This is a genomic window from Erythrobacter sp. (genome assembly GCF_036351135.1).
Taxonomy (GTDB): domain Bacteria; phylum Pseudomonadota; class Alphaproteobacteria; order Sphingomonadales; family Sphingomonadaceae; genus Erythrobacter.
Genome location: NZ_JAZBON010000030.1, coordinates 57,330 through 112,556, shown reverse-complemented (window position 1 = coordinate 112,556; position 55,227 = coordinate 57,330). Strand labels below are relative to the sequence as shown.

Genomic DNA, 55,227 nt, shown 5'->3' with positions numbered 1-55,227 from the left:
CCGGACGTGGTTTGAGCAACGTGTCGGCCGCCCCGCCGGCCAGCGCCCGCAGCGTTGCCTCGGCGCCGTCCTGCGTGAGTGAGGACACCACCAGCACCTCGCATCCAGGCGCGGTCTCGAGGATCAGCGGCAGGGCCTCTAGCCCGCCCATACCCGGCATTTCCAGATCCAGCAGCACGACGTCGACCGGATCGGTTTCGAGCCCGGCGACGGCGCGCTCGCCGCTGCTCGCCGTGGCGGCGACGACCATGCCCGGATCGCTTTCGACCATGCGGCGGAAGATCGTTCGCACCGTCAGCGAATCGTCGACGATCATGACGCGGATCGCAGGGCGGGGCGAAGCGTCGCCTTGGCGCGAGTGCGCGCCATCCTTGGCGGGGCGGCGCGGTGGCTGAGCTGGCGCGTTCATGAAAAGCCGACCAGTTGCAGCTTGATCTGCAGAGTTTCGTGATCGAAGGGCTTCATCACATATTCGTCGGCGCCCGCGCTGATCGCTTCGCGGATATGCGCGACGTCGTTTTCGGTGGTGCAGAAGACGACCTTGGGCTTGTCGCCGCCCGGCCGCTGGCGCAGCTGAATGATGAATTCGATTCCGGTCATCACCGGCATGTTCCAATCGAGCAGCACGACGTCGGGCATCGCCCGCTCGCATGCATCGAGCCCGGTCTTGCCGTTTTCGGCTTCCTCGACCGCGAAGCCGAGCGTCTCGAGGATCTGCCTCGAGACGGTTCGGATAACTCTGGAATCGTCTACGACAAGACAGCTTTTCATGCGCGAACCCCGGATCTTTTCATCTGGAACGTAGGCCAAGAAAGGTAAGCATTGGATTAAGCGGCACCTCGCCGGGCGGACGGGCCGGCGACGATGGCGGGCAGATCGAGCAGCAATGCAGGGCCCGTGCGCGTTTCGACCAGGCCGGTGGCGACGCGCGACCATTGTTCGCCAAAGCCACCCGGCACGTCCTGCGCCTCGCCCATCGCCATCGCGATATCCTCGATCGCATCGACCCGCAGCGCATAGGAATAGCCTTGCAGCGCGACGACGATGGCGCGGTGATCGAGCGCATATTGGGCCGCATCGAAGCCGCTCGCCGTGCGGCAGTCGATCACGGTCAGCGTCTGGCTGCGCATCGCGGTGATGCCGGCGATGAAGGCGGGGGTGCGCGGGACGGGCGTGAGCGTGCCGATCTCGATCACCGACTGCACGTCATGCGCCCCTAAGGCGCAGCGCCGGCCGGCGATTTGCGACATCACGAGAAGGTCGTTCATCATCTCTTGCCCCCTGCGCGGCGCGCTTTGCCGAGCGCTTCGATCAATCCGTCGCGATCGTAGCGATAGACCGTTTCGCAGCCTTCGGGCGCATCGGGCACCTCGCGCAGGCGCACGACCGGCGCCGGGAAGTCGTAATCGAGCGCGCGCGCGGCTTCGTACTCGTCGTCGAACCAGATTGCGACATCCTCGCTCGTTTCCGCATCGCGCGCGAGGTCGTAGCCCGCGGAGGTGACCAGCGGCGCGAGGATGGTCTTCGCCCAAACGCCCTCCGGCAGGCGGCATAGCGGTCGCTCGGCGGCGCGCGGCGCTTCGCCAAAGCGCGCGAACAGGGCATGCCCGTCGAGCAGGGTGATGGCCTGGTCGCCGAGCAGGGTGACCGCTTCGACCAGCGGGTCTTCGGGAACGGGTTTGAGCACACTCGAAAGCGCGACCGCATCGTCGATCTCGCGCACGACATGGAGAAGCTCGCTGTTCCCGTCGCTAAGCCGCAGCAGCCGCATTTTCTGCGCCGGGAAGGGGCCGTCCGGCAAGCCGATCAATGGCAGGATCATTCCGTCGATGACGGCGCGCGGGGCGGGACCGCTGACGTCGAGCGCCGAGAGCGGCGCGGTCTCGATCCGCTGCACGAGATCCAGCCGCACGGCGCAGCGCCGGTTGTCGAAATCGGTGAACAGCATGGCGCGGTGCACTTGGGTCTCGGCGCCCTGCGTCTCTTCCTCGGCCGCGTGCAGGACGCGCCCGCGGGCATCGGAGACGAGATCGTGCCGCGCGGCGATGTTGGTCACATCGAGGAGCAGGATCGGCTGGCCGTCGTCGAGCAGTGTCGAGCCGGCATAGACCTCGGCCTTCATGACCGCGGGAGCGAGCGGTTTGACGACGAGGTCGCCGTGCGAATGGATGGAGTCGACCGCGAGCGCAAACAGGTCCCCGCTGGCAAGCCGCAGCATCACCATCGTCCGCTCGCCAGGATCGGAGGCGCCGGGTTCGAGACCGAGCACCTCGCCGAGCGTCAGGCAGGGCACACGCTCGCCGCGGAAGGTGACGAGCGCGGTCTCACCGACATGCGTCTGATCGAGCGAATTCGAGGAGGCATGGATGATCTCCTCGACATAGCCCTGGGGGATCGCGAGGAGGTGGCCGGCCGCCTCGACCGTCAGCCCTGCAATGATGCTGAGCGTCAGCGGGATCTGCAGCGTGAACAGCGTACCGATGCCGGCTGTGCTCGTCACCTTGATGCTGCCGCCGACACGTTCGAGATTGTCGCGCACGACGTCGAGGCCGACGCCGCGGCCCGAGACGCTGCTGACTTCCTCGGCGGTCGAGAAGCCGGGCTGAAAGACCAGCTGGAGAATGGCATCGCGGCTCATCGTCTCGCATTCGGCCGCGGTGATAAGGCCGGTGGCGAGGGCTTTCGCGGCAATCTTGTCCTCGGCAAGGCCTCGGCCATCGTCGCTGACGACGATCGAGATCGTGTTGCCAGATTGGTGCGCGGCGATCGCCAGCAGGCCGATTTCGCGCTTTCCCGCTTTGAGGCGATCGGACGGTGGTTCGATCCCATGATCGATCGCGTTGCGGATGATGTGCGTCAGCGGATCGCGGATCATTTCGATCATTTCGCGGTCGAGCTCGACATCGCCGCCCTCGAGATCGATCATCACCTGCTTGCCCAGTTCCTGCGACAGATCGCGGGCGAGGCGGGGGAGCGCGCCGAACAGCGTTTCGATCCGCTGCATGCGCATCCGGGTGATCGCATCGCGAACGTCGGAAAGGATGGTCGTCAGCCGCTCGAACGGGCCGTCGATGGTCGGCTGGGTGCCCGCCTGCCGCAGCCGGTGCGCAAGATCGTTGCGCGCCAGGACCATGTCGCTGACACCGCTCATCACCCGATCGAGCAGGTCGACCGGCAGGCGGATGGTCCGCTGCACCGCCGGCGCGGCGGGGGCGGGGGTGTTTTCCGACGCGGCGCTGTCCGCCGAAGCGGTGTCGTCCTGGCCGGGCGAGTTCGCCGGTCTGTGCTTGGCTACATCAGACGGGGCGATCAGCGCCTCGATCAGCGCGCTATCGTCTCCTTCGGGACATGTGCCGGTTTGCTCGATCGCATCGACCATGGCGATGATGCGGTCGATGATCGCGAGCACGGCGGTGACCATCGCGCCATCGGGATCGCGGCGTCCCGCGCGGCAATCGGCAAGCGCATCTTCGGCGGCGTGGCTGAGCGCGGCGAGGCGTGGAAAATCGAAGAAACCGCAATTGCCTTTGACGGTGTGGACGAAACGGAAGATCGTATCAAGCCGGGCACGGTCGGTCGGGTCGGCTTCCCACGCGACGATTTCGCCGGAGCTCGCCTCCAGCATCTCGCGTGTTTCCGCGACGAATTCCGCCAGCAGATCGTCCATTGCGCGCGTGCCCCTGTTGCAACGCGCCAGACTATGGCGGGGGATGGTTAACGAAGGGTCACTAGGCCGCCTGCGGGGCGGCCGGTGCGCGGCGGCCGCGTGCAAGGACCCACCAGACAAGCGCGGCGCCCGTCACCGCGCCGAACAAATTGGCGGCAAGCTCCGCGCTGTAGACGCCCGCGCTGCCCCAGCTGTCCTGAAGCAGCCAGGCGACCGGCAGCATGACCAGAAACACGCGCGCCAGCGACTGGCCGAGCGCGAAGGCGGCCTTGTCGATTGCATTAAGAATGCCGTTAGCGACGATCAGTATGCCGAAACCGGCATAGCCCCAGGCGGCGATTTGCAGGTAGAGCGCGAATTCTTCGACCACGGCGGGCTTGTCTGTGAACGCCCGCGCGAAGGTCTCGCTCGCCGAAGTCAGCACGATGGCGGTCGCGAACCCCCAGACAACGCAGAACAGCCCGGCATAAAGCGCGGCCTTCCATGCCCTGTCATAAGCCCGAGCACCCCAGTTCTGGCCGACGATCGAACCGATCGCGCCCGATAGCGCCAGTAGCGGCACGGTCGCAAAGCTCTGCAACCGGCCCGCCGCGCCGAAGCCTGCGACCGCATCCTGCCCGGCGCTGGCGACCAGCGCGGTGAGGACCGACAGGCCGATCGGATTGATGGCGTTGGAAAAGGCGGCGGGCCCCGCGACCTTCAGGATCGCGGTGGCCGGGTCGAGCAGGCGCGTGTCCTTGAGGAGCGAGAGGTCAAGCGGGATCGCCGTCCGCTTCACCAGCACGATCGCTATCGCCACCCCGCAGGCCCAGCCGATGATCGTCGCATAGGCCGCCCCGACGATGCCGAAGCCGCCGAAGCCCAAAGCACCAGTGATGAGGATCGGATCGAGCACCCAGTTCGCCGCCGCATAAGTCAGGCTGACGAGACTGGTCTTGCGCGCCTCCCCCTGTCCGCGCAGCACGCCGTTGAAGCCCATGATTGCAAGCAGCAGTGGAAGGCCGAGCGCGAAAGGCTGCATGTAGATGTCGATGATCGGAAGGAGGTTCGCCGGCGCGTTCATCAGCGCGAAGACGAGATCGAGCGACGCGAACAGCGCGACGCCGAGCGCGATGCCGCACAGGACGGCGAAGACGATGCCGAAATTGGCCCGCCGTGCGGCGCGTTCGTCGTCGCCTTCACCCAGCGCCCGGCTGACCACCGAATTGATACCCACCATGACGCCGACGCCGAGCGAGGACAGCGCGACCGAAATCGGAAAGATGAAGCTGATCGCGGCGAGTTCGTCTTCGCCCAACTGGCCGATAAAATAGGCATCGACCAGCCCGATCGAGATGATCGCCGCCACGCCCACGATCGCAGGCAGCGTCTGTCCGACCAGGTGGCCGACGATGCTGCCGCGGGTCAGTTTCGCATTGTTGCGGGCCGGCTCCCGTTCGGGCGCCTCGGTTTCGCGCGGTAAATCCATGGACTGTCAGCGCCTATCGCAAGGTCGGGCTGCGGGGGCAAAGCAATTCGGTGCAAGCGGCGCTGCGCTCTTCGCACAAGTTGCCCCGCCGGGTTGGGGCAGCGGATCGCAGGCGTCTTGTGAAGCGGCGGCAATCCATGCGATAACGGTAACGCAAAGATTACGGCCCTGGCGGCGGGGCGAGGACATAATTCGAGAAGGACAGCACATGGCAACCCAGCTCAGACAATCCGACAGCCTCGAAGGCCAGGTCAGCAAGGAAGAATGGCAGGCCCGGCTCGATCTCGCCGCCTGCTACAGAATCTTCGATCACCTCGGCTGGGGCGAATCGATCTACAACCACATTTCGGTCAAGGTGCCGGGCGAGAAGGACACTTTCCTCATCAACCCTTTCGGCCTCCTCTATGACGAGGTGACCGCATCGAACCTCGTCAAGATCGATGTCGAGGGCAACAATGTCGGCGGCTCGCCCTACATGGTGAACAAGGCGGGTTTCACCCAGCACGCCTATTTTCACAAACATCTGGGCGCGCGGGCGCACGCGATCTGCCATGTGCACACCACCGCGACGATGTCGGTGTGCAGCCACAAGGACGGGCTGCTGCCGATCAGCTTCTATGCCTGCAATTTCCAGGATCAGATCGGCTATCACGACTTCGAGGGCGTCACCGTGCGCGAAGAGGAGGGCGAGCGGCTGGTCCAGAACCTGGGCAACCATTCGATCCTGATGCTGCGCAATCACGGGCCCGTCGTTATGGATGGCACGATCCAGGGGATGTTCGTCAAGATGTGGGCGCTGCAGCGCGCGTGCGAGATCCAGATCGCGACGCTGTCGCAAGGCGAACCTAAAACCGTGCCGCAGGAGGTCATCGACGTGCATCAGCGCGACCTTTCGGTGATGGCGAGCCAGGGCGGTGCAGGCGTGTTCGATTTCGAGGCGTGGAAGCGCAAGATCGATCGGATCGACGACAGCTGGCGCAACTGAGCCCGGCGCTTGGTGATAGGGCCGGCCCATGCCGCGCATGACCGTCAACGACCGTCCGGTCGAGTTCGACCTCGACCCGGACATGCCGCTGCTCTTCGCCTTGCGCGAAGCGGCGAACCTCACCGGCACCAAGAACGGCGCGGGCGGGGCGGATTGCTCATGCGGGGCCTGCATGGTGCTGGTCGACGGCGCAGCCTTGCGTTCGTGCCGGATCACCCTGGCCGAGGCCGAGGGACGGTTCATCACGACCATCGAGGGATTGTCGCGGGACCGGTCGCACCCCGTGCAGCAAGCGATGGTGGCCGAGCAGGCGATCCAGTGCGGCTTTTGCACGCCGGGCATCGTCATCGCCGCCGCCGCACTGCTACAGCGCAATCCGGCTCCCGGGCGGGACGAGATCGCGCAGGCCATTCCGAATATCTGCCGTTGCGGCGTCTATCCCCGTCTGGTGCGCGCGATCGAGCGGGCCGGACGTGTGGTGCAGCGCCGCGAAAGCATCAGCGCCGCGCCGGCCCCCGCGATCGACGCCGCGGATGCCGCCGAGCTGGTCCCCGCTCTGCGTGTGCCGAACCGATCCGCCGAGGGCGAATAGCCGGCGCTTGCTAGAATGACGCCGAGACCGCGAAGCGCGCGTTGAAGGGGGCCCCGACGCTCGCCTGATGGGTCGCGTGGCTGTTGGGGAAATAGAGCTCGTCGGTAAGGTTCTCGATATTGACCTGAAGGCGCAGATTTTCAGCGACATCGTAAAATGCGGCGGCATCGAAACGCGTGTAGTCCGGGAGGATCGCGGTGTTCGAATTGTCGATGAAACTGCTGCCCTGATGCGTCACGCCCAGCCCCAGCCCGAGCCGATCCGTCACCTGCACCCGGTTCCAGATCGAAGCCATATGTTCGGGCAGCTCGCGCGGCCGCAAACCGGTGGGGCCGAGGCGATCGACCTGTTCGCCGTCGAGGAAGGAATAGCCCGCGCTCACGATCCAGCCCGGCAGGACTTCGCCCTGAAACTGGAATTCGAGGCCCTGGATGCGCGAATCGATGACGTCGAGCGTTGCGGGATCGTCGTCGTTGGGCTGGGGCGAGGACTGTTCGATCTCGAAGATCGCGGCGGTCAGGCTCAGCCGCTCGGCCAGGTCCCACTTGATGCCCGCCTCCAGATTGACGAACTCGTCCGGATCGAGCGCGGCAGCCGCGCCGTTGATGTTCGCGAACTGCTCGCCCGAGCGCGGCAGGAAGCTTTGCGAGTAACTGGCATAGATCGAGACGTTGTCCTGCGGCTTGAAGATCGCGCCGCCACGCGGGCTGATCTCTTCGTCGCGCCGGGTGCGCAGCTCGCCTGCCGGCACATTGAAGACCTCGATGTCGAAACTGTCATAGCGTCCGCCGGCGACGAGGATGAGCCAGTCGGCGACCTCGATCTCGTCCTGGACGTAGAGCGAGACGACGTCGATCTCGACTTGGGTGAAATCGTTCAGGTCGCTGAAGGTGTTGACCGTCGGTTCGCCGAACGCATTGACCCCGACATTGCCGCGCAGCGCGATCGGGCGCGTGGCGACAAACAGTTCGCGGTCATCCTGCGAAGTGCTGAAGAAGGAATTCAAGCGGAACTGGTCCGAAGAGGTCGAAATATATTCGCCCCCGATAAGCAGCGTGTGTCGAACCGCCCCAGTGGCGAATTCTCCGACGATATTGCTCGTCAGGATCAGGTTCTCGCGCTGCGTATCGTCGACATATCCGTCGAGCTCGACGATGTTGGTCGCCGGATCGTAATCGGTCGAAAAGAAGTTCGAATAGGCCTTGTCGTAGTCGCCGTAGAACGCGCTGAAGACGCCCTTCCAGCTGTCGGAAAAATCGTGCTGGACGTTTGCGCGCAGCAGATGCGCTTCGAGATCGGTGAAGTTCTCGATCGCGTCGCCGAAGGTAATTTCCTCCAGCGCCTCGACCGGGCGGCCATCCGCGCCGGTGGGAATGCCGCGATCGACGAAACGTTCGTGATCGGCATATTCGTAGGAAAGGTCGACGACGGTGCCTTCGCCGAGCGCCAGGCGAAGCGTCGGATTAATGCCGATCCGTTCGCCGTCGTAGAAATCGCGATGATTGTCGAGGCTCTCATAGGCCGCATTGACGCGCAGGGCGGCGCTTTCGCCCAAGGCGTAATTGACGTCGCCGAAGACGCCGACCTCGCCGAATGTATCGACCGCGACCTGGCCGCCGGCAAATACCTCGCCGACGATGCCCTTCTTGGTCACGCGGTTGAGCACGCCGCCCGCTCCGCCCCGGCCGAACAGCAGGGCATTGGGGCCGCGCAGGATTTCGACCTGCTGGAGATTGTAGAGCCCGCGATAATATTGGACATCGTCGCGGACGCCGTCGATGAAGAAGTCCGCGGTCGAGCGCACGCCGCGAAAGACGATCGCGTCGCGGTGTCCTTCCCCTTGCGAGGTGTTGACGCCCGGCGTGTAGTCGACGATCTGACCGATGCTGGTGAAGCCGCGGTCGAGAATTTCCTGCTCGGTCGTGATGGTCAGGCTCTGCGGCACGTTGATGATCGGCGTCGGGGTCTTGACCGAATTGACCGCCGAGCTTTGCAAGATATCGCCGGTGACGAGGATGTCGTCGCCCTGCGTTTCCATCATGATGGCGACACCCGGCATTTGGTCGGCAGCGGTTTCTGCGGCGGTTTCGGCAACAGCCGGGCTGGCAAGGATCGCGCCGGAGAGGAGAAGTGCGGCGCGGGTGGTGATGGTGATCATGTATTTCCTTCCGGGTTTCGGAAGGCGGGCTATTGCAACACATTCGCAGACGCAACGGTGATTTGAGAATCAATTGCAGTAATTAGTTGCTGTGGCGATTATGTCGCTTTCAGGCTAGCGGCAGGCATCATTCGGTTCGGGAGCGACGACATATGAAAGCGACGATCTGGCACAATCCGAAATGCGGCACTTCGCGAAAGACCCTCGCGATCCTCGAAAATCTCTCGCGCGTCGAACTGACCGTGATCGAGTATCTCAAGCACCCGCCGACCAAGGCGAAGCTCGCGCAGCTCTATGCCGATGCGGGGATCACGCCCGCGCAAGGCCTGCGTTTGCGCGGCACGGATGCGCAGGAGCGCGGACTGCCCGAGGCGAGCGATGATGCGGTGCTGGAGGCGATGGTGGCGGAGCCGATCCTGATCGAGCGCCCGCTGGTCGAGACCGAGAAGGGCGCCCGCCTTTGCCGCCCGCAGGACGAGGTGCTGGCGCTGCTCTAGGCGGTGCGGGTCAGGTCGCGGTCGGCCTGCAAGCCGCGCCAGCCATGCGCGAACACTGCGAAGCATAGGGCGATGATGAGGCCGAAGCCCAGCCAGTCGTCGATATTGTAAAGCCACACGCCGAGCGCGGGCGCGTAGATGTAGCATGCGCCGGCAACGCTCGCGACCACGCCCGATGCCTGTCCCTGCTCGGCCCGGCTGACGGCGAGCGAGGTGCCGGCGGTTGTGCCCGGGCGATAAAGCCCGAAGCCGAGCGAGGCGATCGCGAAACCGAGCGCGATGGTGTGCAGCGTTCCCGCGGCAGCGAGGATGGCGGTGCCGAAAGCGGCGACGAGGATCCCGGAGAGGGTCGCGGCGCGCGGACCCAGGCGGAAGCGGGGAATAAGGCCCCATTGCGCCAGCAATGTGGCGATCGCCCCCGCCATCAGCACCAAACCCACCGGCCCCGCGCCCAGTTCGGGCGTGGCGCGCAAATCCATCCGGTCGAGCACGAGAAAGCCGGATACGCCAAGGATCATCGCCTGGGCGTGCCCTCCCAGTAATCCGGCCACGACCCAGGGGCGCAGGCGTGGATCGAACCAGCTGAGGCGCGCAGCTGCGGCGGTGTCACCCGGACCCGGCTCGTCATCGTCCTCCTCATCGTCGCTCTCTTGCCCGTCAGCATCTTCATGCGGAGCGCCTGCCCCACTGGTGTAAGGCGCCGCCCGCCCGCGCGCGGCGAATTGCGGCTCGTCATTGGGCAGGCCGCGCCGCAGGACGACGATGGCCGCCAAACCGAGCGCGGCGAAGCAGATGAAGGGACCGGTGAGGCCGAGGCCAAGGAAGGGCAGGACCATCAGCGGAGCGAGCGCCGGACCGATAACGGTGCCCAGGCCGAAACTCGAGGCGATCAGCGACAGCGCGTTGGTCCGCTCGGCGCGCGGCGTGCGCGAGGCGACATAGGCCTGGACCGCGGGAGGCGCGGCGCTGCCGAACCCGCCGTAAAGGCTGCGCGCCGCAGCAAAGGCAAGGAGCGCCCAAAAGGCCGTCAGCCAGCCGGCGAGACCGGCCCACAGCACGAGCCCGCACAGCGCCATGGACAGGACGAAACCGAACAGACCCAGCGTCATCATCGCCTTGCGCCCGCGCCGGTCCGATCTCCGCGCCCAGATCGGCGCGCAGGCGACCCAGAGCAGCGCCGACCAGCTGTAGGCGAGGCTGATCCAGACATCGCTGACTTGTAGCGCGGTGCCGATCGACGGCATGACCGATTGCATCGCGGTGTTACCCGCGGCGGTCACCAACATCACGGTGAATAGCAGCGCCATACGCGCAGTCGAAATGCCGCCGGATCCGGATTTCTTGGCCGCGCGCGGCGGATCGATGACGGGCGAGGCGCCGGCGCGTGGCGGCACCGATGCGGGCCGGGCATCGCGTGGTTCGCCGAGGCGGGGAGGAGCGTCGTCGGCCATGACCTGTCCGCGCTAGGCGAGGGCGCAGGTCAAGGCAATCGCACGCGGTCTGTGCCAAGGCCTCCCGCGCCGAAACTTTCGGGCTCAGGCGAGCGGATCGACGGCGCTGGGCGCTGAAGGCTGAGCCAGCTGGCCAAACATCGCCGCCGCCAGCGCGCAGATGATCATCCCGGCCACCAAGCTCGTAATGCCGTTCGCCAGTCCGACGATCAACAGCGTCGCCAGTCCCGATCCGAACAAGGCGGCGATCAGTCCGATGATTCCGTTGAACAGCACGCTGATGACCGTGAAGACAGCGAACAATACGCCCCAGAAAAGCAGGATCGCCCATTGGCGCGGGCGGGTCAGGCGATAACTGCGCAACATCGCGGCGAACGGATTGCTCCTGCCCTCCAGCACCATCACCGGCATGGTCATGGAGAGGCGCGCGAGCAGCCACACTATCAGCAGCAGCACCGGAATGACGGCGATCAGTCCCAGCGCGGGCGCGCCCGCGGCCCCGGTCAGGAGCGAGATCGGTACCAGGATCAGAGCGGCGCCGATAAGGTAGAGGACGAATACGGAAATCAGGACGAGGAACAGCCCCGGCACCGACTTCAGTCCGGTCGCCAGCGCCTGTCCGACGGTCGGACGCGCCTTGCCCATCAGTGCGACCATCGCGGCGAAGCCGGCAAATTGCAGGCCGAGCGAGACAAGCAGGACCAGCGTCCATTGCCCGCTATTTTCGGCAAGCAGCGCCTGCAGGGCCGCCGGATCGGTGCGCGGATCCATCAAGGTCTGCATATCAGGGAGGAGCAGATAGAGTGCCACCGTCGGCAGCAGCAGGAACGTCGCGGCGATCAAGAGCAACAGCTGAAAATTGTCGCGCACGAGCTCGATCCCTCGCGACCAGCAGGCATTCATGTCGAAACTCATCTTGCCTCCCAGCCGGCCCGGCCCGGCCCCGTGGCCGCGCGGCCGATATCGCTGCTGCGCCTTGCCCCTTGATCTCACCGGTCAATGCCCCCACGGGAACAACATGGCAAGCACCGCCCCCGAATTGCCCGCCGCCGAATTACCGGCGTGCGTTTTGCCCGAGGCTTTGCGCGCCGCCGCGCTCGAATGGCGGTGCGAGAGCGCGCCGGTTCCCTACCGCCAGGCGCTCGGCGTAATGGAACAGCGCAATGCGGCTATCGCGCGTGGGCAGGCGGGCGAACAGGTCTGGCTGCTCGAACATCCGCCAATCTACACCGCCGGGACCAGCGCCGACCCGTGCGAACTGATCGATCCGCGCTTCGAGGTGGTCAAAACCGGGCGCGGCGGGCGCTACACCTATCACGGGCCGGGCCAGCGTGTCGGCTATCTCATGCTCGACCTCGGGGCGCGCGGAAAGGATGTGCGCTGTTTCGTCCACGCGATCGAGGGCTGGGTGATCGATACGCTCGGCGATTTCGGGGTCGAGGCGTGGCGAGCCGGGGGCCGGGTCGGCATCTGGACGCGCGATGTGGACGGACGAGAGGCGAAGATCGGAGCGATCGGCGTGCGGGTGCGCCGCTGGGTGACGATGCACGGCTTCTCCGTCAATCTCGATCCGGAACTCTCGCATTTCGCAGGGATCGTGCCCTGCGGGATCGCCGAATACGGAGTCACAAGCCTCGCCCGACTGGGAAAGAGGGTGAGCGCGGGCGAATGGGACGAAGCGCTGATCGCGCGCGCCGATCCATTCCTCGAACGGCTCGAAGCGGCGCGGGCCAAAGCGTGCCGGACATGAACCGCCATATGCGCGTGTTCGGCGCCCCGGCCTTTCTGCTGATCGCCGTCACGGCGCTCGCGAGCTGCGAGGACGAGGCCGATGATGCGGTCGACACGTCGGAGACCGGCGGAAGGGCGGCGGGCGAGGTGTCGGGCGGGACTATCAGCGATGCGATGATCCCGCTCGATCAGTTGACATCGACCTCGCCGCCGGCTTCCGACCCGCCGGAAGATGGGGAGACGGCATCATCTCCTGCGCCAGATGGCGAAACGTCGGACGAGTAACGCCCGCCGCGAGGCACTTATGCCGCCTTCGTTTTCTCTTCCTCGAGCGTCGGATAGTCGGTGTAGCCCTCGGGAATGGGGAAGTACCAGCTTTTGGGCACGTCCTTGTTCGGCGCGAGCTCCGCGCCCGCGGCGATCCGTTTCTCGAGGTCGGGATTGGAGATGTAGGGCCGCCCGAAGCTGACCGCGTCGCAGCGTCCGCTGGCGACATCCTGCGCGGCATCGGCAGGGCCGTAATCCGAATTGAGGATCAGCGCGCCCGAATAGAGCGAGCGGATCAGTCCGTCCTGTTGCGGCACGTCGGTCTGGCCGAAAGTCCCCTCGGGCCCGGGCTGGCGAAGTTCGAAAAAGGCGAGGCCGAGCTCCTCGATCACCCTGGCCGCCTCGCCGAAGGTCGCAGGCGGATCGCTGTCGTCGGTTCCCTGGCTGTCGCCATTGGGTGACAGGCGGATCCCCACACGATTCTTGCCCCAGACATCGACGATCGCCTCGAGCACTTCGCGCATGAAGCGGGTGCGATTTTCCGGACTGCCGCCATATTCGTCGTCACGATGATTGGTGCCATCGCGCAGGAACTGATCGACCAGATAGCCATTCGCGCCGTGCAGCTGCACACCGTCGAAACCCGCCCGCTTCGCGTTCTCGGCCGCCTTGCGGTAATCCGCGATCGTGCGCTCAATATCGCTCACGGTCATTGCGCGGGCGGTCGCATACTCCTGTTTCCCGATAGGTGTGTGCGCTTCGCCCGGCGCCTTCGTGGCGCTGCAGGAGACGGGCGCCTCGCCATCGAGGAAATGCGGGTGGACGAGCCGGCCCATATGCCACAGCTGCAACGCGATCAGTCCGCCCGCCTTGTGGACGCCCTCGACGATCGGCTTCCACCCGTCCGTCTGCTCGTCGCTCCAGATGCCGGGCGCGCTCGGCCAGCCGAGCCCTTCGCGGCTGATACCGGTCGCTTCGGTCAGGATCAGCCCGGCGCCGGCGCGTTGACGATAATATTCGCCCATCATCGCGTTGGGCACATGCACCGGTTCGGCCGCGCGACCCCGCGTCAACGGGGCCATGAAGATGCGGTTGCGCGCCTCGAGCGCACCCATGGTCAAGGGCTGGAACAGGGGATCGTGCATTGCGGGCGTCTCCTCGGGAGTGGGTCGGTATGGGTTGCCTGTTCACTTGGCGGCGAAGGCGCTAGGGCGCAACCATGGAAAGGGTGCACCCGCGCGAAGCAAAAGTTGTGCCGCTGGGTGCGCTTGCCAAGCTCGCGGCGCTGCTCGCCGGAAATGCGGCGCTGGCGATGGGTCCGTGGCTGGTGCGGCTTGCCGATACCGGGCCGGTCAGCGCGGCGTTCTGGCGCCTGTTCCTCGCGCTGCCGTTCCTCCTGATGTTCGCCCACCTCGCGCGCCAGCCATTGCTCGGCATGCCACGCCGCACGTTGTTCTGGGTTGCAATCGGCGCGATTGCCTTCGCCGCCGATCTTGCCAGCTGGCATATCGGCATCGGCATGACCCGGCTCGGCAATGCGACGCTGTTCGGCAATGCCGGTTCGATCGTGCTGATGGTGTGGGGGTTCCTTGTCCTTCGCATGTTGCCGCGAAGGTCCGAATGGTTCGCGATCGCCTGCGCGCTGGTGGGCGCGGGCATCCTCATGGGGCGCAGCCTCGACATCTCGTTCGAAACCTTCGTCGGCGACCTGTTCTGCATTCTCGCAGGGCTGCTCTACGCGGTCTATCTTCTGACACTGCAGGATGCGCGCACGCGGTTCGGCTCCTGGAGCCTGCTTTCCTGGGTGACGATCTTCGGGGCGCCGGCGCTGCTCGGCCTGGCGCTGGCGCTGGGCGAGCCGGTCTGGCCGACCGACTGGACGCCCATACTGGTGTTGTTCATTACCAGCCAACTGATCGGGCAGGGGCTGCTCGTCTATTCGCTCGCGCATTTCCCGCCGCTCGTCATCGGCCTCGCCTTGCTGACCCAGCCGGCGATTGCAGCCGGTATCGGCTACGCGGTATTCGGCGAGGTCTTGAGCGCGCTCGATATCGCCGGGATGGTGCTTTTGGGGAGCGCGCTGCTCATCGCGCGGGCGACCGGAGAACGCTCGCCGCCTGCCGCCGCGAAGCCGCGGGCCGACTAGTTCTCGAACCGCTCTTCGAAGACACGATAACGTTTCTCGACCCGGTCGAGATCGGGACCGACCAGTGCCTCGCGCGCCTGTTCGACCAGCAGCCGGCCCTGTTCAAGCAGCTTGCCGCGGCGATCCTCATCCTTCACCGGCGCCGCCGCGTTGGCGATAACGTCGAGCATCACCATCGTCGCATTGCCGCTGGCGGCGACCGCGCTGCGCATCGAGGCGAAGCCGCGGTCGAGAAAATGCGCGAAGCCGTCGAAGCGCGGAATGACCGGACAATCCTCGGCATCATCTTCGCAGATCCGCTTTCGCAGGTCGCGCCGCGCGATTTCGGAGGTCGCCGCGCCCAGCCAGTGCAGCGCGGTGATTGCGGTGAATGGATCGTTGATGCCGGGCGACAGAGCGCGCAGACCGATTTCGACCAATTCATCGATCAGAAATTCGGGGTCCTGCTCGGGCGTGCGCAAACTGCCCAGATTGAAGCATTCTCGCACCCGCTCCTCGACCGTCTCGGGCGCGCAACCCTTTATCTCCATCAGCGGCAGGTCGCGGTGAATGAAGTCGCCTGTGCGCACACATAGCGAGAAGGTGCAGCCGCAATCGTCGGCAATCTCGACCAGATCCTCGAAATCGATCATCTGAACATAGCCCGTATCCCAGGCTGTCAGCACCTGGCCCGCGACCGGCTCGACCGCATCGTGGAATTCGTCTTCGATGGGATAGGTCTCGCGCACCAGATCGACCAGCCGCGCACCGATACGCTTCAGCACCATGTTGATGCGGATCGAAGACGGCACGTGGTGCAGAAAAAAGACCAGCACTGCGACGCAAAGCGCCATGAGCACGTAAGCAACGAGAAGCGAGAGCTGCGGCGCAAAGCCCGGCAGTGCGGTCTGAGTTCCGTCCAGCATCGTTGTTTCGTCTTCCGAACGCACGGCGCGGAGGACGATGATCGCGTAGACGAAGCTGCCGATGAAAGTCGCAAGGCTGATCTGGTTTCCCTTGTCTTCCAGGAAATTGGTCAGCAGGCGCGGGCCATAGTTCCCGCTCGCATAGGTGACGGCGACGAGCGTGATCGAGAACACGGTGGAGGCCACTCCTATGAGGGCGCTTGCCATAACGGTCAGCGTGTTGGTGGCACCCGTCGGACGGACGGGGACTATAATCTCGCGCTCGCTAAGGAATGCGGCGAAACCGGCGCGGTCGAGATAAAGCATCACGATCGCCAAAAAGGTGGCGAGAATCGCGAACAGGGCGGGATAGAACCAGTAATTGGCGTTCAGGCGCGCCCAGAAAAAGCGGATTTCGGCAGTCATGCGGCGTCAAGCAAGGGATGGTGGTTGTCGCGCAACCAGTTGTCGAAATCGTCCATTTTCTCACGTATGTCGCGCTTGTCGCATTCGTAGCTAGATACGCTTTCCGCGTGATGGGCAAGTTCGCGCGCTAATTTGGCGAGGAGACCGATGAAAGGTTCGGACCGTTCCTCATTGGCAAGGATCTGCGCAACCCGGTGATAGTTCCCGATCATGCGGATGCTGACCGAGGGGTATTGCGAGGCAGCCTGGCGGAAAGCGGACAGGGGGTCTTCGAAGAGGTCGCGAAAGTCCTGCCCAAGAAATTCGATACGTTCATCGTCGCGCAGGACGGCGATTTCATCCTCCGCGATCCACGTCTTTCGGTGGTCCATGATCGCTTCGGCGAGCGCGTCTGCGCAGGCGATGGCGGAGTAGAAATCGTTGATGGCCGGGCTCAAAGCGCGCGCCGCGATTTCGACCAACAGGCGGATCTGGAACACCGCGCCTTCGCTGTTGGAGCGGTATGGCCCGATGGGGACGCAGGCGTGCAGCCCTTCGTCTCTGCTAGGCTCGTTCTTGAACAGGATGAGGGCCTGACCGCGCAAAACATGCCGGCCCGGGCTGGCGCATACGCGCACACGGCCCGGATGATCTTTTAGAAGCCGGCACAAGCGCGCGATGTCGTTTCCCTCGACATAGCCCGCCTCCTGCGCTTCGAGCGTGCCGGCCCATGGGATCTCCTCCACCGTCTTCCCGATGAAGCGATCATCGACCTTGCCCGCATCGCGCGCGAGGCGATTGATCGAGGTGTCGACGAACATGGTTCGGCCAAGATCGTGCAGCGCGACGGCCAGCATGGCGACCGACACCATCAATAAAGCGAGCGTGAAACCGATCAGCGTCAGCGGCACCCGTTCCAGCGGTGCATCGGCATCGGTCGCGATCATCGCGAAAAGGCTGGTGACGAGCGTAAACGCCAGCCCGGATATGCTGACCCGCACCAGTTTTTTTTCCAGCCAGCGATCGATCAGGCGCACGCCGAGATTGCCCGCCGCCATGCTCAGCACGATGAGCGTGATCGAGAAGTAAAGGGTGATGAAGGCCGCCGACACGCCCGCACCGACCCCGGCGAAATCGCGCGCGGTTTCTGCGCTCGCCACGATGGTGAGCTCTTCTGTGATCAGGAACCGGGTCAGAAAAGCGCGGTCGAGCCAGAGCAGCGCGAGCGCGACCAGAGGCGCCAGGGCGACGCCCAGAACGGGCAGCAACCAATAGCTCGACCAGACCCGGTGCACGATCCAGCCGCGCAGCCCCTGCCGTGACGACCCGCTGCGACCGCCCACCTGATCGACGAACTCATCTTGCTTCATAACGCAACACAACCGCACTTCGCCTATTTGGTTGCAGTGTTGATGTCCACGATGCCTCGTGGACGCGCCTTGCAGGAAGAATGCGATGATTGCTGTCCCTGATCCGGAACAGCTCGGGAATATCGAAAATATCGTTTCGCTTACGACCGGCCAGTATACGACAGGATCGCTGATCCTGATGGTCAGCTACGGCGCGCATTTCGCGTTTATGCTCTACTTCATCATGATGAGCTTTCAGCCCGCCCCGCGCTATCGCATCGTGCCGATCCTTTCGGCCGTGGTCATGGCATCGGCCGGGCTCAGTCTGCTACGCGAATACACGTTGTGGCAAGAGAGTTACCAGTTTGTCGGCAGCATGTATCTGCCGCTTGCCGAGGGCGAGACCTTCACCAACGCCTTTCGCTACGGCAACTGGACGATCACCGTCCCGATCCTGCTGACGCAGCTGGCGATCGCCTTCGCGCTGCCTCGGCCAGAACTGCATGTGCGCTCCTTACGGATGATCGTGCCTGCGCTGCTGATGATCTGGACCGGGCTTTACGGCCAGTTCGGCGAAGCGGGCGACTGGAGCCAGCTCAATTTCTGGGGCGTCGTCTCCACCCTGTTCTTCGTCTGGCTGATCGTCGAAGTGCGCGGCGTCGTGAAGCGCGGGATCGCGCTCAGCCCCGAGCCACTTAAGGCATGGCCCTCGAACATCTGGTGGTATTTCCTTGCGACTTGGGGGCTCTATCCCATCGCCTACGCCCTGCCGCAGCTTGGCTTCACCGGCGAAGTGGTGGTCGTGCGCCAGCTGCTTTACTCGATCGCAGACGTCTCGTCGAAGCTGGTCTACGGCCTCATCCTCAGCCGTTACGTTCTGTGCCGCAGCGCGATCGAGGGTTACGTGCCGGCCGCGGAGGCGCTGGACACCCATCCCGAGGCTTCGGCTATCGCAGCCTCGCGCGGCGACTGACGATGATGAGTGCGGACGTCCGCGCATCGGTGCCTTCGAGGGTCGCCGTGCCGGGCGTCCGCACCGCCCTTGTGCTGCTGGCGATCGCGAGCCTCGCGGAGGGCATGGGAGGGGCCGCGAGCATGATCGTCGCAGCCGCCTTCTTCCTTGCGGGTCTCGCCCATGGAACGTTGGTGGAGCGCGGCGGTGCACTGTTCGCAACTTCGAACCCCGAAGCTACTGGCTATCTCGTCGTAGCGGCGGCGATCGCGGCTTTCTGGCTCGCCGCGCCGCTGCTCGGCCTTGCGCTCTTCCTTTCGCTTTCGGCTTGGCATTTTGCGGGCGAGGAGGCGGAGAGTCCGTTGGCCACGCGGGCCATAGCCCTGATCGCGGTGGGCGGATCGGCGCTGTTTCAGCCGGAGGCGACGCGAGCGGTCTTTGCCGACTTGACCGGAGCGGCCATCCCGCCGCTGTTCCTGTGGGGCGTCGCGGCCGCCGGGGCGGTAGGCGTCGTAATGGTGTTGCTTACAGCCGTCCGGCGGGAGCCACCCGCTATCCTCGGCGTGCTTGCGCTCACAGCGGTCGCCTGGCTTTCTCCGGTTCTCGCCGTCGCCTTCGTGTTCCTCGCGCTTCACGCGCTGCCGGTTACGTCGCGCCTGTTCGATCTTTACGGCGTACAGAGCACCTTCGAGGCTTCGGCCCCCGCAACGCTACTGGCGCTTACCGGGATGGGTGCGCTGGCGCTCGCGCTGGGATCCGGCGTTCTCGATTCCGCGTCGGCAGCCGCCTTACTGATCGGCCTTGCAACCCCGCATATGCTTGTCGACCGGCTCGAGGCCTGAGACAGCCTGATCAGTCCCCGCTCGGCACGTCGCTCTTCGGCACGTCCTCGATCTCGACTTGACCGATATCGCCCTTGCCGACCGTGCTCGATGCCATTTCGAGCATGCGGTCCAGGCTCGCCTTAGCCTTCAGCCGCAGATCCTCTTCGATCTCGATCCGCGGCTCCAGATCGCGCAGGGCGACGTAGAGCTTCTCCATCGTATTGAGCGCCATGTAGGGACAGATATTGCAGTTGCAGTTTCCGTCCGCGCCGGGCGCGCCGATGAAGGTCTTGTCGGGCAGCGCCTTTTCCATCTGGTGCATGATGTGCGGTTCGGTCGCGACGATCAGCGTGTCGCCTTCGAAACGCTTCGCGAATTCGAGGATCGAGCTGGTCGAACCGACGTGATCCGCATGCTCGATGATCGCCGGCGGGCATTCGGGATGCGCGGCGATGGGGGCGCCCGGGTGCTGCTCCTTCAGTTTCAGCAATTCGGTCTCGCTGAAGGCTTCGTGGACGATGCACACGCCCGGCCATAGCAGCATCTCGCGGTTGAAGTTGCGCGACAACCAGCCGCCCAAGTGGCGGTCCGGGCCGAAAATGATCTTCTGATTCTTCGGGATCTGCGCCAGGATCGTTTCCGCGCTGGACGACGTGACGATGATGTCGGAGAGCGCTTTCACTTCGGTCGAGCAATTGATGTAGGTCAGCGCGATGTGATCGGGGTGTGCCTCGCGGAACGCCTTGAACTTTTCGGGCGGACAGCTGTCTTCGAGGCTGCATCCCGCGTCCATGTCGGGCAGGACGACGATCTTTTCCGGGCTGAGGATCTTGGCGGTGTCGGCCATGAACTTGACCCCGCAAAAGGCGATCACGTCGGCATCGGTTTCCGCCGCCTTGCGCGAGAGTTCGAGGCTGTCGCCGACGAAATCGGCGGTGTCCTGAATATCGGGCGTCTGGTAATAATGCGCGAGGATCACCGCATTGCGCTCTTTGCGCAGCCGGTCGATCTCGGCCAGCAGGTCCTCGCCGGTGGGCACTTTGGTTTCGATACTCATGCGGCGCCTGTCCCCGTTGAAGCGTTCCGTTTGGGTTCTCGCCGCCGAGATAGGCGCGGATGCGGGATTTTGCGAGGCTTTTGCCTGTGATAGCCTCGCCTATCGAGAGGGAGGGCCTGGGCCAATGTACGACGTCGAGCTCGAAGAAGCCTATTTCGCGGCGCAGGCCGACACGCTCTATCGGGAGCGCACGATCGCGCAAATGCTGCGCGAACAGGCGCAGGCGCGGCCCGATGCGTTGGCCCTGCGCGAATTGCTGGACGACGGGAGCGCGGGGCGCGATTGGACCTATAATGCTTTGCTGGAGGCGGCGGAGAAGTGCGGACGGGCGCTCGCCGCGCGCCATCCGGCGGGCACGCGGATCGCGATCATGGGCGGCAATTGCCCAGAATGGGTTACCGTCCAGCTGGGCGCGGCATTTGCAGGGCTGGTGCTGGTGACGGTCAACCCGGCGCTGATCGCGCGCGAGGTACGCTATGTGCTCGAACAATCGGGGGCGAACGCGGTCTATTATCAGCCGCTTGTGCGCGGCGCGGCGCTGCGTCCGGTGATCGACGAGGCGGCGGCGGGCCTCAAGGCGGCGGATTTCGTGATCGACATCACCGATTACAGCGAATTGCTGGCCGGCGAGCAGGACGGGACCTTGCGCGAAACCGCTCCGCGCGATGTCGTCATGATCCAGTATACGAGCGGCACGACCGGTTTTCCCAAGGGTGTGCTGCTTCACCAGCACGGTCTGCTGCAATCGAACCAGGACATCTTCCGCCGCTGGCACATCACAGCGGCCAAGAAGGTACTGTGCCCCTTCCCGCTGTTCCACACGGCGGGCAGCGCGGTGAACGTGCTCGGCACCTTTTCCCAAGGGGCGAGCCTGCTCCTCGTTTCGCTGTTCGATCCCGTGGCGGTGGCGAAAGCGATCGCGCGGGAAAAGCCCGAGGTGCTGGGAGGGGTCGCGACCATGATCTTTGCGATTATCGAAGCTGCGAAGGCAACCGGCACCGACGTCTCCGGGGTCCAAACCGTGCTCAGCGGCGGCGCGATGGTGCCACCCGAACTGAACCGCGCGGCACAGGCGGCCTTCGGCGGGCCGATCCTCATCGTCTACGGCCAGACCGAAACCTCGCCAGCGATCACCGCCGTCTGGCCCGACGACACCGGCGCCGAGCTGCTCGAAACGGTGGGCCAGCCCTGCAGCCACATGGAGGTCTCGATCCGCGATCCGCGGGCGGGCGGCGTGTGCCGGGTCGGCGAGCAGGGCGAGATCTGCATGCGCGGCTTCAACATGATGGTCGGCTACAATGATGATCCCGCCGCCACCGCCGAGGCGATCGATGCCGACGGCTGGCTGCATACCGGCGATCTCGGCACGATGAGCGCGCGCGGCTATGTCAGCATCACGGGCCGCGTGAAGGACATGATCATCCGCGGCGGCGAGAACCTGTTTCCCGCCGAAATCGAAGCGGCTCTGCTCGAGCATCCCGCCATCGCCGAAATTGCCGTTGCCGGAGTGCCCGACGAGAAGTGGGGCGAGATCATGGCTGCTTTCATGCGACTGGCGGAGGGGGCGCAGCGCCCGCAGGACGACGAGTTGAAAGCTTTCATTCGCGAGCGACTGAGCCCGCAAAAGACGCCGGCACATTGGGTTTGGGTCGAGAGCTTTCCGCTCACCGGATCGGGCAAGATTCAGAAATTCGCCTTGAGCCAAGCTTTCGCGCGCGAGGAGCTGGAAGCTTGAATAAGCGAAGTTGGCGTCCGCAGCGACCTATTCGCCCTCGAACCTGACCTCGACGCGGGCCTGCTCGTGTCCGGCGACCTGCAAGGGGACAGCCAGGTTCTGCCGAACGGCGCCGCGCGCCGCCTCACGGGCGAGGGCAAGCACTTCCTCGTTCTTCGCAAAGGCAGTCGCCTTCTCACGGGCGATGCGCGAGTTGCTCTGCGACAGCAATTGCTGCGAGCTGCCGGTGTTGAGCAGGCCGTCGGTGAAAATCCGCGCCGCCGCCTCCTGAAGATTGGGCTCGGATGTCCGGAGTTGCGGCAGCGTGACCGTGAGCAGCTGTGCCTCTTCGTCCCATTCCATGTCACCTTCATCGATCGCGCTCAGATCGAGCCGGTAGTCGATCGACGCGGGGATGATCGCGGCCTGCCGAACGCGGCGGACGACAAGCGGGCCGACCGTCTGTTCGTACTCGCTCTCCGCCACGACCTCGAAGCGGCTGGCAAAGACGACGAGCGCGTTCTGCTTCTCGAACGCGAGCATGGCGCTGGCGACCGGATCGCCCTCTTCCTGATAGTAATATGCGCGCCAACCGAGGAAGATCGCGGCAATCAGCAGCGCTGCGGCAACAATGGCGAGGGCTATCTCGCCGCGGGCCGAGAGGAGCCCGTGCCCGGATGAAGATCGGGTCGGTTCGGCGAGCTGTGTCCCGCTTTCATGCAGCGCCTTCATGCCGGCCGCCAAACCTCATCGACGCACGTCGCCATTCCGCGCTTCTCCAGGTCGATCAGATGCGCGGTCACACTCATTTTGGCGGCGCCGATCAGGCGCTCATCAAGGCCTTTATACATGTCGGGAATGAATTCGGCGACGGGCCGCGCGCGTTCGCCCATGAGGCGCAGGATCTGGTTTTCGCGCTGGCGACGATGGCCGATCATGCCGCGCACCAGCTGCTGCGGTTTGGTGATCGCCGCACCATGGGCCGAGTGATAGACCTGGTCTTCGCGCGCCATCAGCCTGTCGAGGCTCGCCATGTAGTCGCCCATGTCGCCGTCGGGCGGAATGACGACGCTGGTCGACCAGCCCATCACGTGGTCGCCGGTAAACAGCGCGCCCGATTCTTCGAGCGCGAAGCACAAATGGTTGGAGGTGTGCCCCGGCGTCGCCACCGCGGTCAGCGTCCAGCCAGTCCCGCGCATCTGTTCGCCGTCTTCGAGCACGCGATCGGGCGCATAGGTCGTATCGAACGCCTCGTCCGCGCGCGGCAGATCGGTCTTGAGGACCAGCGGCGCGCAGCCGACCACCGGCGCCGCGGTTCGCTCCGCGAGCGGGGCGGCGGCGGGAGAATGGTCGCGGTGGGTATGAGTGCACATGATCGCCGCGACGCGGCGCTCGCCGATAGCGTCCAAGATTGCGTCGATATGATCGGGTTCGGCCGGTCCCGGATCGATCACCGCGCAATCGGGGCCGCCCTCCGGGCCCACGAGGTAGGTTTGCGTGCCGGTATAGGTATAGGGCGAGGGATTGGGCGCGAGCACGCGCAGGACCAGCGGTTCGACCTGCTCGGCTTTGCCCGTCGGCCAGGGTTTGGGAGGGATGGCTGGCATTAAGTACATATGGCAATGAGAGGCCCATAAGTCACGCCGAACGGGAAAGGCTCACATGTCCGACTACATTTTGGTGCTCGACGAAGGCACCACGTCGACGCGGGCGATGCTGTTCGCAAGCGACGGGGCGCTGGTCGCCTCGGCGCAGGCGGAACTGACACAGCATTATCCGAAAAGCGGCTGGGTCGAACACGATGCGAACGAGATCTGGGAGCGCACGATGCAATGCGCGCTCGAAGTCATCCCCAAGGCGGGCGGGGCGGCAATGATCGCGGGGATCGGCATCGCCAACCAGCGCGAGACGGTGGTCGCGTGGGACCGGCAGACAGGCGAGCCGCTGACGCGGGCGATCGTGTGGCAGGACCGGCGCACGGCACCGATCTGTGCCGAGCTGCGCGCGGGCGGTCACGAGGAGGAGCTACAACGCCGCACGGGGCTAGTGCTCGATCCCTATTTCTCGGGGACCAAAATGCGCTGGATGCTGGAGAATGTGCCGGCGGTTCGCGAAGCGACGGATGCGGGGCGGCTCGCTTTCGGGACGATTGAGAGCTGGCTGGTCTTCAAGCTGACGGGCGGGGCGCGGCATATCAGCGATGCGAGCAATGCCTGCCGAACGCTTCTGATGGATCTGGCCGGCACCGGGTTCGACCCGGAATTGTGCGAGCTTATCGGCGTCCCGCCTGCGGCACTTGGCGACGTGGTCGACATGTCGGGCGAGCTGGCGGAAACTCAGGCGGATCTGTTCGGCCGGGCCATCCCGATCACCGGGCTTGCGGGCGATCAGCAGGCGGCGACGATCGGCCAGGCCTGCCTTGCGCCGGGCGAGACCAAGGCGACCTACGGCACCGGCGCTTTCGTGCTCACCAATCAGGGCGAGAGCGTGCCGGTGTCCAGCCATCGACTGCTCGCCACCGTGTTGACACAGCTGGGCGGGAAGCGAACCTATGCCCTCGAAGGCTCGGTCTTCGTAGCGGGGAGCCTCGTCCAATGGCTGCGCGATACGCTCGGCATCGTCGAGACGTCGTCGCAGACCGAAGCGCTGGCTCGCTCGGTCGAGGATAGCGGCGGGGTGACCATCGTTCCGGCGCTTTCGGGCCTCGGTGCCCCGCATTGGCGCAGCGATGCGCGCGGGGTCATAACCGGGCTCTCCTTCGCCAGCGGCAAGGCCGAGATCGCGCGCGCCGCGCTCGAGGCGATGGCGCACCAGACGCACGATCTTGCGCTAGCCTTTGCCGCCGATGGCACGCGCTGGGATACGCTCAGGATCGATGGCGGGATGGCCGCAAACGACTGGATGGCGCAGGACCTTGCCGACATGCTGAACATCGCGGTCGAGCGACCCGATTTCGTGGAGACCACCGCGCTGGGTGCAGCGATGCTGGCGGCGAGCGGGGCGGGGCTCTATCCCGATCTCGAAAGTGCGGCACAGGCGATGCGGGGCAAGCTGCGACGCTTCGAACCGGCGATGGACGCCGCGGTGCGGGACGAACGGCTGGCGCGGTGGCGGGCGGCGCTAAGGGCCGCCTGACCCGTGCTGGGAGCCTCAGCCTTCGAGGTCGCTCAGCCTGCGCTCGAGCCGCGAATGAATGGCGCGCGCTGGCGATGCCATTTCGAACCCGCAGCGCCATGCCTCGTCGAGCCGGGCGATGCGTTCGTACAGACGCTCGGTCTCGGCGATCAGCTCGCAGGTTTCGTCCTCCAGCACGTCCAGTGCCGCGTCGTCGGCGCGGCGATCGGTGGGTAGTGAGCCGTGCAGCCGCACCTGCTTTTCGCTGAGTTCGCCCGAGAAAAAGGCGCGCTGGTTCAGCAGCCACGCGAGGATATGCATCATCCGCGTGGTGGTCTTCAGCCCCTCGGTCGAATGGGCGAGCCGCACCCGCGCATGAGCGCTGTCGGCCACGTCTTCCACCGGGCCGCGCGCACCCAGGGCGAACACCGCGCGCACATCGTCTGCCAATACCAGCGCTTCGGTATACAGCGCCTCGATGATCGGGCGGGAAAGGTTCGTCGTCCTGGACATTGCGTGATGGGAATATAACCGCAAAGGCGAAGCCTACCACGCCGCCTGCGCGCTTATCCGTAAGTCTTTTGTAGCTGTCCCCGAGCGGCACAGAATTGTCCGACAGACAATCGATTGAACCCGCCGAACATGCCTGTCGGCGGTCAGGCGATAATATCGGGAAGCAGCGTATCCTCGATGATCGCGATCTGGTCCTTCAGCCGCAGCTTGCGCTTCTTGAGCCGCGCGATCTGCAACTGGTCGCTCGAGCCCGCTTCGCTGAGCGCGGTGATCGCGGCATCTAGATCGCGGTGCTCGCTTCGCAGCAATTCGAGGTTACGGGTGAGCTCCTGCTCGTTCATCGCTGATCGATCTTCCGTCTGGGGCGGCTGGATTTGCGTGATGGGCGCAATATGCGGGGCGCTTCATGGCGCAAATCGCACACGGCGGCCATGCCCTTCTCGCCTTTGCCTCAAGGCGGTTCGGCGGAGTTGACGAGCCCGCTGTTACGCGCCCTTACGCATTGCGCGCCGCGGGTTGCGGCGAAAAATTGCATTTGCCCGATAACCGGTGTCGGATCGCTTTGCATGTCGGGTCCAATTGTGGTCTGATCTCACGTGGCGATCCTCGTTCGGTGGGAACGAGTCGCACCAGCGGGGGCAGCCCCCCGCGCAAAACATAGGAGAACGCATATGGCATCGAATGCAGCTTCATCTCACGTGAATGCTCTCCAGACCAAACATGCCGGGCTCGAAGCGCGCCTTCGCGACGAGATGACCCGCCCGGTACCCGATGCGGCCATGATCCAGTCTCTCAAGAAACAAAAACTCAGGTTGAAGGAAGAGATCGCGCGCGGATAGCCGCGCAAGTCGTTCCAGCAACAGTGGGGCCGCGCCTGCCCCTAGCTGCGCAGGTGGGCCCTTGCACCGAGGATAGCCGGCGGATGCGCGGCAAACCTGTGGCTCGCAGTGCGGGGTCCGTGCGGCCCCGTTTTGCGGCTTGTCTGCCGCCGGTCGCCTTTGCTTTTGCGGCGCCGAAAGTCTAATCGCTAGCGCCATGACCGCCGCTGCCGCCGCCCGACAGATCCTGACCCGCCTGCATGAGGTCATGGCCTCGCGCCTGCACGCTCAGGGCAAGCTCGACCAGGTGGTGGAGATCATCGGCGAGGCGCTGATGTCCGAAGTGTGCTCGATCTACCTGCTGCGCGAAGGAATGCTCGAACTTTTCGCGACCCGCGGCCTCAATCAGAGCGCGGTGCACGTCACCCGCATGGCGATCGGCGAGGGGCTGACCGGGACGATCGCCGACAAGGTGGAAACGCTGAACCTCGCCGAAGCGAAGGCGCATCCCGATTTCAGCTACCGCCCGGAAACCGGCGAGGACAAGTTTCATTCCTTTGCCGGCGTCCCGATCGTCTATCGCGAGCGCGCTGTGGGCGTGCTGTGCGTCCAGCATGTCGATCCGCGGCGCTACGAGGACGTCGAGATCGAGGCGTTGCAGACCACCGCGATGGTCCTGTCCGAGCTCATCACCAATGCCGAGCTCGTGGACGAGGAGGAGGCGCTCGGCCTGATCCCGGGTCAGACCGGTCCGCAGACGGTCGGCGGGCTGACGCTGGTCAAGGGGCTGGGCGCAGGCATTGCCGCCTATCACCGACCGCGCGTGCAGATCACGCAGGTGATGGCCGAGGATACCGAGGCCGAGCGCCAGCGGGTCTACCGCGCCTTCGACAAGATGCGCGAGCAGATCGACGGCCTCACCGGACAGGCCGAGTTCGGCGTCGGCGGCGAGCACGAGGAGGTGCTCGAGACCTACAAGATGTTCGCCTATGACGAGGGCTGGTCGCGGCGCATCAACGAGGCGATCGATTCCGGCCTGACCGCGGAAGCGGCGATCGAGCGGGTGCAACAGCATACGCGCATGCGCATGCGCGAGATCGACGATCCCCTGCTTGCGGATCGGATGCACGATCTGGAGGACCTCGCCAACCGGCTGATCCGCATCGTCGCCGGCCAGCTCGGCACCGCGGCGCAGCAGGGTCTGCGGCAGGACACGATTCTGATCGCGCGCAATCTGGGGCCCGCCGAACTGCTCGAATATGATCGTCGGCGGCTGAAGGGCGTCATCCTCGAAGAAGGGTCGCTAACCGCGCATGTCGTGATCGTCGCGCGGGCGATGGGCTTGCCGGTGCTTGGGCGCGCCAATCTGGGCAAGGGGGGGCTGCGCACCGTCATCCGTGAGGGCGACGAGGTACTGCTCGATGCCACCGCCGCCGCCGCCTCGATCCGCCCTTCCGCGCAGGTCGCCGATGCCTTTGCCGCCCGCTTCGCTAAGTCCAAGAAAAAGCAGGCAGCCTATGCCCAGCTACGCGATGTCGAACCCTTCACCCGCTGCGGCACGCGCATCCAGGTAATGATGAATGCCGGGCTGCGCGACGATATCAGCGCGCTCGCCATGACCGGTGCGGACGGGGTAGGCCTGTTCCGCACGGAGTTCCAGTTCCTGGTCTCCGCCACCCTGCCCCAGCGCGAACGTCAGTTGAAGCTCTACCGCGACGTGCTCGACGCCGCCGGGAACAAGCCGGTCGTCTTTCGCACGGTCGATATCGGCGGCGACAAGATGGTGCCCTATCTTTCCTCCGACATTGCGGATAACGACGAAAATCCCGCCATGGGATGGCGTGCTTTGCGTTTGGCACTCACCCGCGAGGGATTGATGAAGGCGCAGGCGCGCGCGCTGCTCGAAGCGGCGGCGGGACGCTCGCTTTACGTCATGTTCCCGATGGTTTCGGAAGTCTGGGAATTCGATGCCGCAAAAAAGGTATTCGACGAACAGCTCGCCTTCATGCGCTCGAAGAAGCGGCGGGTGCCCGAACAGATCCGCTTCGGCGCCATGCTTGAAGTCCCCGCGCTTGCCGAAATGCTCGATCTTCTGTTGCCGCGCCTGTCCTTCCTGTCGGTTGGAACCAACGATCTTACCCAGTTCCTGTTCGCCGCCGACCGTGCCAATCCCGCGCTGGCACAGCGTTACGACTGGCTTTCGCCCTCTATCCTGCGTTTCATGCGGCGCATCGTGCAGGGCACGATCGGCTCCGACGTCGATCTGGGCGTATGCGGCGAGATGGGCGGGCGCCGGCTCGAAGCGCTGGCGCTGCTCGGCATCGGTTTCAGGCGTTTTTCGATCACCCCCGCCGCCGTCGGCCCGATCAAGGAGCTGGTGCGCCGTGTCGATCTCGCCGAACTGGGCGAAGCGATGACGGCATGGCTGTCCGAGCCGGGCACCGATCTTCGCGCCGCCTTGTCCGACTGGGCTCAGGAGCGTGAGATCGAGACCGATTGACGCGCTGCGACTCCGCCCGGCGACCCTGCCGGGCGTCCTGCCGCGACCTTTGTCTTTTGCACATGGGCAAGCTTGACAGCGAGACTGCAAACACGCCTTCGATTGGCTATAACAATCGCACAAGAACCACGCTAAAGTGGACGGGTTGATGGACAGCGAAAACGAGCAAGCGCAGGACGGCTCCGCCGATCTCATGGAAACCGCCGCGGCCAGCGTGGGCGATCGCCTGCGCGCCGCGCGCGAGGCCAAGGGGCTGGAACTGTCGCACATCGCCGCCGAGACGCGCATTCCCGAACGCCATCTCGATTCGATCGAACGCAGCGACTTCGACGCACTGCCCTCGCGCACCTATGCGATCGGATTCGCGCGCACCTATGCCCGGATCGTCGGCCTCGACGAAAAGGAGATCACCAACGCGGTGCGCGAAGAGCTCGCCGGGGGTGAAGGGCGGCATTCGAGGGTCTCCGGCGGGATGGAGCCCGGCGATCCGGCCAAGCTGCCTTCGACCGGGCTCGCCTGGTTCGGCGGCATCGCAGCGCTGATCCTCGCAATCGGCGTCATATCCTTTTTCAGCACATATTACGGCGCCGGAGCCGATCTGCCCTCATTGATCGCCGAGGGAGAAGGGGCAGTGCAGGAGATCGCGGCGAACGAGGCCGCGACGAGCGACGCAGAGGCGACCGCTCAGGCCGCGCCCACGTCCGAAGGGCAGGTCGTCTTCACCGCGACCGGCGAAGGCGCCTGGGTCCGCTTCTACGAAGAGGGTGGCGAGCGATTGTTCGAAGGAGTTATGGAGGACGGAGACACCTACGAGGTCCCACGCGACGCCGAGGATCCGCGACTTAATACCGGACGGCCAAACCTGTTCGACATCACCATCGACGGCCAGCAGGTTCCTCCGCTTACCGAGGAGATGGTGCCGGTTGCAAGCGCGCCGGTATCGGCGGCGGCACTGCTGTCGCGCGGGCAAGGTGAGGATGTGGCCACCAACGAGAGTTGACTGCATATGGGACTGGGCGTCGAGCGACCAGAACGCGGCGCGCTTTGCCCGATTTCTCGTCGGCTGCCGCTCGACAGGGCGGACGCTTGCAGTCAGATACAGGCCCCAAGCGCCCCGCCATCCGCTACGCTTTCATTTATGCCCCATACATGCTGCCCGGCCGAATAAAGGTGGCAACCAAGGTCAAAGGAGCTTTTTGAGAACCATGATCGTCAATCGCCAGGTCCGTTTCCTCGCCAAACCCGGCGCCGCGCTGTCGCTCGTTCTCGGCGCGGCCATCGCCGCCACCAGCCCCGCGCCTGCCATGGCGCAGGACGATGCCGAAGCGCGGTTGCGAAAGGCCGAGGCGGAAATCCGCGCGCTGCAAAGGGCGGTCTTTCCCGGCGGCGATGGGCGCTTTTTCGAACCGCAGATCACCGCGCAGGGTCCTGGTCCCGCTAGCGGCGCTGTCGGCGCGCCCTCGACCACGGCGGTGACCGACATTCTCGCGCGGCTCGACGCCATAGAGGCGCAGTTGCAACGGCTGACCGGGCTGGGCGAGGAGAACGCCAACGCGATCCGTGGCCTCGATACACGGATCAGCGCGCTCGAAGGATCACGGCTGCCCGCTCCTACCTCCACGCCCGCTCCCGGTATGAGCGCGAGCGCGGCCGGGGGAAGCGCACAGGCTGCCTCGCCGAACGAAACGACGACGAGCGCGTCGCAGATGGCGCCCGAGCCGGCGCAGGAAGCCCCCGCCGTCGCCGGCCCCAGTCCCGAGCGGCTGGCCGCGGTTCAGGCGATCGCCAAGCCGCAGACCGACGATCCCGCGGACGACGAATATTCCTACGGCTTCCGCCTGTGGAACGCCGGTTTCTATCCCGAAGCGCGCCAGCAACTTGCCGCCTATGTCGAGCAATATCCCGATCACTTCCGCATCACCTATGGTCGCAACCTGCTCGGACGAGCCTTCCTCGACGACAACATGCCCGAAGAGGCGGCGCGCTGGTTCCTGCGCAACTATCAGGCGGATCGCACCGCACAGCGCGCGCCGGACAGCCTGCTCTATCTCGCTGAAAGCATGATCGCGATGAACGACACGCGCCGTGCCTGCATCGCGCTTGCCGAATTCGGCGAGACCTATCCCGCGGTCGCGACTGGGCGCCTTTCCGACCAGTACGAGAACAATCTGCGCCGCGTCGATTGCGACGCCTGAGCGGCGGGGCACGCGGGAGTGACAGCGCCGGATGACGGGTGGATCGATCCCGGAGCGGCCGACCCCGCACTGATCCGGCGCTTTGCCGAGACGCTGGGTGAGTTGTGGCCATCCGAGGATCGGACAGGCAGGCTCGGTCTCGCGGTGTCGGGAGGTCCGGACAGCATGGCCATGCTGATCCTGGCGGCGCAGGCCCTTCCGGGCGAAATTGCAGTCATGTCGATCAATCACGGTCTTCGCGCCGAGGCGAAAAGCGAAATCGCCCTGGTTCGCGATGCCTGCGCGCAGCTGGACGTTCCTTTCGAAGCGCGCAAGGTGGAACTCGCGCGCGGCAATCTTCAAGCCCGGGCGCGCGAGGCACGCTATGCGGCGCTCGCGCGCTGGGCGGGGGAAGAACGGCTCGGCGCCATCGCCACCGCGCACCATGCCGACGATCAGGCCGAGACGCTGCTCATGCGGCTGGCGCGCGGCAGCGGGATTGCCGGGCTCGCCGGAGTGCGCGCCTGGGGGCATGCGCCCGGAACCGAAGTGCCGCTCGTCCGCCCGCTGCTCGCCTTTCGCCGCGAAGAAGTGCGCGACATCGTTCGGGCTTGCGGTATCGTGACTGCCGACGATCCTTCGAATGCGGACCCGTCTTTCGACCGAGTGCGGGTGCGGCAGCATCTCGAAGCGCATGACTGGCTCGATCCCCACGCCCTCGCGGCGAGCGCGCGGCATCTCGACGAAGCCTGGCGCGCGCTCGAATGGTATGCCGAGGTGGACTTCGCGGAAATGGCGAAGCGCGAGGAGACGCCCGCGGGCGAGCCGCGCTATCGCTATGTCTGCAACGTGCCGCGCGCGGTCCAGGTCGAGACCGTGTGCCGCATCGTCGCCGCGCTGGGCGGTCAGGTCAGCCGCAGCGAAGCCGGGCGGGCGGCGGACCGCCTATGGCGCGGGGACAACGCCTCGCTCGGCGGCGTCCTGGCGACCTGCGCCTACGAGAAGCTCGAGGGTTCGCCGCTGACGGTCAGGGTATGGCATTTCGCACCCGAGCCGCCGCGGCAAACGCACTGATTCGGGAAGAGCCTCAGGACAGGATGCGGTCGCCGATCTCGGCATATTCGCCGCGGGTGATCACCACCTTGTCGCCGCGCTTGGCGATCGCGAACAGCTTTTCGGCAAAGGGATCGGGCACGCCGATACAGCCGTGGCTCGCATAGCCGTTCATCACTGGCGATCCGTGGATTGCGATCCCGTCCCAGGTCAGCCGCAGCGTCCAGGGCATCGGCGCATTGTCGTATTTCTCCGACACGTTGTCCTTCTCCTTGGTCAGGATCGGGAAAGTGCCGAGCGGGGTGGGGTGCGAGGTGGTGCCGAGCAGCGCCACGGCGGTGCCAATTTCGTGCCCACCGCGAAAGACGCTAACGACGCGTGCTTCGAGATCGACGGTGACGATGAGCGGGCCCTTAGCCGGCGCCCGGCTTTCGTCCCAGAACCAATCGCCGTAGCGGATTGCCCCTTCGATCGGCAGGATCGACTGGATGGTGAAAGGATCGGAGGGCGCGGTCTGAACCCGTTCGGGCGGCAGCGGCTGCACTTGCGGCCGCGAGACCATCTCGGGCGGAGGCACCTGATTGCCAGCGGCGGCCGACGCGCCGGTCAGCACGGCGAGCCCGATTGCGGCGACGCGGTGGAGGGCGCGGCAGGAAGGAAAGACGCACGCTTGTATCATCGCCTGACCCATGGCGATCTTTGTGCGACATTGCCAGCGGGGAAGGGCGGGCCGTCCCTGTGATGGACGCTGCTCGTCCATAGATTAACGCGCGGCTCAGCCATGCGCGCCGAACTGATTGGCGATCGCCGACGAAATTCGCAGCGTCAGGCGATAGGCACGCTCCATCGGATCGATATAGTCGCGCAAGATCGCGCCGTAGCCTTCTTCGTCGCCGCCCGGATAATCCGCGGGCGCGTCCATCGCGAAGTCGCCGGGTGAGGGAAACTGCACGGGGAAAGCGCGCCGCAATTGCGACGTCGCGTCCGCCATGCGCAGGCTGAAGACCATTTCGAGCACGTCCTCGCGGCTTACATCGTTGCGCCGTGAAAACGCCGGGATCGACACGGCGAGCAGGAAGATATGCTGCATCAGCGCCAGGCGCACCGCCTGCGCCGCGCCGATCATCCGGCGCGTCTCCTGCCCGCCCGCGGGGGCACCCTCTTCGGGCAGCACGGCGAGCAGGCGATGAAACTTGAGCGCATCGATGCGCAATCGCGACGCAAGGCGGCGGAACACGCCGGCGCGATCATCGCTTGTGAGATATTCGGCCAGCATCTCGCAGGCGGCGGACAGATGCGGTTCGGTCCCGCGATAGGGACGGCTCGCCCAATAGGCCGAATTGAACAGCTCGCCATAGGCGGCCACGGTCTTGATGCTGGCCAGCGCGTTGGATCGACGGGCGAGCCGCAGCAATTGGCGCCCGCGCGCGCTCTCGGTCAAAAGCGCGGCCATCTCCTCGTAATTGCCGTCCGCCGCCGAACCGATTCCGGCAATGACATTCACCGGATAGCCGAGCTGTTGCAGGATCGCGTTGTGCGGGATGGCGCGGATTTGGCGCAGATTCATGTCGCGATCGGCGCCGAGATCGCTCTGCCGCCGTGAAACGCGGCTGCCCGTCGTGTCGAGCAGGCCGAGACCGAAGGCGGTGACTGCGCGTGAATAGGTCGCGCTGCGCAGGTGACGGCGCTGATGGGCACGGATCGCGCGGTAGAAATCGAGGCTGAGATCGGTGCGGGCGTAGAACGGGTCGTCGCACACTTCGCTGTGCGCCGGCGTTTCGGCGAGGATCCGGGTCAGCGTCGCGCGGGCGAGCGCCGGACCGGCGAAAGCCATGTAGCCATCGCCGCCCTGGAAACTGACCTCGGCCTCCAGTGCAATGCCACGGCGGGCAAAGCGGCTGCGTGCCCACGGACTCAACGGCCAGGTCAGGCGGTCGGCAAAGCTCGAAGGATGCGCGCCGCGGCCCATGCTCTCGCCATGGGTGTTGAATATGAGCGCGGCGACATCGGTCAGCCGATTGTCCGCCATCGCTTGAGCGAGCCGCCCCTGCAATCGCTCGATCGCAAGGCTCGCCGGGATCTGTCCGACGAAGCGCCCGGCGTCGGAAAAGCCGGTCTGGATCGCGATGCGCCCGCGCAAGCGAGCATAGGACCGATATTGTTCTTCCGCGCACAGTGCGTCGAGAAACCGCCCGCCATGTTCGAGCGCTTCCTCAGTCTCGAACAGCGGCGAGACATCGACCTTGTCCTCCACCCCGAACAGTTTCGCGAGGTAGAGCGCGGCAAGGACAGTCGAAGGCTGCTCGCATTCGGCGATCAGCATGCGGACCGGCGTGTCGGCATCGATATGCTGCAGGATCTGCGCGATGGCGAGGAATTGCCGCGTTGCGGTCGACCCCTCGATCGCGAGGCTGGCGAAATTGGTGCGGCGCGGCGTCACTTCGGCGAGCAGGTGGCGCAAGGTCGCCATTGCGCCTTTGCTGGAGAGATCGAGCCGCGGAGTTTCGTGCAAATGGCTGCGGATCGCATTGTGCAGCTGCTTGGCGTTCACCCGGAAGTGGATATGCGCCATGCCCAAGCCGTCGGCGCGCATCACGGCGGCGAGCACGAGAAGATCGCGCGCCCGGCCCGGTGCGGAGTCGGCGCGCGCTTCGCGTTCGAGCTGCGCAATCACATCGCCGAGAGACGTGAGCTTGTCCGGGTTCTCGGCGGTGAGCCGGTTGGCGGCGGCGGAGAGCGCGGCGGGATCGGAAAGATCGCCGGCGAAGTCTTCGGCGCTGCGCCTAGTATGGGCGGCGGCCGCGTCCAGTGTCGCGGCAAGATCGTGTTCGGCGTCGATCTCGCGTAACTGATCGGCATATCGCGCAAGGCGCTGCGCTTTTTCCGACAGGCGGAAACGGATCGATGTGTACCAAGCGATGTCGGTGCGCCCGTCCATGTCGTATCCGACCCAGCTGGCGAAGCGGAAGGGGAGGGGGCGCAGGCTCTGCCAATTATCGGGCCAGCGCTCGCTCGCATGCGATAGGATCTCGCGCAGCATCGCGGTGCGCGCGTCCTGTGCGTGCGCGATCGCGGCCATGGCGCGCTCGTGCTCATATTCGAGTGTGATCGCGGGCCGGTTGGTGTCGCCGGTGCAGTCCCCCGTTTCGATATGAGAACCTTGCGTCACCGCCGCAACCACCGCCTGCGTCTGCTGAGGCGACAGCAGGAAGGTGGGGTGGGCAGTGAAGACCGCATGCAGGTACGGCCGTTCCCAGCGCGTCCGGAACGCCTCGAAATCCGCCTCTTCGCTGAGCAGTTCGCTGAGCGTCTCTTCGTTCGCATCGCCCGCGACCGGGCCAATCAGCGCCTTCAGACGATCCGCGCGAGCTTCGAGGCTGGCGCATTCGAGTTCGTCCGCCAGCGCCTCGAATGCGTCGAGATCGAGCGTGCCGTTTTCGAGCAGGCGCGAGAGGTCGAGGCCGAGCTGAAACACCGGATTGAACAGCGGCGTCTCGCTCGTGTGCTCATGCAATTCGCGCAGGCGTTCGGACAGATCGGCGACGCGGGAGAGTGGCCGGGTCACGGGGCGGACCCATCCATCGGCATTTCCGAGAAGAATGCCTGCGCCGCGCCGAGCAGACCGGGCTGGGGATGGGTCACGAGCTTGATCGGCACGGTCTCCATCATCGCGCGGTAGCGGCCCTTTGCGGTGAAACCTTCGTGGAACGCCGGCGCGGCGAGCTGCGCGCGCAGCCGCAGCCCGAGCCCGCCGGCAATCGCCACCCCGCCGGCGCCATGCGCCAAGGCGTAATCGCCGGCCACGCGGCCCAGCGTTGCAACGAAATGCGCGAGCGCGCGCGCCGCGAGCTGATCGTCGCCGGCCATGCCGCTGCGCCAGATTTCGAGCGGTTCGGGAGCGTCGTCGAGCCTCGCGTTACCTTCATTTGAACCGAGCGCCGCGTAGATCGCCGCGATGCCGTCCCCCGAGATGACACGCTCGAGCGAGACGCGCTCGTGACGTGCGCGCAGCAGAGCGAGGATCCGGTCGTCGATCTCGTTCACCGGGGCAAAGTCGATATGCGCGCCCTCCGTCGCCTGGACCAGCGCCCTGCCTTCGTGCCAGCGAAAATGCGCGACTCCAAGCCCGGTGCCCGGGCCGATCACGCTCACCGTTTTCGCGCGCGGGAGGGGCTGCCGCGGTCCGGCGATGTGGACCAGTCCTTCGCCGCCCGCGAGAGCCGCCACCGCATGGGCCACCGCCGCGAAGTCGTTGAGAAGGAGGAGTTCGCTCAATCGCAGGTCGCGCCGCATCTCGTCGGCGTCGAAATGCCAGTCGCCATTGGTGAGCTTGAAACGACCCCGACCGGCCGGCCCCGCGAGCGCGAATGCGGCCTGCTGGAAATGCATACTCGGCACGCGCTCGCAATAAGCGGACCACGCTTCGCCGAAGGTGGAATAGGCGCCGGTTTCCAAAATGACGGGATCGCTCAGTTCGATTTCGCCGGCAGAGCCGAATTGGGCATGGGCGAAGCGGGCATGGGTTCCGCCGATATCGGCAATCGCGAGGGGCGAGGCCGGACCGGGCGTGCCCTCATTCATGCCAGCTGACCCCGTCGCGTTCGATCAGGCCGATGGCCGCGCTCGGGCCCCAACTGCCGGCGGTATAAGTCCGGGGGGTCACTCCGTCCGCCACCCACGCGGCGCGGATTGCGTCGATCCACTGCCACTGCGCCTCCACTTCGTCGCGCCGCACGAACAGGGTCTGGTCGCCCTTGATGAGATCGAGCAGCAGCCGCTCATAGGCGATCCGCCGCTCGCTTTCGGCAAAGGCATCGGGCAGCGCGATCTCAAGCGGCACTTCGCGCAGGCGCACACCTTCCTGATCGAGCCCGGGAACCTTGGCCATCAGCGAAAGGGTCACGTTCTCCTCAGGTTGGATCTCGATCAGCAGGCTGTTGGGCTGCAATCCGTTCCCCGGCGCCTCGAAGATCGAATGCGGCACGCAGCGGAACTGGACATAGATTTCGGTTACGCGCTCGGGCAGACGCTTGCCGGTGCGCAGGTAGAAGGGCACGCCCTTCCAGCGCCAATTGTCGACATGGGCTTTTATGGCGGCGAAGGTCTCCGTGTCGGACGCCTCGCCGAGCTCCTGATCATAGCCGGGCACCGCTTCGCCTGAAATCGCTCCAGCGCGATATTGGCCGGTGACGGTCTCATTCGCGGCGACAGGGCGCAGCGCGCGCAGCACCTTGACCTTTTCGTCGCGCACCGCGGTCGCATCGAAGCTGGTCGGGGGCTCCATCGCCACCAGCGCAAGCAATTGCAGCATGTGGTTCTGCACCATGTCGCGCAGCGCACCCGCATCGTCGTAGAAGCTCACCCGGCCCTCGAGTCCGACGGTTTCCGCGACCGTGACTTGAACATGCTCGATGACGTTCGAATTCCAGATTGGCTCGAACAGGATATTGGCGAAGCGCAGCGCGAGCAGGTTCTGCACCGTTTCCTTGCCGAGATAGTGGTCGATCCGGAAGATGCGGTCCTCGGGAAAGGCGCGCGCGACCGCATCGTTGATCTCGCGGCTGGAGGCAAGATCGCTGCCGAGCGGCTTTTCGAGGCACATGCGCACCTTGTCGCCGGTAAGGCCCGCCTGACGCAGGCCCTCGATCGTCGGACCGAAGAGGCTCGGCGCGGTCGACAGGAAGATGGCGAGCCCGCCCCTATCGCCATCCGCGGCGCCTTCGGCGCCAACCTTTTCGGCCAGCTGATCGAACCCCTCGGCGGTGCTCGCGTCGAGCGGCTGGTAGCTGAGGCGGTTCAGGAACTGGGCCATGCTGCCGCGCCGCCGTGCGGGCAGATGTTTCTCGAGCGCCTCGCGCGCCATCTGGCGAAACTGCGCATCGTCCATCTCGCTGCGCGCGGTGCCGATGATCGCGAGCTTTTCAGGCAATAGACCGTCCGCATCGAGCGCGCAGAGCGAAGGAATCAGCTTGCGCCGCGCCAGATCGCCGGTCGCCCCGAACAGCAGCAGCCGGTCGGCCGCGAACGTATTGGCATCGTCGCTGATGGAAGCATCGCTCATCAAGGGGCCCCTTTTGCTCCTCAGCCTAGCGCCAGTGCTACGACGCAGCAATCGGCCTTGGACGGCACCGCGTGCAAGGCGGGCGGGCGAGTGGGGGCAAAGACGACGGCAGGTTTGTGGTGGCTCACGCCCCGTCGACTTCGACCTTGCTATACTCGAATTGCATCGGCGCGAAGCTCGTCGCGAAGGACACGTCGGCAGCGTCGCGTCCGACCCCGATCTTCACCGCGCGCGGCAAGTCCGCCATCCCCGTGGGATCGACCAATTGCCAAGTTCCGCCGTCCTTCATCGCGGGGTCGGCGAGAAACACTTCTCCGATCGCGTGGAAATCCTGCGGATCGACGCCCGGCGCATAGCAGGCGACATAGCGCGCCGGGATCGTCGAGGCGCGCGCCAGCGTGACCAGCAGATGCGTGAAGTCCCGGCAGATCCCAGCCTTGGAATGGAAAGTGTCGGTCGCGGTGGTGCCTGGCCCGCTCGAACCCAGGCGATAGTCGATCGTTTGTTCGATCCAGTCGCGGATCGCCGCGATGCGCGCGCCGCCGGACGTGCCGCCGAACTCGCTTTCGACGAAGGACAGGAACTCGCTCGAGTGGCAATAGCGCGATTCGAACAGATACTTAACCGCCTGCCCGGGCAGCTTGTGCGGCGGGAGAGCATCGAGGCCGGCGAGCTCGTGCACCTGACGCTTCACCTCGACCCGCGCCTCGTAGCTCACCTCGATCCGCCCTTCCGCACGTAGCCACAACCGCTCGCCGATATTGTCCTGTGCCGGGACCCGGATGACATTGTCTGCGGGATCGATCCGGCAGTTGACGTCCTGCACCGTCTGTTCGGGCAAGTGCGCGGCTTCGAACTGCAACAGCAGCGAGGCGGGTTGCTGCATGGTGAGGGCGAAGCCGGAAGAAATCTTGGTGTCCATAACCTTCCCAACGCGCGCCTGCCGCGATGTTCCGAAGCATGTTTAAAAAATCGGTCCTGCAATCGGTCTTTGTCCCATCTGGGATATTCAGCCGCCCCTTGGCGGTCTGTAGCTGGGCAATCCTCATCGATACGGGGGTGAACCGGTGGCAGGGGGCTGCCGGCATTCCCGGTTTGGAGGATCGTAATCATGAAGACTCTCGTTTCCGCCGTCTTCGGCACCGCGTTTGCTTCCGGCCTGTTCCTGGCCGCTACTCCCGCCGAAGCGGGGCCGTTCGACCGGTTGAAGAAAGCGGCGCGCGACGTCGAGGAAGCCGCCGAAGACGTGAGCGAGGCCGCCGAGGCGGTCGAGGATGTGCGCCGCACCAAGGGGCGCTCACTGCTGGGCGCTGCCGGCGCGGTCACGGGTGGCCGGGGCGCCGCCGTCAACCAGGCGATGCGCCAGCGCGGCAACTATCCCAAGACCGCCAAAGGCAAACCGCATGCCGGCCGCGCGGGCGCTCCGCCTGCCAAGTTCACGCAGCTGACCAAATGCGGCAGCCACACCATCTCGAACGTGATGATCGGTCAGCTGGGCAAGTATACCTGGCAGAACGGGCTGAACGAGGAATCGGGCACCGGCCTGCTCAATCGCGAACAGGTTTCGGCAACGGGCGGTTGCATCATGCCCTCGCTCGGCACCTACGACACGCTCTATTTCGAGGTCCCGACCGCGCAGCTCGCCAAGTATCAGCGCAATTACGAAATGCAGTGCATCAACGCCTCGACCGGCAAGATGAACGAGGACAACCTCAATCCCGCCGCCCACAATATCAAGGGCAAGGACATCATGCTGCATCACGGCAACAGCGCAGGCTACACGCCGACGGCCGGCGGCTCGATCTCCGATCGTTCGGGCGCGTGGGATGCCGATCTGAAGAAGCGCGGCATGACCATGTTCGGCTTCAATATGCCCGCATTGCACACCGACAGCGGCACCGATTTTTACTGTCAGTATTACAATGATGCGACCGGCGAGAGCATCGCCGCCTTCATGTATCGTCGCAGCGCCGGCAACCGCTGACGCGCTGCTTTTCGAAATCGCCGCAATGCAACTTAAGACTTGCCCTGACGCATTGCGGCGTGCGGCGGCCGAGAGGGTCCCGAACGCGATCCTTGCGGGATACCGATCGGTCGCCGCGCTTCTTCATTCTTACTTGATCCGAAAGGACATTCGCCATGCGTCTTCTCATCGCAGGTGTCAGCGCCACCATCGCGCTCGCCTCCAGCCCGTTCATCATCGCCCCGCTCGCCGCGCAATCGGCCTCGAGCTCGGTCGCCAAGGACGGCTCGTGCCCGACTGGGTTCAAAGCGAGCGGCTCCAACTGCATCTCGGACGATAAGGTCGCGCTGCCCAAGCTCGGCTCTTGCCCAACGGGCTTTCGCGCCTCGGCGCGTTACTGCGTCGCGGATGAGGGCAAATATGCCGAAATCCGCAACGGTTCGTGCCCGACCGGGCTGAAGACTTCGGGCCGCTACTGCGTGGGCAGCTAGCCGCCTATGGGTCCGGCTCCCCTGCGCCCCCATTGCAGGAGGGGCCGGGCCCGCCAGGCGATTGTGCGTGCCGGCGATGGCGTATATGCGCGACGCGTGCGTGAGGGCGGCGGAGCGGCCGCGGGTTAGCTCGCGGCGGGAGGAACGAGAATGACGGCAGGCAGACGTCCCGAACGCAGCGGCGCGGCCGATCTTGACGCGCCCGAATTGCAGGCGGTGGTCGCGAAGGCCTATGCCGCGATCGCCGAACCCGAAAGCTTCGTAGCATTGCTCGGCGAGATGATCGACGCCGACGAGAAGCTCGGCGGTATCGGCAGCCTCGCCGACATGCATTTCGCCAATGCCGAAGCGATCTTCGACAAGGTCTATCCGCTGGCCGAGGCCGATTACGGCTCGATGCTGTCGCATCTCGAAAACGACCTGGAATGCGATCTCGCGCTCGATCCCTCCTTCCGCGTGCTGATGGTGAATACGCGGGTGTTCGATGGGCTGGAGCGCGACGCCTATGCGCCCGAATGGCTATTTGATCCCGTCCTGCGCGATAGCGACATGGCTCGCCTGCGCCGCGCGGCGGAAGGGGATGAGCGGCTGTTCCTGCGTCTCTTCACCGATCCGGACGACGATGCCGGGCGCTGGTTTTCCGCTTACCGCGTGCCGATCGGCGGGGTTCATATCATCGCGCTTCAGGCCGTGCGGCTGCGCTGGGACGAACGCAACGCCGATGCCTTTCGCGCCGCTTTCGAACTGACCGAAACCGAAACCGCGCTCTTCCGGCATATGGTCACCGGCGGCTCGACGCGCGAATTTGCCGAGATGCGCGGACGCAGCGTCGGCACTGCGCGCAACCAGCTGAAAGCGTTGCAGAAGAAGCTGCAGATCAATTCCAAGGAACAGCTGCTGCTGCTTTATGCCGGCTTCATCAGTTCGCTCGATCCGGTGACCGAGAAGGACCCGATCGAGCATGTCTGCGCGAACCTTTATTGCAACCCCGACGGGCTGACCATCGCCTGGGAGGAGCAGGGCGATCCCGAGGGGTTGCCGGTGCTGTTCTTTCATGCGCTCGAAGGGCCGTTGCTGACCCCGAAGGTCGAACGCGAAGCGGTCGAAGCAGGCTTGCGGATTATCGGGCCGTGGCGCCCGTTTTACGGCGGGACCAGCGGCGTCAAACAGGGACCGGGTTCGCCCGAAGAGTTCGCCGGGCGGCTGGCCGAACTGCTCGACCACTTGGAAATCGAACGCTGCACCGCGCTCGGCACGCAGGCCGGAACACCGTTCCTCGCCGCCTTCGCGCAGGCCCACCCCGATCGCCTGAACCGCACAATTGCCGCCGGCCCTTTCCTACCGATCGTCGAAAGCGAAGATTATCGTTTCCTGCAGACCCGCCAGCGCACCCATTTCCGCATCTGCCGGATCGCGCCGGGCTTCGCGCGTGTCTATATGCGCGCGATGCTGGCGAGCATGGGGACCGGCGAATTCCATCGCTTCGTCGAGGATTATTACGACAATTGCCCGCGCGAACTGGCGACGGTGCAGCGCCCTGACGTCGTGCGCAATTTCCGCCGGGCCGCCAATTACGTGCTGCCGCGCGGACGCATGGGGCCGGGCGACACCATGCTGACCTGGTCGGCGCAATGGGGGCATCTGCTGGAGGGGCTGAGCGAGCGCATGATGATCCTGCTCGGCAGCGAAGACGCCAACACGCCGACCGAATTCGCGCGTCTTTCCGCTGAGCGCTTCGGGCTGGCCGAGCCCATCCTGATACCCGACGCGGGCAGCTTTCTGATCGAAGATCAGCCGCGCGCCGTGTTCGAGGCGGTGCGCGCCACTTTCGACGCCTGACCGGCGCTTCAGGCCATTACGCCGAACAGATCGTGCGCGTCGGCATCCTCGATCCGCACATCGACGATTGCGCCGGGCGCCAGCGTTTCGGGCACGTTGCGCAAGTAGACCGCGCCGTCGATCTCAGGCGCATCGGCCTCGCTGCGACCCGTCGCGCCGATATCGCCGTCCTCATCCGCTTCCCCGACCTCGTCGATGATGACCGGCAGCGTGCGCCCGACCTTGGCGGCGAGCTTGGCGGCGCTGATCCGCTCGGTCACTTCCATGAGGCGAGCGTAGCGTTCCTCCTTGAGCGCTTCGGGGACCGGGTCGGGCAGATCGTTCGCCGCCGCGCCTTCGACCGGTTCGAAGCGGAACGCGCCCACCCGGTCGAGCTGCGCTTCCTCGAGCCAATCCAGCAGATAGGCGAAGTCCGCCTCGGTCTCTCCGGGGAAGCCGACGACGAAGGAAGAACGGATGGCAATTTCGGGACAGATTTCGCGCCAAGCCTTAAGCCGGGCGAGCACCTTCGCCTCGTTCGCCGGACGCCGCATGGCCTTTAGCACGCCGGGCGCCGCATGCTGAAACGGGATGTCGAGATAGGGCGTCAGCAGCCCCTCGGCCATCAGCGGAATGACCTTGTCGACATGGGGATAGGGATAGACGTAATGCAGCCGCACCCAGGGCGCGCGGCCCTCAGGCGTGCGTAGCTGGCCGAGCTCGCGCGCAAGGTCGGTCATATGGGCGCGCACCTCGCGGCCCTTCCAGCTGCGCGTTTCGTGCCTCGTGTCGACACCATAGGCCGAGGTGTCCTGGCTGATCACCAGCAATTCGCGCGTCCCCGCCGCGACCAGCTTCTCCGCCTCGCGAAGCACCGCGTCGATCCGGCGGCTCGCCAGTTTTCCACGTAATTGCGGGATGATGCAAAAGGCGCAGGAATGGTTGCAGCCTTCGGAAATCTTGAGGTAACTGTAATGACGCGGGGTCAGCTTGATGTCGGGCTGAGGGATGAGGTCTACGAAGGGCCCCTGCGAGGGCGGGGCATGCTCGTGCACCGCTTCGACCACTTGCTCGTATTGGTGCGCTCCGGTGACGGCGAGCACTTGCGGATGCGCGGCGCGGATCGCTTCGGCCTCCTCGCCCATACAGCCGGTGACGATAACGCGCCCGTTCTCGGCAATCGCCTCGCCGATCGCGGCCAGGCTCTCCTCCTTCGCGCTGTCGAGGAAGCCGCAGGTGTTGACCAGCACCACGTCGGCCCCGGCGTAATCGGGGCTCATCGCATAGCCATCGGCGCGCAGGCGCGTGAGAATGCGCTCGGAATCCACCAGCGCCTTGGGGCAGCCGAGCGAAACCATGCCGACGCGCTTGGCGTTGGGGAGCGACGTAGTGGGGCTATTCATGACGGGCGGCGCCCTACACCTTCCTCCACGAATGCGCTAGATCGCTTCGGATAACCGGGGAGACGCCAATGAACGATTTCGCCTTATGGCCTGTGTTGGCCGGAACCGCCGCCTTCTTCATTGTCGGCGCCATCTGGTACGGCGTATTGTTCGGCAAGGCGTGGCAGCGCGCTGCGGGTCTTTCGGACGAGCAAGTTCAAAGCGGCAACATGGCACTGATCTTCGGCCTCACTTTCGCCTTCGAGATGCTTATCGCGATGGTGTTGTGGCATCTCATCGCGCGCACCGGTGCGGCGCCGCATGTGGTGATGATGATGGCGTTGGGCTTTGCTGTCGGGATCATGATCCCGGCGATCGGGATCAATTATCTCTATCAGCGCAAGAGCGGCCTGCTGTTCGCGATCGATGCCGGCCATTTTGTTGCAGGGATGGCAGCGATGGGCGGGGTTTTTCTGCTGTTTCTCTAGCCGGCTTGCGGCACGGGCGGCGGGGTCGCTCCCCCGTTGTGCCCGTCGCCGCGCTCGACGCCCTGGTCCGAAGGCACGATCTCGACGATGACGTCGCCGGGCTGAAGGTTCTGGCATTCATCTTCCCAGAATCCGATCGCGCGCCCGTTGCGATAGACGCGCAGACCTCTTCCCCCGGTGCTGAGCTCGGTTATCGCGCAGCCGCATTCGTCCTGCGTCACCACCCGCTCGACCAGCTGGACCCGCCCCGAGACCGAGGCTAGGTCGGCGAGGTAGTCGGCGATATGAGGACCATTGGCGCTGCCGGCGAGCAAAAGGCCGGTAAAGCGCACCGGGTTGATGACGTTGTTGGCGCCCGCTTGGCGAGCGAGCAATTCGTTGTCGTCGGCGCGCACCACCACGCTGATCGGCACTCTGGGTGCGAGATGGCGGACGGTCAGCACGATCAGGATCGAGGTGTCGTCACGCCCGGCCGAGACCAGCACGTTCTTCGCCTCCTGAATGCGCACCGCCTTCAACGTCTCGTCGCGCGTCGCGTCGGCGGCCATGACGTTGACCCCCAGCTTTTCCGCCTCGCGCAGTCGCTCCTCGCTGGGATCGACCACGACGATACACTCAGCCGTCGTGCCGCGCTCGATCAGTTCCTCGACGCTCTGCGAACCCGAGACGCCGTAGCCCAGGACGACGACGTGGTCCGAAAGCTGTTCCTGGATGCGGGCCATGCGCCATTTCTCCCAGCTGCGCTTGATGATGAAATTGTAGGCGGTGCCCACGAAGATGAAGAAGACGGCGAAGCGGATCGGCGTGACGATAATCGCTTCCTTGAGCCGCGCTCCGTCCGAGACCGGATGAATGTCGCCGAACCCGGTGGTGGTGACCGAGATCATGGTGAAATAGACCACGTCGAGGAAGCTGATATCCCCGTCGACCACGTCGACCAGGCCTTCGCGATCCCACCAGTGGATCATGATGACCACGAACAATAGGAAGAACGCCGCCCCGAGCCGCATCGCGACATCGGCCCAGACCGGCAGTCCCAGCGCGCGGCGTAGCGGCTTCAGCCGCTTTTGCACCGGGTGGCGCCCGCGCTGCTTGGAGATCGTGTTCTGTGGTTCGCGCCGTGCCATCGTCAGAGCCGCATCATTCCTCGAAGCGGCGGCCGAGCGTGTCGATGCTCGAATAATGGGTGAGGTCGAGCTGCAATGGGGTCACCGCGACATGGCCGTCGTCGATCGCTTCCAAATCGGTGCCGTGGTCGAGCGTGTGCTCGATCGCATGCAGGCCGAACCAGAAATAGCGATGTCCGCGCGGATCCCTGCCTTCGACGATGCTCCCGCGCAAATAGTCGTGAAAACCCTGGCGAACGACGCGGATGCCCTTGGCGGGCCCTGGCGGAAAGTTCACGTTGACAAGGGTGCGATCGGCAAAAGGCGCGTCTAGCAGCGGCTGGATCACCTTCGGGCCCCATTCGCGCGCGTTGACGAATTCGGCGTCGGTGTCTCGGGTTTCGCCATTGTAGACCTGGCTCAGCGCGATCGAGCGAATGCCGGCGAGCGCCCCTTCGATGGCGGCGGAAACGGTCCCGGAATAGGTGATGTCATCACCTAGATTGGCGCCGCGATTGACTCCCGACAGGATGAGATCGGGTGGGCTATCGAGCACTTCTCGAAGACCCATCATGACGCTGTCGGTCGGCGTGCCGGTGACGGCAAAGCGCCGGTCGCCGAATTTCTGCAGACGCACCGGCTGGTTGAGCGTCAGCGAATGGCCTGCACCCGATTGTTCTTCGGAAGGCGCGCAAACCCAGATGTCGTCGGAGAACTGCGCGGCGATTTCTTCGAGCACGGTGAGACCGGGGGCGTGATAGCCATCGTCGTTGGTGACGAGAATGCGCATCTCAAAAAGAACCCCGCTCATGCTGAGGAGAGCGGAGGTTGAAAGCCGAGGCTCGTCTCGAAGCACGCTGGCGCGGGCCGCCCTTCGAGAGGCACTCAGCCTCCGGCTTCGCGCTCCTCAGGGTGAGCGGATTAGCAATAGCGATCACTTTCCAGGCTCCAATTTCGTCACGCCGCCCATGTAGGAGGCGAGCGCCTCGGGCACCACCACGCTGCCGTCCGCCTGCTGGTAATTCTCGATCACGGCGACAAGCGTGCGTCCAACCGCGAGGCCGGAGCCGTTTAAGGTGTGGATGAATTCGGTCTTCTTGGAGCCTTCAGGCCGATAGCGCGCATTCATCCGCCGCGCCTGAAAATCGCCGGTGTTCGAGCAGGAGCTGATCTCGCGATAGGCACCCTGTCCGGGCAACCAGACTTCCAGATCGTAGGTCTTGCGCGCGCCGAAGCCCATGTCGCCGGTGCACAGCAGCATGCGGCGATAGGGCAGGCCGAGTGCTTCGAGCACCTCCTCCGCCGCGCGCGTCATGCGCTCATGCTCGGCCTCGCTCTCCTCGGGCCGGACGATCGAAACGAGCTCGCATTTTTCGAATTGGTGCTGACGAATGAAGCCGCGCGTATCCTTGCCCGCCGCCCCCGCTTCGGAGCGGAAGCAGGGCGTAAGCGCGGTAAGGCGCATAGGGAGCGCGGCGTCCTCGAGGATTTCTCCCATGATGCTGGCGGTAAGGGAGACCTCGGCGGTAGGGATGAGCCAGCGGCCATCGGTGGTCTGAAAACTGTCTTCCGCAAACTTCGGCAGTTTGTCCGTCCCATACATGGCCTCGTCGCGTACCAGCACGGGCGGGGCGCATTCGGTGTAGCCGTGCTCGGACACCTGCCGGTCGATCATGAACTGGCCGAGCGCGCGGTGGAGCCGTGCCATGGGTCCGCGCAGAAAGGTGAAACGCGCACCCGAAAGCTTGGCGCCGGTCTCAAAATCCATGCCGAGCGCGGGCGCGATGTCGGCGTGTTCCTTCGGCTCGAAGTCGAAGCTGGGCTTTGCCGCCTGAACTTTCTGTTCGACATTGTCGCTCTCGTCTTCGCCCTCCGGGACGTCGTCAGCGGGGAGGTTCGGGATGCGGGCGAGCGCGTCCTGCAACTGTTCGGCCAGCGCCTTTTCGTCCGATTCCAGCGCGGGCATGTCGCCCTTGATCTGCGCGACCTCGGCCTTGAGCGCTTCGGCTTTTTCGGTGTCGCCATCGCGCATGGCCGCGCCGATGGCTTTGGAGGCTTCGTTGCGGCGGCTCTGTGCCTCCTGGAGCCGCGTCGTCAGCGCGCGCCGCTCCTCGTCGAGCGCGAGGATCGCCGGTGCCACCGGCTCCGCGCCGCGCCGCGCCAGAAGCCTGTCGAAACCGCCCGGATCGTCGCGGATCATGCGAATGTCATGCATGGCGACGAGCCTATGCCCGCTGGCCCGGTTCATTGGAAGCAGGTTTTGCCCTTCTCACATCGTTCGCGCCGATCCTTTCGGAACCGGCATGCGGGGCCGCTCATTGAGTAGGGGTAAGGAGAAACACCATGTTACGGAACCTCGTCGGAGCCCTCGTCGGCTCGCAAGTCACCAAGCAGATCCCTATCGCCGGCGGTACAGCAGGCGCTATCCTAGGCAGCGCCATTCCCTTCGCATTGCGACGCATGAGCCTGCCGGTCATTCTCGCGGTGGGTGCGGGCGGTTATTTCTACAAGAAGCATCTCGACAAGAAGCGCGTCGAGGAAAGCGAAGTCCAGGTTGGCGGAACGAGCATCGACGGCAAGAGCCTCGACAAGCTGCCCGCTGAAACCCCTGTCGGCGAAACCGATGGCAAGACCAAACCGGCAAAGGACGTGGCGGACGCCGGATCGCCGTACGCGCCGCTGGTCAGCGGCGGCGGGGTCGATGCGACGCCGGTGCCGGTAAACGGCTGATCCAAGATACGATTGTGAATAAGGGGCGGGTGTCCATCAGGACGTTCGCCCCTTCTTTATGCGCGCGACGGAAATATCAGGTCGCGGCCAGCATGACTGCCGCCGAGGCGCCCGAAAGCTCGCCCGCATCGACCGTCAGACGGTCCGGCCGAGCGGCTCCGGGATAGGCCTTCGCGAGCAGCGCCAGCGCCGCCTCGATCCGGGAATGCAGCATCTTGTTTTGCGCGGCGATTTCATCGGACGAACGCGCGAATTCCTCCGCCGCCGCGCGGTAGAAGCCGTAGCCATCGAGATAGGGCGCATAGAGCGGCTCCTCCCGCGCTTGGCGATACATGCCGCCCGCGCGCTCGATCTGATCCGCGATGACCTGTCCGGCGACGACCGCACGCGAGGACGCGCTGCCTGGGCCCTTGTCCCGCGCGCTGCTCAGAGCGACGAGTATCTCCTCGGCCTGTGCGTCGATCGCCGCCACCTCGGCGCCGTCCAAAGCCGCGCGCGAGGCCGCGTTAAAAAGCGGCTTCATATCCGCGACCCCGCGTTCGGCGAAGACAGGCTCCATCTCCAGCAGCACTTCGGAGACCGGATGAGCAAACATTTCGGCGGCCGCTTCCCTTTCGCCGATGCGGTAGGCATCGCGCGCGGCCAGCACATGCGCCCCGGCCAATGCGAGCGCACTTGCGTAAGCGACCGGATCGCGGCCGGCGGCGGTCACATCGATCCCGCCCTCGCCGCTTTCTCCCGCTTCGCCAGCCTCGCCTGCTTCGCCGGCCTGCGCCGCCTGCGTGACGGTATCGGGCGTCTCCTCGCTGCACCCTGCAATACCGAGGCCGGCGAGCGCGCTCGCGACGCCGAGCCGCCTCCAGGTCGTCAGTTCGACTTTCAATTCCTGTACTCCCGCTTTACCCGTCACGTCGGCGCCGTGCATAGTTCGGGCGCACCGTTTTGCAAAGGAATCGCAAGAGGCGGATGATCCTCCACATCGTCCTTATCGAAGAACCGGAGCGCCTCGGCGCGCTGCGCGACGCGATCGCCCGCCTCGAATGGCAGGACGGCAAGGCCACTGCCGGTTCGGCCGCGGGCCGGGTCAAGCACAACGAACAGGCAAAACTGAGCGGTGCGGACGGGCGGCAGGTTCGCCAGACGATTCTTGATGAGATCCGAGAACATCCGGTCGTTCAGGCTGCGGCCCGTCCGCGCCGCGTGTCCGGTCCGCTCATCAGCCGCATGCAGAAGGGCGGACATTACGGCGCACATACCGATAATGCCTTCATGGGTGAGGGTCAGGAGCGGCTGCGCACCGATCTTTCCTTCACCTTGTTCCTCAATGAACCCGCGGATTACGAGGGCGGCGAGCTGGTCGTCCAGAACGCCGGCCTGACCAAGGCGATCAAAGGCGCGGCGGGCACGATGTTGCTCTACCCTTCGACCAGCATTCACGAAGTGCGCGCGGTCACTTCGGGCACGCGGCTGGTCGCGGTCGGCTGGATCGAAAGTCTTATCCGCGACGCGCATCGGCGCGAAATGCTGTTCGATCTGCAGAACCTGCGCGCCGGGCTGCGCGGGCGATTCGCCCCGGACACGCCCGAATTGCTGCTGCTGGACAAGGCGATGAGCAATCTTTTGCGGATGTGGAGCTAGGAGCGGGCTCGGATAGCGGGGCGTGTGCGGGGGGCGTCTGCGCGTTTCGCGGCGCGCGTGAAATGGATGATGAGGACGACCCCGATCGTGCTCGGCAACGCCCAGACCAGCGGATTGAACACTTCCTCGGGCACCCAGCGGATAAGGCCCACCGCCATGAAGGCGGTGTAGGCCGAGATACCCATCCCGATCAGCGCGCGGAAATGCTCGCCGATATAGGCGCGCGGGGAAGGTGGGATGGCGCGCCAAATGAACAGTTGCTGCAGCGCCATCGCCGCGAGCCCCAGCACAGCCACCGCCATCATCAGCGGCACGCCGATCGAGAGGCCGTAAAGCCCGCAAACCAACGCGGAGGCTATGACCGCCGCGATCACCCCCTGATACCTGGCGCGGCGCAAGGCGGCGGGCTGGCGCGCATGTTTGACCACCGCGAGCCCGTAATCCGCGAACCCGATGGTGAGAAGGCCGAGATAGAGCATCATCCAACCGAACAATCCGTCGAATAGCGCCCGGTCGGTCACGGAAGGAAGGCGTTCCTCCGGCCCGAACAGCGACAGCAGCGCCATCGCCACCGCGAGAACCCCTGCGCCGATGAAGCCGTAACACGCGATCCGCCCCCAACGGCGATGCGAGCCGCCGCCTTTCTTCGCCGCGATCGGCAACCAGAATGCGATCAGCCCGGTCGTGCCGGCGACGACGTGCAGCACAACCAGGATTTCAAAAAGGTGCATAAGGAACGTGTGTATAGAAAAGCCGACGAACGCAAAAGCGCTCGGCTAGCCCTTACGAAGTTGGCCGGAACGCCAGCCGGCTATACGGCGTATCCGGAAGCGCTGCCATTCGATCGGTCATATACGGAAAACCGCTGAAGTCGGAAATTTACACGGAACCTTCGGGCTGGTGGTGAGATGTGTTGGAAAACCGATGAGATTTCTTTACGAGTGAAGCCGTATCTGGTTAATCGAAGGTTCAGGGGTTGGATCAGGCGGGCAGGAGCAGTGTCATTCAATGGCAGAACGGATCCGGCCATTTCTGGCGGAGTTGAGAAGAACCGAACGCGGTTCGACACGGTGCGTAGTCCGGTTCTCGACATCCGTTTTTCAAAGTCCGAACAAAAACCAGGCGCGCATCCACGACCTCTCCGAAACGGGATTGAGGCTTGAGACGCCCGACAGGTTCGATCTGGATGAAATAGTCATTGTAGAACTGCCATATGTCGGGCAGATATCCACGCGTATCGTCTGGAGCGATGCGGGTTTCTATGGGGGCAAATTTTTGGAACCTATTCCGAAGGCCGGCGTGAGCGCTGCCCTTTTGCGATCCCAGCGCAGTCCTCCGATACAAGCGCACCGTTCAAAGATCGAAGAAATCGATATCGGTCGCGATCCATCGATCGAGCATCTTACCGCTTGGGCACTCGAACTGGAACGAAATCGCGGAGCGACCGGAAATCAACTGGTGGGTTTCGTGAGGTCGCCCGAAGGCGTGATCAAAGCGCTGGTGAGGCGAACCGACTGAAGCTCGAACACCATTGTATCCAGTGATGCGAGATGGCGGGGCTTCTGCCGGTTCGTTGCAATCTAGCAACTGAAGTTTCGGCTTTGACATTACGCCGCGCTTCCCCGTTCACTCCTGTGGTCTTCGCACCAAGCACGACGCCGCGCCGACTCCGACTATCGACCGGACCCGGGTGCGAGGCAATATCTATACGCGACCCGCAAATCTAAAACGCCACGGGGGGGAATCGGTGCGTTTGGCAGACCGACCGTGACGCTAAAGAAGAGCGGTTGCTGCCCTCGTGTCGCGAGTGCAGGCCTAGTTGACCGAGATATTTCTCGGCCAGCTGTCCGACCGGCCACTGTCCAACTCGTTGGCTGCGACCAGTTCCACCTGGTTGAGCTCAATCCCGTTGTTGACGGCCCAAATTGCCGCCTGCGTGCGGTTTTGCGCGCCGAGTTTGCGCAGGATCGCTTTCACATGGACCTTTACCGTTGCCTCGCTGATATCGAGATGCCCGGCGATTACTTTGTTCGGCGACCCCAGGATGAGGTAGCGTAGGGTCTCGATCTCGCGGTCCGACAGCAGCGATATCGCGTCGCGTTCGGGCATTGAGGGCAAAACCCTCCCAGTCCAGCGCGCCGGAAAGCCGCTGACGAGCTCGCTCGGCATGACCTTCTCGCCCAGATGCACGAGCTTCAACGAGCCGATCAGCGCCGCGCAATCGACCCGCTTGACGATATAGGCGTCGACACCGGCCTTGAACGCTTCGAACATCAGATCGAAATTGAAGTCGTTGCTGAGGATGACGATCTTAGCATCGGGCATCGCGCTCTGACATGCCTGTATCTCGTCACCCGTGTCCTCGACATCGGCGATATCCAGGATCACGATTTCAGGGCGACACTGACGATCTGCGGCGTCAGCGAGATCTCGCCCCGATGTATATAGATTCACGACGGTGAACTCGTCCCCCTCGAGAATACGTCTTAAGCCTTCTCTAGCGAGCGAGTTATCGCTCACTACAGTGACAGATGTAGGCGAACACTTTTCCATTGCACCATTCCCCTTGAGTGGTTCGCTTACGACCCAAGTCACGCCCCCCTTTTCACCGGATCGTTCATGTATCCCCGTCCGGTTCGAGCGCTTTCGGATTTTATATTTATATCTACAGTCTAACAGCAAGGCGATTGGTTAGTCGAGTCTTAAAGTGAGACATGTCGACTTGCAAAGGTTTGAAGGCGCTCAAAACCGGCGTTCTAGCATATCTCACGCAGTAGCATGAACGCTTCGGCGCAAGGGAGAAAAACAGTCGATCCCCTAACCGTTGCCAACGCCTCGATCGTCCTCAGCGATCTTTCATCGGGGAAAGGTTTCACTTGGCTTTCGAAGCGTGCAAAAGCCTTCAACTTGCGTTCGATAGTCTGGCCGATATCGAAATAAACGTTGGGAATGAAGGCTTCGGTCACCCCTGGCGCAGCCCAGTTCGTTTCCGACAAGGTCTCATAGGTATAGATCCGTCGAGGGGTTTCGGAACCACGCGGCCGGGCGGCGACGAGGCCCGCGGTGAAGATCAATTGGTGGTCCCGGTGAATGTCGCCAAGGAAGGGCAGGAAGAGCGTATCGGGGGCGATTTGCTGCACCAGTTCGCCGATCGCGGCATTGAGTTCGGCTCCGGCCAAAGTGTCGAGCGCGGCGGCAGGAAGATCGAGAAAATGACACTGCGCGACGCCGAGAATTTTGTGCGCCTCGGCCAGTTCGGCCCGCACACGCTCGACCGAGTCGCTTGAGAAGGCCGGTTCGTACCCCTTGGTCACAACGCCGACGTGAACCTCCTGACCGCAGTCTGCCAGACGCGCCATGGTTCCCCCGCAACCCAATACTTCGTCGTCCGGGTGAGGCGCAATGACGAGCGTCTTGCCGAGATGTTCGAGTGAATCGGTCGTCATCGTCCCAGAACCGTATGATTTCGGATTGTAGCGATCTCGTCGCTTTCCCATTCGGTGACGTGAAGCAAACCGTTCGAGGCCACCACGTCGAAACTGCGGCCATCCACCTTCACGACTTGTCCCGCCGCTGCATGATACGGGTGATCCGCGCTGTATTCAGCGTTCCAGATCACCAGCCGTTTTCCCGAATGCGTGGTGAATGCGCCGGGATAGGGACGCGAGACCGCCCTGATCAGACGATCTATCGTCTCGACCGACGCCGCCCAGTCGATCCGCCCGTCTTCGGGGCGACGTCGGGCAGCGTAGGTAGCGCAAGCCTCGTCCTGCTTGCGCCGCGGTGGAGCGTCGCTCGCCAGCGAGACGAGGCTAGCACGTATCATCGCGTCGAGCGCGGCCATATGCTTGTCGTAAAGTGTGCGCGCGGTCTCGCGCGGGGCGATGTGGAAGAATCGCTGCTCCAGAATGTCTCCGGTATCGATGCCGTCATCCATCCAGAACAGACTGCCGCCGGTGATCTTCTCGTCGTTCAGGATCGTCCAAGGGAGGGCGGCGCGGCCGCGCATGCGCGGAAGGGCGGTGGGATGATATCCGATCGCCCGATCGGGGGCGAGCTGCATGAAGTCGGCGCCGCAAATCTGGGACCAGCCGACGATGAAGAGGGTGTCGGGAGCTTCGGCGCGAACGGCCTCGATCGATGCGGGATCGTTGATGTTGCGAACGCGGACGACCGGGATGCCGTTTTCTTTCGCCAACGGCTCGAGATCGACGAAATCCGAATGTCGTTTGGAAAGATCCTGGGTCAGGGTCACCACGACAGCCGGCGAACAGCCCTCTGCGATCATGGCGCGAAGGGCCCAAAGGCTCCCTTCCACTGCCCCGACGAGTGCTATTCTCATTTGATCACACCGCCCGCGGCGTTTGGGGGGCAGCGCGCAGGGTATGGCCCGCGGACGACACTTCGCTGTCGCTCGCCGTCCGACATGGCCCTCGAAGGCCCATCTCTTTCATCAGGAGCGCGTTGACCTTCCTCACATCGTAGACGGTTTCGGCCAGCAGGCGCGACTTTTGGCTCATCTGCTGGATGAGTTCCCGGTTCGATATCAGAGTGCGCATCGCCTCCGCCAAGGCGCCCGCGTCGCGAGGTGGGACGAGGAACCCGTTTTCGCTTTGCCTAACGGCGTCGCGGCAACCCGGCGTATCGGTAGTGATGACCGGGCGGCCCACGGCGAGGGCTTCAAGGATCGTTCTGGGCAAACCCTCCCTGTAATAGGTCGGCAGAACGAAGACATGTGACCTCGCGAGGTAGGCCGGTATGTCGTCGGTTTCATCAATGACGTCGACGGGAGATTCCTGCTTGAGCCTCGCGAGGTCCGCCTCCTCGAGCCCCGTAGGATTGCTCTGTTCGACGCGCCCGATCAGGCTGAAGCGGACAGCGGGGTGGTGCGCGGCGATCATTGCGGCTGCCTGTGCATACTCCCACACACCCTTGTCCCGCATCAATCGACCGATCATCAAGAAATGAATGGCTCCTTCCGGGAGCGGCGCTCGTTGAAATCGATCGAGATCGACGCCGGAACCGGGGACTTCGACGACGGGCGCATCTGGATTTACAATTCCGGCCGCGATCATGTCTGCCCGGTCGTCGGAATTGAAGACGAATATCCGCCGGGCTCGCTTCAATCCGGCGCGGTAGAGTTGGCAGAAAATCCTCCTGAGCAACCGCCGGTTCGATGCCGCTTCGCTGAAAAGGTATCCTAGGCCGGACATCAGCGCATAAAAACGATC

Annotated in this window: 53 protein-coding genes (2 of these 53 running past the window's edge); 22 read left to right on the top strand and 31 right to left on the bottom strand. The window is 64.6% G+C overall.

Translation table 11 applies throughout. The features are described 5' to 3' along the window. From cheB to V2I30_RS12375, 5 genes are all read right to left on the bottom strand, one after another. On the bottom strand, window positions 1-409 hold the beginning of the coding sequence (gene cheB, locus V2I30_RS12395; RefSeq protein ID WP_330662486.1) for a chemotaxis-specific protein-glutamate methyltransferase CheB. The gene continues 776 nt to the left of window position 1, outside the view; only the first 409 of its 1,185 coding nucleotides appear in the window; it begins with the start codon at window positions 407-409; its stop codon lies beyond the left edge, outside the window. After that, the gene (locus V2I30_RS12390; RefSeq protein ID WP_330662485.1) at window positions 406-771 is read right to left on the bottom strand and encodes a response regulator; all 366 of its coding nucleotides are present in this window, start codon (window positions 769-771) and stop codon (window positions 406-408) included. Before V2I30_RS12390 ends, cheB begins: the two co-directional genes overlap by 4 nt. A 56-nt stretch (window positions 772-827) precedes the next feature. Further along, complete coding sequence (locus V2I30_RS12385; RefSeq protein ID WP_330662484.1) at window positions 828-1,268, bottom strand: chemotaxis protein CheW; 441 nt, start codon at window positions 1,266-1,268, stop codon at window positions 828-830. Beyond that, a complete protein-coding gene (locus V2I30_RS12380; protein ID WP_330662483.1) occupies window positions 1,268-3,667 on the bottom strand; it encodes a chemotaxis protein CheA in 2,400 nt (799 codons plus the stop codon). The genes V2I30_RS12385 and V2I30_RS12380 overlap by 1 nt, the downstream gene beginning before the upstream one ends. Before the next feature lie 61 nt (window positions 3,668-3,728). Next, window positions 3,729-5,135 (bottom strand): MATE family efflux transporter, encoded by a 1,407-nt coding sequence (locus tag V2I30_RS12375; RefSeq protein ID WP_330662482.1) that lies wholly within the window; start codon window positions 5,133-5,135, stop codon window positions 3,729-3,731. 208 nt (window positions 5,136-5,343) lie between these two features. On the opposite strand from V2I30_RS12375, the gene V2I30_RS12370 reads away from it, so the two are divergent. Then, window positions 5,344-6,120: a class II aldolase/adducin family protein gene (locus tag V2I30_RS12370; protein WP_330662481.1), complete on the top strand. Its 777-nt coding sequence runs from the start codon at window positions 5,344-5,346 to the stop codon at window positions 6,118-6,120. 28 nt (window positions 6,121-6,148) lie between these two features. Then, window positions 6,149-6,712, top strand: a complete 564-nt coding sequence (locus V2I30_RS12365; protein WP_330662480.1) for a (2Fe-2S)-binding protein — start codon at window positions 6,149-6,151, stop codon at window positions 6,710-6,712. Between the two features lie 10 nt (window positions 6,713-6,722). On the opposite strand, the gene V2I30_RS12360 is transcribed toward V2I30_RS12365, so the two are convergent. Continuing rightward, window positions 6,723-8,870, bottom strand: a complete 2,148-nt coding sequence (locus V2I30_RS12360; protein WP_330662479.1) for a TonB-dependent receptor — start codon at window positions 8,868-8,870, stop codon at window positions 6,723-6,725. Window positions 8,871-9,022: 152 nt separating this feature from the next. On the opposite strand from V2I30_RS12360, the gene arsC reads away from it, so the two are divergent. Beyond that, window positions 9,023-9,367, top strand: a complete 345-nt coding sequence (gene arsC / locus V2I30_RS12355; protein WP_330662478.1) for an arsenate reductase (glutaredoxin) — start codon at window positions 9,023-9,025, stop codon at window positions 9,365-9,367. On the opposite strand, the gene V2I30_RS12350 is transcribed toward arsC, so the two are convergent. After that, complete coding sequence (locus tag V2I30_RS12350) at window positions 9,364-10,818, bottom strand: MFS transporter (RefSeq protein WP_442896934.1); 1,455 nt, start codon at window positions 10,816-10,818, stop codon at window positions 9,364-9,366. The two genes, arsC and V2I30_RS12350, sit on opposite strands and share 4 nt — an antisense overlap. Window positions 10,819-10,902: 84 nt before the next feature. Further along, a complete protein-coding gene (locus V2I30_RS12345) occupies window positions 10,903-11,733 on the bottom strand; it encodes a glycerophosphoryl diester phosphodiesterase membrane domain-containing protein (RefSeq protein ID WP_330662477.1) in 831 nt (276 codons plus the stop codon). 103 nt (window positions 11,734-11,836) lie between these two features. On the opposite strand from V2I30_RS12345, the gene lipB reads away from it, so the two are divergent. Further along, the gene (lipB, locus tag V2I30_RS12340; RefSeq protein ID WP_330662476.1) at window positions 11,837-12,568 is read left to right on the top strand and encodes a lipoyl(octanoyl) transferase LipB; all 732 of its coding nucleotides are present in this window, start codon (window positions 11,837-11,839) and stop codon (window positions 12,566-12,568) included. After that, window positions 12,565-12,834 carry a hypothetical protein gene (locus tag V2I30_RS12335; protein ID WP_330662475.1) on the top strand — a complete coding sequence of 90 codons (270 nt, stop codon included), beginning with the start codon at window positions 12,565-12,567 and terminating at the stop codon, window positions 12,832-12,834. Before lipB ends, V2I30_RS12335 begins: the two co-directional genes overlap by 4 nt. Before the next feature lie 17 nt (window positions 12,835-12,851). Here V2I30_RS12335 and V2I30_RS12330 read toward each other — a convergent pair whose 3' ends face one another. Further along, window positions 12,852-13,961 (bottom strand): alkene reductase, encoded by a 1,110-nt coding sequence (locus V2I30_RS12330; RefSeq protein WP_330662474.1) that lies wholly within the window; start codon window positions 13,959-13,961, stop codon window positions 12,852-12,854. Window positions 13,962-14,035: 74 nt separating this feature from the next. On the opposite strand from V2I30_RS12330, the gene V2I30_RS12325 reads away from it, so the two are divergent. Next, window positions 14,036-14,962 carry a DMT family transporter gene (locus V2I30_RS12325; protein WP_330662473.1) on the top strand — a complete coding sequence of 309 codons (927 nt, stop codon included), beginning with the start codon at window positions 14,036-14,038 and terminating at the stop codon, window positions 14,960-14,962. Here the strand turns inward: V2I30_RS12325 and V2I30_RS12320 are convergent. Together V2I30_RS12320 and V2I30_RS12315 are read right to left on the bottom strand one after the other, a co-directional pair. After that, entirely contained in the window at window positions 14,959-16,272 is a 1,314-nt protein-coding gene (locus V2I30_RS12320) for a DUF2254 domain-containing protein (protein WP_330662472.1), read from the bottom strand. The two genes, V2I30_RS12325 and V2I30_RS12320, sit on opposite strands and share 4 nt — an antisense overlap. After that, on the bottom strand, window positions 16,269-17,621 hold the full coding sequence (locus V2I30_RS12315) for a DUF2254 family protein (protein WP_330662471.1): 1,353 nt from the start codon (window positions 17,619-17,621) through the stop codon (window positions 16,269-16,271). Before V2I30_RS12315 ends, V2I30_RS12320 begins: the two co-directional genes overlap by 4 nt. A gap of 85 nt (window positions 17,622-17,706) precedes the next feature. Here V2I30_RS12315 and V2I30_RS12310 point away from each other — a divergent pair, with 85 nt between their 5' ends. Together V2I30_RS12310 and V2I30_RS12305 are read left to right on the top strand one after the other, a co-directional pair. After that, a complete protein-coding gene (locus tag V2I30_RS12310) occupies window positions 17,707-18,573 on the top strand; it encodes a bacteriorhodopsin (RefSeq protein ID WP_330662470.1) in 867 nt (288 codons plus the stop codon). A 2-nt stretch (window positions 18,574-18,575) separates the two neighbouring features. Further along, complete coding sequence (locus V2I30_RS12305) at window positions 18,576-19,394, top strand: Brp/Blh family beta-carotene 15,15'-dioxygenase (RefSeq protein ID WP_330662469.1); 819 nt, start codon at window positions 18,576-18,578, stop codon at window positions 19,392-19,394. 10 nt (window positions 19,395-19,404) lie between these two features. Here the strand turns inward: V2I30_RS12305 and nadA are convergent, their stop codons facing one another. Further along, window positions 19,405-20,433 (bottom strand): quinolinate synthase NadA, encoded by a 1,029-nt coding sequence (gene nadA, locus V2I30_RS12300; protein ID WP_330662468.1) that lies wholly within the window; start codon window positions 20,431-20,433, stop codon window positions 19,405-19,407. 124 nt (window positions 20,434-20,557) lie between these two features. Here nadA and V2I30_RS12295 point away from each other — a divergent pair, with 124 nt between their 5' ends. Beyond that, entirely contained in the window at window positions 20,558-22,168 is a 1,611-nt protein-coding gene (locus V2I30_RS12295; protein WP_330662467.1) for a class I adenylate-forming enzyme family protein, read from the top strand. 27 nt (window positions 22,169-22,195) lie between these two features. Here V2I30_RS12295 and V2I30_RS12290 read toward each other — a convergent pair whose 3' ends face one another. Both V2I30_RS12290 and V2I30_RS12285 read right to left on the bottom strand, forming a co-directional pair. After that, entirely contained in the window at window positions 22,196-22,879 is a 684-nt protein-coding gene (locus V2I30_RS12290) for a DUF4230 domain-containing protein (protein ID WP_330662466.1), read from the bottom strand. Beyond that, entirely contained in the window at window positions 22,876-23,754 is an 879-nt protein-coding gene (locus V2I30_RS12285; RefSeq protein ID WP_330662465.1) for an MBL fold metallo-hydrolase, read from the bottom strand. Before V2I30_RS12285 ends, V2I30_RS12290 begins: the two co-directional genes overlap by 4 nt. Before the next feature lie 55 nt (window positions 23,755-23,809). On the opposite strand from V2I30_RS12285, the gene glpK reads away from it, so the two are divergent. Next, window positions 23,810-25,282 carry a glycerol kinase GlpK gene (gene glpK / locus V2I30_RS12280; RefSeq protein ID WP_330662464.1) on the top strand — a complete coding sequence of 491 codons (1,473 nt, stop codon included), beginning with the start codon at window positions 23,810-23,812 and terminating at the stop codon, window positions 25,280-25,282. 15 nt (window positions 25,283-25,297) lie between these two features. Here glpK and V2I30_RS12275 read toward each other — a convergent pair whose 3' ends face one another. Beyond that, complete coding sequence (locus V2I30_RS12275) at window positions 25,298-25,774, bottom strand: DUF1465 family protein (RefSeq protein WP_330662463.1); 477 nt, start codon at window positions 25,772-25,774, stop codon at window positions 25,298-25,300. A 143-nt stretch (window positions 25,775-25,917) separates the two neighbouring features. Beyond that, on the bottom strand, window positions 25,918-26,115 hold the full coding sequence (locus V2I30_RS12270) for a YdcH family protein (RefSeq protein WP_330662462.1): 198 nt from the start codon (window positions 26,113-26,115) through the stop codon (window positions 25,918-25,920). Window positions 26,116-26,445: 330 nt separating this feature from the next. On the opposite strand from V2I30_RS12270, the gene V2I30_RS12265 reads away from it, so the two are divergent. The 5 genes from V2I30_RS12265 to tilS all read left to right on the top strand — a co-directional run bounded on the left by V2I30_RS12265 (window position 26,446) and on the right by tilS (window position 32,340). Further along, window positions 26,446-26,613 carry a YdcH family protein gene (locus V2I30_RS12265; RefSeq protein ID WP_330662461.1) on the top strand — a complete coding sequence of 56 codons (168 nt, stop codon included), beginning with the start codon at window positions 26,446-26,448 and terminating at the stop codon, window positions 26,611-26,613. Window positions 26,614-26,809: 196 nt separating this feature from the next. Beyond that, window positions 26,810-29,092, top strand: coding sequence for a phosphoenolpyruvate--protein phosphotransferase (ptsP, locus tag V2I30_RS12260; RefSeq protein ID WP_330662460.1), 2,283 nt, complete (start codon window positions 26,810-26,812; stop codon window positions 29,090-29,092). Between the two features lie 148 nt (window positions 29,093-29,240). Further along, on the top strand, window positions 29,241-30,092 hold the full coding sequence (locus V2I30_RS12255) for a helix-turn-helix domain-containing protein (protein WP_330662459.1): 852 nt from the start codon (window positions 29,241-29,243) through the stop codon (window positions 30,090-30,092). Between the two features lie 205 nt (window positions 30,093-30,297). Beyond that, a complete protein-coding gene (locus tag V2I30_RS12250; RefSeq protein WP_330662490.1) occupies window positions 30,298-31,287 on the top strand; it encodes a tetratricopeptide repeat protein in 990 nt (329 codons plus the stop codon). Window positions 31,288-31,305: 18 nt separating this feature from the next. Further along, window positions 31,306-32,340 carry a tRNA lysidine(34) synthetase TilS gene (gene tilS, locus V2I30_RS12245; protein ID WP_330662458.1) on the top strand — a complete coding sequence of 345 codons (1,035 nt, stop codon included), beginning with the start codon at window positions 31,306-31,308 and terminating at the stop codon, window positions 32,338-32,340. 13 nt (window positions 32,341-32,353) lie between these two features. Here the strand turns inward: tilS and V2I30_RS12240 are convergent, their stop codons facing one another. The 5 genes from V2I30_RS12240 to V2I30_RS12220 all read right to left on the bottom strand — a co-directional run bounded on the left by V2I30_RS12240 (window position 32,354) and on the right by V2I30_RS12220 (window position 39,302). After that, window positions 32,354-33,010, bottom strand: a complete 657-nt coding sequence (locus V2I30_RS12240) for a L,D-transpeptidase family protein (RefSeq protein ID WP_330662457.1) — start codon at window positions 33,008-33,010, stop codon at window positions 32,354-32,356. 84 nt (window positions 33,011-33,094) lie between these two features. After that, window positions 33,095-35,884, bottom strand: a complete 2,790-nt coding sequence (locus V2I30_RS12235) for a phosphoenolpyruvate carboxylase (protein WP_330662456.1) — start codon at window positions 35,882-35,884, stop codon at window positions 33,095-33,097. Beyond that, on the bottom strand, window positions 35,881-36,900 hold the full coding sequence (locus V2I30_RS12230; protein WP_330662455.1) for a glucokinase: 1,020 nt from the start codon (window positions 36,898-36,900) through the stop codon (window positions 35,881-35,883). The genes V2I30_RS12235 and V2I30_RS12230 overlap by 4 nt, the downstream gene beginning before the upstream one ends. Continuing rightward, window positions 36,893-38,380 carry a glucose-6-phosphate dehydrogenase gene (gene zwf, locus V2I30_RS12225; protein ID WP_330662454.1) on the bottom strand — a complete coding sequence of 496 codons (1,488 nt, stop codon included), beginning with the start codon at window positions 38,378-38,380 and terminating at the stop codon, window positions 36,893-36,895. The genes V2I30_RS12230 and zwf overlap by 8 nt, the downstream gene beginning before the upstream one ends. Before the next feature lie 124 nt (window positions 38,381-38,504). After that, complete coding sequence (locus V2I30_RS12220; protein ID WP_330662453.1) at window positions 38,505-39,302, bottom strand: transglutaminase-like domain-containing protein; 798 nt, start codon at window positions 39,300-39,302, stop codon at window positions 38,505-38,507. A 189-nt stretch (window positions 39,303-39,491) separates the two neighbouring features. On the opposite strand from V2I30_RS12220, the gene V2I30_RS12215 reads away from it, so the two are divergent. The 3 genes from V2I30_RS12215 to V2I30_RS12205 all read left to right on the top strand — a co-directional run bounded on the left by V2I30_RS12215 (window position 39,492) and on the right by V2I30_RS12205 (window position 42,673). Further along, a complete protein-coding gene (locus V2I30_RS12215; RefSeq protein WP_330662452.1) occupies window positions 39,492-40,364 on the top strand; it encodes a hypothetical protein in 873 nt (290 codons plus the stop codon). A 155-nt stretch (window positions 40,365-40,519) separates the two neighbouring features. Further along, window positions 40,520-40,834, top strand: a complete 315-nt coding sequence (locus V2I30_RS12210) for a hypothetical protein (protein ID WP_330662451.1) — start codon at window positions 40,520-40,522, stop codon at window positions 40,832-40,834. Between the two features lie 150 nt (window positions 40,835-40,984). Beyond that, window positions 40,985-42,673, top strand: a complete 1,689-nt coding sequence (locus V2I30_RS12205) for an alpha/beta hydrolase (protein ID WP_330662450.1) — start codon at window positions 40,985-40,987, stop codon at window positions 42,671-42,673. Window positions 42,674-42,681: 8 nt separating this feature from the next. Here V2I30_RS12205 and rimO read toward each other — a convergent pair whose 3' ends face one another. Continuing rightward, the gene (gene rimO / locus V2I30_RS12200; protein WP_330662449.1) at window positions 42,682-44,055 is read right to left on the bottom strand and encodes a 30S ribosomal protein S12 methylthiotransferase RimO; all 1,374 of its coding nucleotides are present in this window, start codon (window positions 44,053-44,055) and stop codon (window positions 42,682-42,684) included. Between the two features lie 68 nt (window positions 44,056-44,123). Between rimO and V2I30_RS12195 the strand changes: the two genes are divergently transcribed. Then, window positions 44,124-44,522 carry a DUF1761 domain-containing protein gene (locus V2I30_RS12195; RefSeq protein WP_330662448.1) on the top strand — a complete coding sequence of 133 codons (399 nt, stop codon included), beginning with the start codon at window positions 44,124-44,126 and terminating at the stop codon, window positions 44,520-44,522. Here the strand turns inward: V2I30_RS12195 and V2I30_RS12190 are convergent. From V2I30_RS12190 to serS, 3 genes are all read right to left on the bottom strand, one after another. Next, window positions 44,519-45,649, bottom strand: coding sequence for a potassium channel family protein (locus V2I30_RS12190; RefSeq protein ID WP_330662447.1), 1,131 nt, complete (start codon window positions 45,647-45,649; stop codon window positions 44,519-44,521). The genes V2I30_RS12195 and V2I30_RS12190 overlap by 4 nt on opposite strands. 13 nt (window positions 45,650-45,662) lie before the next feature. Beyond that, a complete protein-coding gene (gene surE, locus V2I30_RS12185) occupies window positions 45,663-46,418 on the bottom strand; it encodes a 5'/3'-nucleotidase SurE (protein ID WP_330662446.1) in 756 nt (251 codons plus the stop codon). A gap of 144 nt (window positions 46,419-46,562) precedes the next feature. Then, window positions 46,563-47,843 carry a serine--tRNA ligase gene (gene serS / locus V2I30_RS12180; RefSeq protein WP_330662489.1) on the bottom strand — a complete coding sequence of 427 codons (1,281 nt, stop codon included), beginning with the start codon at window positions 47,841-47,843 and terminating at the stop codon, window positions 46,563-46,565. 128 nt (window positions 47,844-47,971) lie between these two features. Between serS and V2I30_RS12175 the strand changes: the two genes are divergently transcribed. After that, complete coding sequence (locus tag V2I30_RS12175; RefSeq protein ID WP_330662445.1) at window positions 47,972-48,358, top strand: hypothetical protein; 387 nt, start codon at window positions 47,972-47,974, stop codon at window positions 48,356-48,358. A gap of 76 nt (window positions 48,359-48,434) precedes the next feature. Here the strand turns inward: V2I30_RS12175 and V2I30_RS12170 are convergent, their stop codons facing one another. Further along, window positions 48,435-49,283, bottom strand: coding sequence for a hypothetical protein (locus V2I30_RS12170; protein WP_330662444.1), 849 nt, complete (start codon window positions 49,281-49,283; stop codon window positions 48,435-48,437). 41 nt (window positions 49,284-49,324) lie between these two features. On the opposite strand from V2I30_RS12170, the gene V2I30_RS12165 reads away from it, so the two are divergent. After that, the gene (locus V2I30_RS12165) at window positions 49,325-49,996 is read left to right on the top strand and encodes a Fe2+-dependent dioxygenase (RefSeq protein WP_330662443.1); all 672 of its coding nucleotides are present in this window, start codon (window positions 49,325-49,327) and stop codon (window positions 49,994-49,996) included. On the opposite strand, the gene V2I30_RS12160 is transcribed toward V2I30_RS12165, so the two are convergent. Beyond that, the gene (locus tag V2I30_RS12160) at window positions 49,993-50,727 is read right to left on the bottom strand and encodes a hypothetical protein (RefSeq protein ID WP_330662442.1); all 735 of its coding nucleotides are present in this window, start codon (window positions 50,725-50,727) and stop codon (window positions 49,993-49,995) included. The two genes, V2I30_RS12165 and V2I30_RS12160, sit on opposite strands and share 4 nt — an antisense overlap. A gap of 277 nt (window positions 50,728-51,004) precedes the next feature. Here V2I30_RS12160 and V2I30_RS12155 point away from each other — a divergent pair, with 277 nt between their 5' ends. Beyond that, window positions 51,005-51,514 (top strand): PilZ domain-containing protein, encoded by a 510-nt coding sequence (locus V2I30_RS12155; RefSeq protein ID WP_330662441.1) that lies wholly within the window; start codon window positions 51,005-51,007, stop codon window positions 51,512-51,514. 297 nt (window positions 51,515-51,811) lie between these two features. On the opposite strand, the gene V2I30_RS12150 is transcribed toward V2I30_RS12155, so the two are convergent. The 4 genes from V2I30_RS12150 to V2I30_RS12135 form a co-directional block, all read right to left on the bottom strand. Further along, entirely contained in the window at window positions 51,812-52,549 is a 738-nt protein-coding gene (locus V2I30_RS12150) for a response regulator transcription factor (protein WP_330662440.1), read from the bottom strand. A 203-nt stretch (window positions 52,550-52,752) separates the two neighbouring features. Continuing rightward, window positions 52,753-53,442, bottom strand: a complete 690-nt coding sequence (locus tag V2I30_RS12145) for a PIG-L deacetylase family protein (protein ID WP_330662439.1) — start codon at window positions 53,440-53,442, stop codon at window positions 52,753-52,755. Further along, the gene (locus tag V2I30_RS12140; RefSeq protein ID WP_330662438.1) at window positions 53,439-54,284 is read right to left on the bottom strand and encodes a methionyl-tRNA formyltransferase; all 846 of its coding nucleotides are present in this window, start codon (window positions 54,282-54,284) and stop codon (window positions 53,439-53,441) included. Before V2I30_RS12140 ends, V2I30_RS12145 begins: the two co-directional genes overlap by 4 nt. 58 nt (window positions 54,285-54,342) lie before the next feature. Next, a protein-coding gene (locus V2I30_RS12135) for a glycosyltransferase family 4 protein (RefSeq protein ID WP_330662437.1) crosses the window boundary here: on the bottom strand, window positions 54,343-55,227 show its 3' portion. It continues 321 nt past the right edge of the window; the window shows 885 of its 1,206 coding nt (coding positions 322-1,206); the start codon falls outside the window, past its right edge; its stop codon occupies window positions 54,343-54,345.

What these genes read in the sequence shown, in the direction of transcription:
- lipB (WP_330662476.1), top strand. Translation starts at nt 11,837, where the DNA reads ATGGCAAGCACCGCCCCCGAATTGCCCGCCGCCGAATTACCGGCGTGC.
- V2I30_RS12295 (WP_330662467.1), top strand. Translation starts at nt 20,558, where the DNA reads ATGTACGACGTCGAGCTCGAAGAAGCCTATTTCGCGGCGCAGGCCGAC.
- serS (WP_330662489.1), bottom strand. Translation starts at nt 47,843, where the DNA reads ATGCATGACATTCGCATGATCCGCGACGATCCGGGCGGTTTCGACAGG.
- V2I30_RS12160 (WP_330662442.1), bottom strand. Translation starts at nt 50,727, where the DNA reads ATGCACCTTTTTGAAATCCTGGTTGTGCTGCACGTCGTCGCCGGCACG.
- V2I30_RS12285 (WP_330662465.1), bottom strand. Translation starts at nt 23,754, where the DNA reads ATGCCAGCCATCCCTCCCAAACCCTGGCCGACGGGCAAAGCCGAGCAG.
- V2I30_RS12315 (WP_330662471.1), bottom strand. Translation starts at nt 17,621, where the DNA reads ATGAAGCAAGATGAGTTCGTCGATCAGGTGGGCGGTCGCAGCGGGTCG.
- V2I30_RS12175 (WP_330662445.1), top strand. Translation starts at nt 47,972, where the DNA reads ATGTTACGGAACCTCGTCGGAGCCCTCGTCGGCTCGCAAGTCACCAAG.
- V2I30_RS12230 (WP_330662455.1), bottom strand. Translation starts at nt 36,900, where the DNA reads ATGAATGAGGGCACGCCCGGTCCGGCCTCGCCCCTCGCGATTGCCGAT.
- V2I30_RS12370 (WP_330662481.1), top strand. Translation starts at nt 5,344, where the DNA reads ATGGCAACCCAGCTCAGACAATCCGACAGCCTCGAAGGCCAGGTCAGC.
- V2I30_RS12360 (WP_330662479.1), bottom strand. Translation starts at nt 8,870, where the DNA reads ATGATCACCATCACCACCCGCGCCGCACTTCTCCTCTCCGGCGCGATC.
- V2I30_RS12290 (WP_330662466.1), bottom strand. Translation starts at nt 22,879, where the DNA reads ATGAAGGCGCTGCATGAAAGCGGGACACAGCTCGCCGAACCGACCCGA.
- surE (WP_330662446.1), bottom strand. Translation starts at nt 46,418, where the DNA reads ATGCGCATTCTCGTCACCAACGACGATGGCTATCACGCCCCCGGTCTC.
- ptsP (WP_330662460.1), top strand. Translation starts at nt 26,810, where the DNA reads ATGACCGCCGCTGCCGCCGCCCGACAGATCCTGACCCGCCTGCATGAG.
- V2I30_RS12155 (WP_330662441.1), top strand. Translation starts at nt 51,005, where the DNA reads ATGGCAGAACGGATCCGGCCATTTCTGGCGGAGTTGAGAAGAACCGAA.
- V2I30_RS12330 (WP_330662474.1), bottom strand. Translation starts at nt 13,961, where the DNA reads ATGCACGATCCCCTGTTCCAGCCCTTGACCATGGGTGCGCTCGAGGCG.
- rimO (WP_330662449.1), bottom strand. Translation starts at nt 44,055, where the DNA reads ATGAATAGCCCCACTACGTCGCTCCCCAACGCCAAGCGCGTCGGCATG.
- V2I30_RS12310 (WP_330662470.1), top strand. Translation starts at nt 17,707, where the DNA reads ATGATTGCTGTCCCTGATCCGGAACAGCTCGGGAATATCGAAAATATC.
- V2I30_RS12335 (WP_330662475.1), top strand. Translation starts at nt 12,565, where the DNA reads ATGAACCGCCATATGCGCGTGTTCGGCGCCCCGGCCTTTCTGCTGATC.
- V2I30_RS12385 (WP_330662484.1), bottom strand. Translation starts at nt 1,268, where the DNA reads ATGAACGACCTTCTCGTGATGTCGCAAATCGCCGGCCGGCGCTGCGCC.
- V2I30_RS12350 (WP_442896934.1), bottom strand. Translation starts at nt 10,818, where the DNA reads ATGGCCGACGACGCTCCTCCCCGCCTCGGCGAACCACGCGATGCCCGG.
- V2I30_RS12220 (WP_330662453.1), bottom strand. Translation starts at nt 39,302, where the DNA reads ATGGACACCAAGATTTCTTCCGGCTTCGCCCTCACCATGCAGCAACCC.
- V2I30_RS12375 (WP_330662482.1), bottom strand. Translation starts at nt 5,135, where the DNA reads ATGGATTTACCGCGCGAAACCGAGGCGCCCGAACGGGAGCCGGCCCGC.
- V2I30_RS12210 (WP_330662451.1), top strand. Translation starts at nt 40,520, where the DNA reads ATGCGTCTTCTCATCGCAGGTGTCAGCGCCACCATCGCGCTCGCCTCC.
- arsC (WP_330662478.1), top strand. Translation starts at nt 9,023, where the DNA reads ATGAAAGCGACGATCTGGCACAATCCGAAATGCGGCACTTCGCGAAAG.
- V2I30_RS12255 (WP_330662459.1), top strand. Translation starts at nt 29,241, where the DNA reads ATGGACAGCGAAAACGAGCAAGCGCAGGACGGCTCCGCCGATCTCATG.
- V2I30_RS12145 (WP_330662439.1), bottom strand. Translation starts at nt 53,442, where the DNA reads ATGACGACCGATTCACTCGAACATCTCGGCAAGACGCTCGTCATTGCG.
- V2I30_RS12325 (WP_330662473.1), top strand. Translation starts at nt 14,036, where the DNA reads ATGGAAAGGGTGCACCCGCGCGAAGCAAAAGTTGTGCCGCTGGGTGCG.
- V2I30_RS12205 (WP_330662450.1), top strand. Translation starts at nt 40,985, where the DNA reads ATGACGGCAGGCAGACGTCCCGAACGCAGCGGCGCGGCCGATCTTGAC.
- zwf (WP_330662454.1), bottom strand. Translation starts at nt 38,380, where the DNA reads ATGAGCGATGCTTCCATCAGCGACGATGCCAATACGTTCGCGGCCGAC.
- V2I30_RS12190 (WP_330662447.1), bottom strand. Translation starts at nt 45,649, where the DNA reads ATGGCACGGCGCGAACCACAGAACACGATCTCCAAGCAGCGCGGGCGC.
- V2I30_RS12305 (WP_330662469.1), top strand. Translation starts at nt 18,576, where the DNA reads ATGATGAGTGCGGACGTCCGCGCATCGGTGCCTTCGAGGGTCGCCGTG.
- V2I30_RS12270 (WP_330662462.1), bottom strand. Translation starts at nt 26,115, where the DNA reads ATGAACGAGCAGGAGCTCACCCGTAACCTCGAATTGCTGCGAAGCGAG.
- V2I30_RS12150 (WP_330662440.1), bottom strand. Translation starts at nt 52,549, where the DNA reads ATGGAAAAGTGTTCGCCTACATCTGTCACTGTAGTGAGCGATAACTCG.
- V2I30_RS12345 (WP_330662477.1), bottom strand. Translation starts at nt 11,733, where the DNA reads ATGAGTTTCGACATGAATGCCTGCTGGTCGCGAGGGATCGAGCTCGTG.
- nadA (WP_330662468.1), bottom strand. Translation starts at nt 20,433, where the DNA reads ATGAGTATCGAAACCAAAGTGCCCACCGGCGAGGACCTGCTGGCCGAG.
- V2I30_RS12275 (WP_330662463.1), bottom strand. Translation starts at nt 25,774, where the DNA reads ATGTCCAGGACGACGAACCTTTCCCGCCCGATCATCGAGGCGCTGTAT.
- V2I30_RS12390 (WP_330662485.1), bottom strand. Translation starts at nt 771, where the DNA reads ATGAAAAGCTGTCTTGTCGTAGACGATTCCAGAGTTATCCGAACCGTC.
- V2I30_RS12170 (WP_330662444.1), bottom strand. Translation starts at nt 49,283, where the DNA reads ATGCACGGCGCCGACGTGACGGGTAAAGCGGGAGTACAGGAATTGAAA.
- V2I30_RS12165 (WP_330662443.1), top strand. Translation starts at nt 49,325, where the DNA reads ATGATCCTCCACATCGTCCTTATCGAAGAACCGGAGCGCCTCGGCGCG.
- V2I30_RS12380 (WP_330662483.1), bottom strand. Translation starts at nt 3,667, where the DNA reads ATGGACGATCTGCTGGCGGAATTCGTCGCGGAAACACGCGAGATGCTG.
- V2I30_RS12140 (WP_330662438.1), bottom strand. Translation starts at nt 54,284, where the DNA reads ATGATCGCAGAGGGCTGTTCGCCGGCTGTCGTGGTGACCCTGACCCAG.
- V2I30_RS12250 (WP_330662490.1), top strand. Translation starts at nt 30,298, where the DNA reads ATGATCGTCAATCGCCAGGTCCGTTTCCTCGCCAAACCCGGCGCCGCG.
- V2I30_RS12195 (WP_330662448.1), top strand. Translation starts at nt 44,124, where the DNA reads ATGAACGATTTCGCCTTATGGCCTGTGTTGGCCGGAACCGCCGCCTTC.
- V2I30_RS12240 (WP_330662457.1), bottom strand. Translation starts at nt 33,010, where the DNA reads ATGGGTCAGGCGATGATACAAGCGTGCGTCTTTCCTTCCTGCCGCGCC.
- V2I30_RS12265 (WP_330662461.1), top strand. Translation starts at nt 26,446, where the DNA reads ATGGCATCGAATGCAGCTTCATCTCACGTGAATGCTCTCCAGACCAAA.
- V2I30_RS12320 (WP_330662472.1), bottom strand. Translation starts at nt 16,272, where the DNA reads ATGACTGCCGAAATCCGCTTTTTCTGGGCGCGCCTGAACGCCAATTAC.
- glpK (WP_330662464.1), top strand. Translation starts at nt 23,810, where the DNA reads ATGTCCGACTACATTTTGGTGCTCGACGAAGGCACCACGTCGACGCGG.
- V2I30_RS12215 (WP_330662452.1), top strand. Translation starts at nt 39,492, where the DNA reads ATGAAGACTCTCGTTTCCGCCGTCTTCGGCACCGCGTTTGCTTCCGGC.
- V2I30_RS12365 (WP_330662480.1), top strand. Translation starts at nt 6,149, where the DNA reads ATGCCGCGCATGACCGTCAACGACCGTCCGGTCGAGTTCGACCTCGAC.